Source organism: Sellimonas sp. (genome assembly GCF_047234585.1).
Lineage (GTDB): Bacteria > Bacillota > Clostridia > Lachnospirales > Lachnospiraceae > Sellimonas > Sellimonas caecigallum.
The window spans coordinates 1-57,671 of record NZ_JBKSWG010000010.1; the positions used below are offsets into that span (position 1 = coordinate 1).

Below are 57,671 nucleotides of genomic sequence, written 5' to 3' on the forward strand. Positions count from 1 at the left end.
TAAATGTCAACACCTTTTTTCTACTTTTTTTGATTTTTTTCGGAGAAGGTGTTTTTGCCGCATTGTAAGGTCTGATAACCGGAAAACAGGTCTGAGCATTTCCGAAAAGAAATCTCAGACCTGAATCCACAAAACCGACTATCTGAAGTACGAAATTGCTTCTCCAACATTGCTGACTCCCACAATCTTCATTCCATCTATGTGTCCCACTGTTTCTTTTGATACTTCCGGGATCACGCACGTGTTAAACCCAAGTTTTTTTGCTTCCATCACTCGCTGTTTTGCCATGCTGACGGCCCTTACTTCGCCGCTTAAGCCAACTTCTCCAAAGACAACTGTGTGCTCGTCCACAGGCCTGTTTTGATAGCTTGATACAAGCGCCATCACGATACCAAGATCGATGGCAGGTTCATTCATCTTAATCCCTCCCGCAATATTGACATAAGCATCACAGTCTCCCAATGGCATACCGAGACGCTTTTCCAGTACTGCCATGAGAAGATTCACTCGATTATAATCTGTCCCTGCTGCCGTTCTTCTTGGCATTCCGAAATTTGTATGACAGACGAGGGCCTGGATTTCCAGAAGAATCGGGCGGGTTCCTTCCATAGAACAGGCCACCACAGACCCGGAGGCGTTCTCCGGACGCCCATTCAGCATAAATTCCGATGGATTTTTCACTTCCTTCAGACCATTTTCCCTCATCTCAAACACTCCGATTTCATTAGTCGATCCAAATCTGTTTTTGACGCCCCGCAAGATCCTGTAGGAAGCATGCCTGTCTCCTTCAAAGTACAAAACCGTGTCCACCATATGTTCCAGCACTCTCGGGCCGGCCACCGTCCCTTCTTTTGTCACATGACCTACGATAAAAATCGTAATGCCGAGACCTTTTGCCAGGTGCATCAATGTATTCGTTGCTTCCCGCACCTGTGATACGCTTCCCGGCGCAGAACCAATTTCCTCACTGTACATGGTCTGAATAGAATCGATCACTACCATCCCTGGTTTCCGGTTCCTGATGACATCTTCCACGCTCTCAAGATTCGTCTCACAAAGAAGCTCCACATGTTCAGAAAATTCCCCCATCCGGTCCGCTCTCAGTTTGATCTGACGTGCGGACTCTTCACCGGATATATACAAAACGGGCTCTCCTTTTTCTCCAAGTGTCTGGCACACTTGAAGAAGCAACGTCGATTTCCCGATACCCGGATCTCCTCCTACGAGAACAAGTGATCCCCTTACAATACCACCCCCAAGAACGCGGTCCAGTTCCTCCATAGCAGTCTTGATACGATCCTCCCCCACTGTCTTCACATTCGAAAGGGAAAGTACTTCCGCCCTCTTTCGCTCTGCTTGTCCTACTGATTTTGTCGGAAGCGCTTTTTCTTCCACGAATGTATTCCATTCTTTGCAGGCCGGGCACTGACCAAGCCATTTTGCTTCTTCGTGTCCGCAGTTCTGACAGAAAAATACGGTTTTCTTCGTTTTTGCCATTGTTTTTCTCCCCATCTATTCATTGTAATCAATCTGTTCTCAAGTACATTTATCTTATTAAAATTTTTTTACTATTTTATAATAGTGATACTGAAAATACAAGGTATATTGAAAGAATCTCAGAATGCATGGTACAAATGCACGCTCGCATAAAATCATTAGGATTCTCAAAGGTTTGATGGAAAGCAAAAGATCCTGCGAACGCTTTACGGCATTTGCAGGCTCTTTTTCATCGGCTTAAAATATTCTTATGCTTTTACAATTTTGACACTTACTTCTGCACCGGCATTTAACTCTGCGCTCACGCTAAGCTTTCCGCTGAGATTTGTCTTCATTTTCCCAACATTTGTGTCATTCATATATACCGTATATTCTGTACCGGCCTCCAGTTCCACTGTAAACTGGACATCTTTTTCTCCTGATACGACAAATTCTACCGTGTCCTCTGTCACTTTGAATTTCTCTACCGCTGTCCCTGGAACAGACTCATAGATTAACATCCCATTTTTCTCTAACTTTGTAATTTCAGCAAAAGTTTTTACTTTATATAAATCGCCCTGGAACTCAAAATTTTCCAATTTTGTTTTGGAAGTCAGCGTATAGTCTCCAAAGCTCAATGTCCCATCATTTTCTACTCGCAATAATTCTTTTACCGCAGCCATTTTGTAATCCTCCTAATGGTATTCTTTCGTTTTTTCATATTATATAATAACTGAATCTCTTTTGCCAGCTATTTTCTGTTTTGTAATAAAATTTATATCTTTTTTATATATTTTATCTCCTTGCCAGGTTGCATTGATATGTCCTTTTAAATAAACGATCATTCAAAAAACATCTCCACAGAAATTAAATGAAAGGCTGTACCTCTCATTCCTGTGGAGATATTTTTCATTGGATCTGTAAGATAAGCATACTATCTCAAGTCCAGTGTCTTTAATTTTTCTACTGTATCATACATGATGGCAAGACATTTCCCAAACTCTTTCTCTGTGACAACCGAGAAATCGTCTCCTGGATATCTCGCGTCAAAATAAAAGTCTGTAAGATATGCGAGTCCTATCGTATCAAGATCAAGATCCGGGTACATCTCGTTTAGCCTGGAAGCAATCCGCTTCATATTATGCTTTCTAAGCAGATCAGACACATCTTCATCGACAAGCAGCTTATCCAGATAACCTTTCAGATATTTTTCTGCCACTTGCTGGCATTGTACTGCAAGCTGATTATAAAACCTGCTCCCGCTTTTCACTACTGATTCCAGATATTCCAGATCATTTTGTGCAATATCGATATAGGAATTTTTGATCATCCTCTTACCTCCAATATCAATTTCTTATCTCTGTCCAATTCCGCATGAAAAACAGAAGCTTCCACTTTTGTTTCTTCATTCATAAAGACGACATCCGTCCTGACTCCGTCTTTCTCCTCATCAAGTGTCCACCGAATATCTGCTGCCAGACTGCGATCCTGCAGTTTTTTCTCCGTGACAATGAGAAGATCAATATCGCTTGTGCTGCGCACTTCTTTGCGCGCGCAGCTCCCAAACAGATACACTCTTTGCAATCCTGGAATTTGCTTTTCCAATATATAATTCAAATCCAAGTCTATCTTCCTTACAAACCTTTCTGGAAGGTTAGCATACTCATCACGAAAAACTGTTGCCCTTTTCTCTGTTTTCATTAATGTTCTTCCTTATCCTGGACATTTACTTTCGTAAACTTTATCTGCTTTCTGGACATTCCCGCTTCCACTGTGTCTCCCCTTTTGATCTCGCCGTTTAAGATCGCTTCTGTCATAGGATCTTCCAGTTCACTTTGAAGTGCGCGGCGGAGCGGGCGGGCGCCGTATTTTCTGTCATTTCCTTTTTCTACAATGGCCTTCTTCACAGAATCACGAATTTTCAGTGTGATATCAAGCTGCACTTTCGCCCGTTTGATGAGGTCTTTGCACAGAAGCCCTACGATTTGCTGCAGGTCCTTTTCTGTCAGGGCGTGGAAAACGATGATCTCATCGATTCGGTTCAAAAATTCCGGACGGAAAAGACGCTTAACCTCATCCATGACATTGGACTGCATTTTTTTGTAATCTTCTTTCTCGTCCTGCACCGCATTGAAACCGAGCCGTTTTGCATCCACGATCGCCTGTGCACCTGCGTTGGACGTCATGATAATAACTGTATTAGAAAAATCGATCTTGCGTCCCTGAGAATCTGTGATATGTCCGTCGTCCAGAACCTGGAGCAGGATATTGAATACATCCGGGTGCGCTTTCTCTATCTCATCAAACAACACGACAGAATACGGATGTCTGCGGACTTTTTCACTGAGCTGGCCTCCGTCTTCATGTCCCACATATCCCGGAGGGGATCCGATCATTTTGGAGACGCTGTGTTTCTCCATGTACTCGGACATATCGATCCGGATCATAGCTTCCTCATCTCCGAAAAGAGCCTCCGCCAAAGCCTTGGAAAGTTCTGTCTTTCCCACTCCTGTAGGTCCGAGGAACAAAAATGATCCCACCGGCCGTGTCGGATCTTTCAGGCCTACTCTTCCTCTTTTGACTGCCTTGGCCACGGCGGTTACTGCATCGTTCTGTCCAATGACTCGTTTGTGCAGCACCTGTTCCAGCTTTTTCAGTCTTTCGCTCTCTGTCTGAGCCAGCTTCTTGACTGGTATCTTTGTCCACTCTGCCACTACCTCGGCAATCTCATTATCCGTAAGGACAGTGCTTTTATTTTTCTGCTGTCTTGCCATGCGTTTTTTGGCCTGATCAAGTTTTTTCTTTGTCTCTTCTCTTTCCCTCATCAAAAGGGAAGCTTCTGCCATCCTTCCTTCTTTCACGGCCAGTTCCAGTTCCTGCCCTGCCGACTTCCACAAACTTTCCAGCTTTTCTGCAGATTCCGGCACTTTGTATCCTTTCAGAGCAGCTTTGGAACATGCCTCATCGAGAACGTCGATGGCTTTATCCGGCAGGAAGCGGTCACTGATGTACCGGTCTGAGAGCATGACCGCTGCCTCCAGCGCTTCCTGGCTGATAACGACTTTGTGATGCTCCTCATATTTTTGCTTCAATCCTTGAAGGATCCGGATTGATTCTTCTTTGGAAGGTTCTTCTACCATGACAGGCTGAAATCTTCTTTCCAGTGCTGCATCCTTCTCGATATATTTTCTGTATTCGGTAATGGTCGTGGCTCCGATCAGCTGAATCTCGCCTCTCGCCAATGATGGTTTCAGGATATTGGAGGCGTCCATGGCGCCTTCTGCGCCTCCTGCCCCCACGACCGTGTGAAGCTCGTCCAGAAACAAAATGATGTTCCCTTCTGCCTTCACTTCCGCCACAAGCCGTTTCATCCTTTCCTCAAATTCTCCACGGTACTTGGATCCTGCGATAAGCGCTGCCAGATCAAGGGAAAGGATTCTCTTGTCCTTCATCTTCTCCGGCACCGCCTCCTTCGCAATACGAGCAGCCACACCTTCAATGATGGCCGTCTTTCCGACTCCCGGCTCTCCGACCATACACGGGTTATTTTTTGTCCTCCGGCTTAAGATCTGCATCAGCCTCGTCATCTCATCTTCTCGGCCGATGACCGGATCGAGACGTCCTTCTGCTGCCTGTTCTGTCAGATCGGTACAGTATTGCTCCAGAACACCCGCTTTATTGCCGTTTTCATTCTTTTCCATATATGCTTTCGGATTCTCTCCGATGGCAAACAGGATGTCCTGCAGCACTTTCTGCAGATTTACATTCAAAGTGATCAGAATTCTTGCCGCCACACACTCCACATCATGTACCACAGCAAGGAGCAGGTGCTCCGTCCCTATCTTTTTCGAGCGGAGTTTCTCCGCTTCCCCTGCGCTTTCTTCCAGTATAAAAAGAAACCTTGGGCTTTCCTCCGGTGTCTTGCCGGATATTTCCCCGACAGGAGATACAAGTTCCCCTACTACTTTTAATATCTCTTCTTTTCTCAGTCCATTCATTTCCAGAACCTGAGCCGCCACTCCTGAATACACCGTGCAAAGTCCAAGAAGCAGATGCTCCGTCCCGATGTAAGGATGCTTCAGCTCTTTCGCATAATTTTTCGCTGCTGTCAGCGTCTCCTTTGCCTGTTCTGTGTAATTTATTTCCATTCGTTTCCTCCTGCTATTTTCTTATTCTGCCTGATATTCCTGGAAAATCTCATCCACAAGCTCGTGTACTTCATTCCTGGTAATATTTCTGCAGCATCCCCGCGCCAGTATCAGGCGGAGCTGCTTTTTCATATCCGCCAGCGCCTCCAGCTTGTCGGTGCTGACTGCGATCACTGCCCCTTTTCTACGGTCAAGCTTTATGAACCCCTCCTGCTTCAACACGGAGTAAGCTTTGTTGACCGTATGCATATTGACTCCGATCTTCTCAGACAGTTTTCGCACTGACGGAAGGGAATCTCCCTCCTGGATCTCCGCAACAGCGATGCCCATGATGATCTGATTGCGAAGCTGCATGTAGATTGCTTCATCACTGTTAAAATCAATCTCTATGATAATTTCTTTCATATTTTCCGCTCTTTTCTTCCGTATTTGTTACACCAATCATATAACAGATGCACATGTTTTGTAAATACAAAACTGAAAAATCAGGCAAACAGCGGGGTGGAAAAATATCGTTCCGCTGTATCTGGTAGGATTGTCACAACCGTCTTACCTTTCCCCAACTCTCTGGCAAGTCTTCTGGCTGCTGCCACGTTCGTTCCACCGGAAATACCGCACATCAGTCCTTCTTTGGCTGCCAGCTCCTTTGCCGTCTCAATGGCTTCATCGTCTGTGACAATCGCGATTCTATCATATATTTTTGTATCCAGAATATCCGGGATAATACCATCTCCGATCCCCATCTGGATATGTGTGCCTACCGGATGTCCGGAAAGAACTGCCGCATGTTCCGGTTCCACTGCCCAGATTTCTATGTCTGGATTGGCTTCCTTCAACGCCCGTCCCACACCTGTGATCGTTCCTCCCGTTCCAATCCCGGAACAGAAACCGTCGATCTTCTTTTCTGCCTGCCTCAGGATTTCTTTTCCTGTCTTTTCATAATGAACTTTTACATTATTCTCATTTCCAAACTGCTGCGGCACGAAGACATTCGGATCCTCCTCTGCCATCCGCAGTGCGGTGTTCACACATTCCGCAATACATTCCCCGATATTTCCTGCGTCGTGGATCAGCTTGACCTCCGCTCCGTACTGCTTTACAAGTTTTCTTCTCTCTTCGCTGACAGAGTCCGGCATGATGATGACAGTGCGGTATCCTTTGACTGCACCGATAAGTGCAAGCCCGATGCCCTGGTTTCCGCTTGTAGGTTCGACGATCAGACTGTCTTTATTTAGTTTCCCCTCTTTTTCCGCCGCCTCGATCATAGCCAGAGCTGTTCTTGTCTTGATGGAAGCCCCTGCATTGACTGCCTCGAACTTCACAAGAATCTCGGCATCCTCCTTTCCGGTCATGTGCTGCAGACGGATAAGCGGAGTATTTCCTACTGTTTCCAATATATTCTCATAAACCATGTTTTGATTCCTTCTTCCTGTGTCCTGCTCTCTTTTCGTATATTATATGCGCTTTCTATTCATTTTGCAAACACCCAAAAAGCCATCTCCTACCCTTGGGCAAAGAGATGGCTTTTTGTACAACAATATCTACGCCTCGTCTATAGCTTTTCCGATATCGTGTCTCATATATTTGTTTGCAAAAGAGATCCACTCCGTTGCCTTGTAGGCATTGGCGCGTGCTTCCTTGAGAGTCTCGCCTTTGGCCGTGATGCCAAGTACTCGTCCTCCGTTTGTCACGATCTCTCCTTTTTCGTTTACTTTCGTTCCTGCATGGAAACAGTAATATCCTTCTTTTCCTTCGAAATTCTCAAAACCTGTGATTGGGATACCTTTCTCGTATGCTACCGGGTATCCGTCGGATGCCAGTACAACACAGACAGCCGCATTGTCCTCGAATTCCAGTTCCACTTGATCCAGTGTTCCATCGATGCAGGCTTCCATCACATCGATAATGTCATTTTTCATTCTTGGGAGCACTACCTGCGCCTCCGGATCTCCGAATCTCGCATTGTATTCCAGCACTTTTGGTCCGTCTTCTGTGAGCATAAGACCAAAGAAGATGATCCCTTTGAATTCTCTTCCTTCCGCCTTCATGGCATCAACTGTCGGCTGGAACAGTTTCTCCTGACAGTAAGCTGCGATCTCATCTGTAAAAAACGGGCTTGGAGAAAATGTACCCATGCCGCCGGTATTGAGTCCCTGGTCGCCGTCTTTTGCTCTTTTGTGGTCCTGCGCAGAAGTCATTGTTTTTACGACATTTCCGTCCACAAAGGACAGTACGGACACTTCCCGCCCTGTCATAAACTCTTCAACTACCATGGTGTTGCCGGATGCTCCGAATTTTTTGTCTGTCATGATCTCTTTGACGCCTTCTTTTGCCTCTTCCAGAGTGTTGCAGATCAGGACTCCTTTCCCAAGTGCAAGTCCGTCGGCCTTGAGAACGATCGGGAATTTCGCTGTCTCAAGGTAAGCAAGCGCCTTATCAGCATCGTCAAAATTTTCATATGCCGCTGTCGGAATGTTGTATTTTTTCATCAAGTCTTTGGAAAACGCCTTGCTTCCTTCCAGGATCGCGGCGTTCTTTCTCGGACCAAATGCCCGGATTCCCGCAGCCTCCAGCTCATCTACAAGTCCTCCTACGAGGGGATCGTCCATTCCCACAATAGTCAAGTCAACCTCTTTTTCTTTTGCAAAGGCAACAATCTTGTCAAATTCCATCGGCCCGATCGGTGCACATTCCGCGATGCGGGCGATCCCTGCATTTCCAGGGAGACAGTAAATCTTTTCTACTTTGCTGCTTTTTGCAACACTTGCCGCTATGGCGTGCTCTCTTCCGCCTCCGCCTACGATTAATACTTTCATATTGGCCTCCTTATCGTACAATTGTGACATGCCTGCCCTGAACGGATACCTTTCCGTTTGCGATCATATCGATCGCCTTCGGCAGGATGATCCACTCTGCCTGTTCCATCACACGTCTCTGCAGAATTTCCGGTGTGTCTCCGTCCTGTACCTCGACTGCTTTCTGGAGAATGATCGGGCCTGTATCCGTCCCCTCATCCACAAAGTGTACCGTTGCACCAACGACCTTTACCCCTCTTTCCAGGGCCGCCTCATGGACTTTGAGCCCATAGTACCCTGTTCCGCAAAATGCAGGGATCAGAGATGGATGGATGTTGATGATCCGGTTTTCATATTTTCGGATCAGTTCTGACGGGATGACGACAAGAAATCCTGCCAGAACGATCAGATCTGGACAAAGCTCATCGATGGCATCCATCAGCGCCTTGTTGAAATCTGCCCGATCCTGAAATTCCTTCGGAGAAACACATTTCGCCGGAACACCGGCAGCTCTTGCCCTTTCGAGGGCATACGCATTCCTGTTGTTGCTGATGACGCCGACTACTTCCGTATTCGTAATCGTCCCACATTTGACTGCGTCCAGGATGGCCTGGAGGTTTGTGCCTCCCCCGGATACGAGAACTGCTGCTCTTAGCATAATGTTACTCCTTTTTCTCCTGCTTCAATCTGACCGATCACATAGGATGTATCCCCTGCTGCCGCGATGGCGGACATTGCCGCTTCCACATCGCTTTCTTTTACAGCGATGACCATTCCGATTCCCATGTTGAATGTATTATACATCATCTGTTCCTCGATATCTCCTTCTTCTGCAAGCATTTTGAAGATAGCCGGAACTTCATAGCTGTCTTTTCTGATGACTGCATGCGTACCCTCGCGGAGCATACGCGGTACATTCTCATAGAATCCGCCTCCTGTGATATGGCTGCACGCTTTAATCGTCACTCCGGATTTCCGGATACTTTCAAGAGCTTTTACATAAATTCTTGTCGGCTCAAGAAGCGCTTCCCCAAGTGTACGTCCAAGGCATTCGTAGTATGTTTCCAGAGATTCCCGGCTCATATCGAACACTTTTCTCACAAGGGAGAAACCGTTGCTGTGTACTCCTGATGATGCGATTCCGATCAGTACGTCCCCTGCTTCCAGATTTTCTCCTGTGATCATGTCTTTTTTGTCGCAGACTCCCACAGCGAATCCTGCCAGGTCGTACTCATCTTCAGCCATCAGGCCTGGATGCTCCGCTGTCTCTCCGCCGATAAGAGCCGCACCAGACTGGCGGCATCCCTCTGCCACTCCGCTCACGATGGTGGCGATTTTTTCCGGTTCATTTTTTCCACAGGCAATGTAGTCAAGGAAGAACAGCGGTTCGCCGCCGGCACATGCGATGTCATTGACACACATGGCTACTGCGTCGATCCCAATCGTGTCGTGCTTGTCCAAAACCATGGCAAGCTTTACTTTTGTCCCGCATCCATCTGTGCCGGACAGCAGCACAGGCTCGTCCATCTCCTTGATTTTTGCCAGTGAAAAAGCTCCTGAAAATCCGCCCAGTCCTCCGATGACTTCCGGACGCATCGTCTTTTTGATGTGTTCTTTCATCAACTCGACTGATTTGTAACCAGCTTCAATATCTACTCCAGCGTTCTTATAATCCATGATTCATCCTCCATTAAATGGATCTGAGCGATCCCCTATTTTGCTGCTTTCTGAGCCAAGTATTCTTTGTATCCGATTTTTGCAAGTTTTTCTGCTTTTGCTTCCACTTCTTCTTTCATCTCTTTCGTAAACGCTTTCAGGCGTCCCAAAAGTTCCGGATCGGATGTAGCCAGGATCTTTGCAGCCAGGATTGCTGCATTCTTTCCTCCGTCGATGGCTACTGTCGCAACCGGGATTCCAGGCGGCATCTGTACGATAGAATAAAGTGCATCCTGTCCGTCCAGAACTTTTCCTGTCATTGGGATACCGATAACCGGCATCGGGAAGATCGCTGCGCACATTCCCGGAAGGTGTGCTGCCATCCCTGCTCCGGCGATGATCACTTTGAAGTCTTTTTCTTCCGCAGATTTTGCATATTCATAGAATACATCCGGTTCACGGTGTGCGGAAATGATCGTCATTTCATACTCCACTCCTAATTTTTCCAGCATGTCCGCGGCCTGACCCATGACTTTCATATCAGAATCACTGCCCATTACAATTCCTACTTTTGGCATAATGTCCATCCTTTCTGCTTTTGCATGATTTATAAGTTTTCTAATAAATAATTTCCTATTTATAAGTCATTTTACTAATACAAGCGGGCTCTGTCAACCAGATGCCCGCCTGTACAGTGATTATAATTTCTTATAACTGTAGTCCCGTCTTACTTATGACTTTCTTCCCACGCATCCAAAGGCTCATTGAGCATCTCTGTCCCTTGCAAGACAAACCGTCCGTCTTTTATGATCAGCATACCGCTTCCGTCCGGTCGGATTACTTCGATCTCATCCAGTTCATCGTATGGGATAGTAATATCCGTGTGACAGTGGAAATACGCTTTCTCCGGCTGATCTTTTCTCAGAATGGAGATCTCGTTATCCCTTGCCACGATCTCTTTTCCGTTTAGATTGAAGACCTTTGTGTCTTCGCTGTAGCTATAACACGTATCGCCCACAGCAAAATGCGGTCCTGTCTTCTCGGCGATCAGCACCGGGAATTTTTCTTCGATGCCGTATCTGCGTCCTGCTACGTAGGCTGTCGTATTTGTCCCGATGGCAAACTCTCCCATCGGAAGAGTGTCCTGATTAAACAGGATATTTTCTTTTATATAAGCCTTTCCAGCTTCCTTGTCTTCAAAGTTTCCGCATCTGTAATCTGTAATCATCCCATCCTGGAATGCCAGTTCCAGATCCACGTACTGAAGATCCTTCAGATATGCTTTGCTCACATGGAGCACCCCATTGGTTCCTTTCAGCACAGGGGAAGTAAATACTTCTCCTACCGGAATATTGACGTCGGCTACACAGTTTTCAAAAACAGTCTCCTTTTCCGGATCAGAAAGCCGGCAAAGTGCTACTGTCAGATCTGTCCGGTTGCCGCCTTTTCCAAGAATGTGAACTTTCTCCCCTTTGTCAAGTGCATCGATAATGATCTGCTGGACTTTTGAGTAAGCCTCAGAATCCAGTGTGTTGATCCGAATCGTCTCCTGAAAAATCTCATCGAAATCTGCTCCGATCTCTGGAACCGGGTACGCGACGATCGTAAAGCTCCGCTCTTCCCCTTTGATATACATGTTTGTAATCTGCGCCGCTTTCCCGTCAAAGGAGACGAGAAGCTCTTCCTGCTTTTTGCTGAAGCTTATCGCTTCCGGTTTTCTCTCCGGAGAAAACGGCTTCTCTCCAAACACTTCCATGACCGCTGGTCCTGCAAATCCCGCCGCAAGGTCTTTCTTCTGTTCGTACACTGTCTTCATGACCTCGAGCCTTCTCTCTATAAACCGCTTGTCCAAAAAGAGCGCCATGTCATTTTTGTGGTCATAATCATACTGTTTGTTTGGATTGCCTCCAAAATAACCGTTCTTTGCCGCTCCTCTCCGGACAATCGCGCTTCCACCGGCCCTGTAGATGGACGGGGAAAGTCCCATCTTGGCAAAATTTTCGATGGCCGCCCGGATAACCCGCTCGAATCCGATCTTATAGCGTATGTTGACCGTTGATTTCTTCGACAGATCTTTATTTCCAAGTACAAATCCCATCCTGAAACCTTCCGTATATACATCCGCCATCTTCTGAATCGTCTCTTCCGAAAGCCCGTTCAGATACTCTGCCGTGCGGATCTCATTTTCCGTGATGTACTCGCCAAAGCGATACAGATATCTGAGATCGTTCAAATCACTTTTGCAGATAATGTCATATGCAAAAGACCTGCCCGGATCGATCTGGTCGAGAATCCGATCCGCTGCAAACACTTCACAGTAATCATTTGCGTACCAGTAAAGGATGTCGGCAATCCTTTCATATGCTGGTTCTTCCTCTTCCTCAAAACAGTTGTAAATCTCGATGAACAATTCATTTAAGATTGCCAGATATTCTGTCTTCTTCTCATATGCATACACGATCCCTGTCCGCATTTCTGCATAGACTGCACTCAAAAACCTGCCGAACTTCTCTCCGAATTTTTCCGTCGCATACTTTGGATCCGCATAGCTTGTCCCATAATTCCCCGGAAGGATGTCTTCATAAAGCGACTGATTTTCTTCCTTTATCTCTTTTTCTGAAATCGTTTCCCAGTCTCTTTCCTTTTTCAGAACTTCCGAAAGCTGAAGCAAAAATGCTGCCGTCTTTCGGAAGTAGTCACGGTATTTTCCCTTTGTGGTCTCCTCTCTCAGGATCTCCTGAAGCCTCCCGAGCGTGAGATCATATCGCTCTGTTACAAATGATTCTTCCATGTCCTATATCAGCCCCCTGATAAATATTCCTGCAAAGCCAGCCAGCAAAAGCATATTGCAGACTACTCCTACCTTGCATGTAATATAATTTTTATCCCGCTCCTTAAATCCACGGAATCCTGTTATGATGCCGGTCCACGATCCAAAAAACGTTACCAGCGCAAGCCCACCGATCCAGGCCGGAGCATTTCCCTTTGTCACACATGAAATAACGATCATCGCAATCAGCGTGGCAAAGATCAGCCCCGCATAAACACAGGAAGACACTCCCCTCCTGGAATGGAGAAGCCTGTCCTTATCTTGTTTCCTGCTGTGCTTTTTCCGCCCTCTCTCTTGTCTGTTCCGGACTTTCTCACGTCCTCTTTCTTCGCCTCTGTGTCTTCTTAACATAGCGTCTCCTTATTCCATTGCAAATCATAAAAAGAATATACCCAAATAAACCGCCGATGGTATTTAAAAGCAAATCATCCACATCGAAGCTTCCCACTTTTGTCAGAAGCTGAAATACTTCCACAAAAAAACTTAGCCCGAAACTGTAGAATACCGTAAGGAAAAAGCTTCTGTTCCAGTATCTGCTGGCCATAGGCATAAAAAATCCAAACGGTATGAAGATAAGCACATTCCCGGCCAGATTGGCAAATGTCAGAAATCCGAGCTGCTCTCTGTAGATCCAGAATCTCCTTATCTCCCGGAATAATTCCAGGTTATAATGGTATTCCCGCATACCGGCGCTGTTTCTGCCGTACCAGTCTGAGAAAAGCAGAAACCAGAACAGGAATAAAATATATAAAACGAACAATAGTTTTCCGAAACGTCTAAGCCATTTCTTGTCTTGTGTCCTCACTGCTCATCCCCGCCTAAAATGTCAGACGCTTCTGATTCTTAAACAGACGGGCGCCTCCGATGATCGAAAGGATGCCGCACACCACGCCTACAGTTATCATGACCACACCGACAGCGATGTTTCCCGCTCCTATGACTCCCATGTTACGGTATACTTTTTCCTCCATGCCTTCAAGCCTCCTTATTTCACTCCATACTGTTCATAATATGCATCAATCGCTGATTTTAATGCATCATCGATGACAATACGGCCCTGGCACGGCTTATTGTACAGGTGTTCCACCACTTCTTCCATCGTCACAATGGCATTTGTCTCAAATCCGTACAGATCTTTTACTTCATCAAGCGCGCACTTCTCCCCGCCTTTTCCGACTTCCATACGGTTCAAAGAAACCATAAGTCCTACAATCTCCACATCTGCTGCACCTGTTACCTTCGGCACTGTCTCTTCCATAGACTTTCCGGATGTGGTCACGTCTTCGATCATAATGACTCTGTCTCCATCTTTCAGCTTGCTTCCAAGGAAACTTCCCTTATCTGCTCCGTGATCCTTCTCCTCCTTGCGATCTGAACAGTAGCGTACTTCCTTTCCGTACAGTTCGCTGTATGCGATAGCTGTCACTACACCAAGCGGAATCCCTTTGTACGCCGGTCCGAACAGCACATCAAAATCGTCTCCGTATGTATTGTGGATCGCCTTTGCATAGTACTCGCCAAGTTTTTTCAACTGTGATCCTGTCACATAGGCTCCTGCATTCATAAAGAACGGAGATTTCCTTCCGCTTTTCAAAGTAAATTCTCCAAACTTCAGCACGTCGCTCTCCACCATAAACTCAATAAATTCCTGCTTATACTGTTCCATATCTCATTAACCTCCATATTTATGGGCTTTTATGCTCTTTGTTCTATTTTACGATACCGACCATGTCAGCCACCGTTCCAAATCCGTTTTTGTCCATGTAGGCTTCGATTCCTGCAGCGATCTCTTCCGTGACGTTTGGCTGGAAAAAGTTTGCTGTTCCGACGGACACTGCGCTTGCTCCCGCAAGAAGAAACTCCACAGCGTCTTCCCAAGTGGAGATACCTCCCATTCCGATGACCGGAATGGCCACCGCATTTGCCACCTGGTACACCATGCGTACCGCGATCGGTTTCACGATCGGCCCGGATACTCCTCCTGTCTTATTGGCCAGGACAAACTGTCTTCTGTTGATATCGATCTTCATACCGGTCAGTGTATTGATGAGGGATACCGCATCCGCTCCCCCTGCTTCTACCGCCCTTGCCATCTCGGTAATGTCTGTGACATTCGGGCTCAGCTTCATGATAACCGGCTGTTTTGCGTATTTCTTCACTGCTTTTGTGATGGCTTCTGCGGCTTTTGGATTCTGGCCGAATGCGATTCCTCCTTCTTTCACATTCGGGCAGGAGATGTTGATCTCCAGCATATCCACGTCCTCATTGGCCAGTCGTTCTACGACTTCACAGTAGTCTTCCTCTGAACGTCCGCACACATTTACGATGATGTTCGTATCATACTGGCGCAGAAACGGGATATCTCTCTCGCAGAACACATCAATCCCTGGATTCTGGAGTCCCACCGCGTTCATCATTCCACCGTACACTTCCGCTACGCGCGGCGTCGCGTTTCCTTCCCACGGTACGTTGGCCACCCCTTTTGTCGTGACAGCTCCAAGTTTATTCAGATCCACGAAATCACAAAACTCTGCACCGGATCCAAATGTCCCGGATGCTGTTGTAACCGGATTTTTCCATTCTACTCCCGCGATATTTACTCTTGTATCAGCCATTATAATTCCACCTCCGTAGAAAGAAATACCGGACCATCTTTACAGATTCGTGCATTGTGTACATGGCTGTGATGATCAACTCCCTTTGTCTTGCACACACACGCAAGGCAGGCTCCGATCCCGCAGGCCATTCTCTCTTCCAGAGAGATGTAACACGAAATTCCTTTTTCTTCGGCATACGATTTGATTGCCCGAAGCATCGGCGTCGGTCCGCACGCATAGATCACATCTGCCGTGATATCATTTTCCCGGATGGCGTCCATGACATTTCCTTTTGTTCCCACGCTTCCATCTTCTGTGGATATATAGACGCTTCCATTAGCCTCAAACTCTTCTCTCAAAAAAGTCTGGGCATCGCGATACCCTACGATAATCTGTTTTTCACAGTCAAGCTGTTTTGCCAGTTCTAAGATCGGCGGTACTCCGATCCCTCCGCCCATGAGAAACGCCTTCTTTCCGCGTGCCGCTTCCAGCGGGAAGCCGTTTCCAAGCGGTCCGATGACCGGAAGAGTGTCTCCTTCCTTCATCCTTGAAAATTCTTCTGTCCCGGTATGTTCCCCGGTTACCCGGTATACGACCCGGAGCATTCCTTTTTCTTTGTCAATCTCACAGATACTGATCGGTCGCGGCAGCAGCTTTGTTCCATCGTTTGTGTACATGGAAATAAACTGTCCCGGAACCGCGTTCTGCGATGCTTTCGTCTTCAGCCACATACTGAAGATTCCATCTGCCAGCTGCTCCTGTGAAGAGACAACTGCCAATTCTTTTTCTCTTTCTGCCATTTCGTTTTCCCCTTGCCTGATTTATCTGTTGCCGAGCGCCTGGCTGATATCTGCGATCATATCTTCCACTGCCGCTCTTGATGCATCAGCAAAATTCTCAGCTCCAAATTTTGCGTATTTTTCCTGTTTATATGCTGCAATGATACCTCTTGACGAGTTGACGATAGCACCAAGTCCGTCTTCATTGAAGAAATGTACAAGGTCTTTTCCCTGTCCTCCCTGGGCTCCGTAACCCGGTACGAGGATGTAGGATTTCGGCATGATCTTTCTGAGCACTTTTCCCATCTCCGGATATGTCGCGCCTACTACCGCTCCAATGTAGCTGTACTCATCTCCCATGCAGCTTTCTCCCCACTCTGCCACTTTCTCTCCGACCAGTTCATAGAGCGGGCGTCCATCGATCAGCTGATCCTGAAATTCTCCGCTTGATGGATTGGATGTCTTTACAAGGATGAAAAGTCCTTTTTTCTCTTCTTTGCAGACATCGATGAACGGGTTCACTCCGTCTGATCCGAGGTACGGATTGACCGTCACAAAATCTTCGTCAAACGGTGCATAGCTCTTGCTTCCAACTGTCACTTTTCCGATATGGCCTGTCGCATAGGCAGCGGAAGTAGAGCCGATATCGCCGCGCTTGATATCTCCGATGACAACCAGTCCTTTTTCCTTACAGTAATCAACAGTCTTTTTGAAGGCCATCAGACCCGGGATCCCAAACTGCTCATACATAGCGATCTGTGGTTTTACTGCTGGGATCAGATCGTATGTCTGATCTACAATGGCTTTGTTAAACTGCCAGATTGCCTCTGCCGCCCCATCCAGCGTTTCTCCAAACTCTCCAAACGCCTTTTCCTTAACGTGATCCGGAATATAGCCCAGCATCGGATCCAGTCCTACTACGATCGGTGCATTTGTCTTTTTGATATTTTCCACTAATTTATTGATCATATTTCTTCTCTCCTATTCGTTGTATGCTTCGTTTTGGTATACGAGTTTTCCGTCTACAAGTGTGTATTTGACATCCCCTTTTACTTTCCATCCGTCAAATGGCGTATTCTTTCCCATAGACCGGAAGGTATCTGTGTCGATCTCGTACTCCCTTGACGGGTCGAACACGACAATGTCTGCTGCCTTTCCTTCTGAAACGGAACCTTTGTCATCAAAGCCGAGGATCTTGGCAGGTGCAAGACTCATTCTCTCTGCCATCTGCATCGGCGTGAGTATCCCTGTTTCCACAAGTTCCGTATAAGTCAGAGACGCACTTGTCTCAAGTCCGACGATGCCAAATGCAGCCTTTCTCATCGGAACATTTTTTTCTTCCTCGCTGTGCGGAGCATGGTCAGTGGAAATGGCATCCATGATCCCTTCTTTGAGTCCCTGGCGCAGCGCTTCCACATCTTTTGTTTCCCGAAGCGGAGGATTCATCTTGAATCTTCCATTGTCCTCTGTGATATCATCCGCCGTCAAGGTAAAATGATGCGGGCAGACTTCTGCCGTCACAGAAATACCTTCTTCTTTTGCCATCCGCATCAGGTCTACGGTTCCTTTCGTGGAACAGTGGCATAGATGCAGGTGTACTCCGGTATCTTTTGCCAGAAAGATATCCCTTGCAGTGATGATATCCTCCACGGAATTGGTAATTCCCGGAAGGCCAAGTTCTTCCGAACGGCTGCATTTGTTCATGACTCCGTCTTCCCCGGTGTCCGGATCTTTCCGAAGGTCGATCTCCTCACAGTGAGCAAACACTTTGAGTCCATATTTTGCGGCAAGCTTCATCGCTTCCCGGTAGATAGCAGATCCCATGACGGATTTTCCATCCTCGGAAACCGCGATGCATCCAGCCTCCGCCATACCTTTCAGATCCGCCAGTTCTTTTCCTTCTTCCCCTACTGTGATAGCTCCAAGCTGGATGATGTGCACAGGCGATTCTTCCTTTGCCCTCCTGTGTACCTCTTCCACCTTTTCTTTCGTGTCAATGACAGGTTTCGTGTTCGGCATAGCACACATCGTCGTCACTCCGCCTCTGGCTGCTGCCTCCCCTCCTGTCTTCAGCGTTTCCTTATATGTCAGTCCCGGGTCTCTGAGATGCACGTGCAGATCAATAAATCCTGGCATGACATAGCATCCTTTTGCATCCAGCTTCTGCACATCCTCCTGTCCTTTCAGACTATCGTGTATCTCTGTGTCTGTTCCCACTTTTTCGATCCTGGATCCGCTTACCAGGACATCGCACACCTTATCAGTCCCAGTCAGCGGATCCAACACATGTCCGTTTTGAATCCATGTTTTCATCGTGTTCACTTTCCTTTCTGTATATATGCACACACCCGAAGGCTCAGTTACACATTCTTAGTCCAGTCTATTTTACCATAGGAAGCAAAAAAAAGGAATGAAAAATATCATTCCTTTTCTATATCCATTTATTTGATTTCTCCTTTTATGACATCGAGCGCTTTTTCCAGCTGGTTATCTGTTCCGTTCTCTGCCTTTTCATATTCCACTTCAACATCCGGAGTGATTCCTTTTTTGTGGATGCTTCTGCCGTCCGGCGTGAAATACTGTGCCGTCGTCAGCTTAACACTCGATCCGTCCCGAAGCGGAAAGATCGTCTGTACGATTCCTTTGCCAAACGTCTTTGTGCCGACGATCGTCCCGACTTCATAGTCCTGCACTGCCCCGGTAAAAATCTCGGAAGCACTTGCACTGTTTCCATTTACGAGAACAGCTAACGGCTTTGTAAACTGATGCTCTTCATCGGATTTTTCCGTGTCAATCCGTTTTCCATTCTTATCCTCCGTGTAGACGATCGTCCCTTCCGGCAGGATGAGATCCAGAATCTCACAGACGGTAGTCAGATTGCCGCCCGGATTGTCTCTGAGATCCACCACAAGCCCTTTCATTCCTTGTTCTTCCAGCTCGGAAAGGCCATCCTGAAACTGTTTATATGTGACGTTGTCAAACTCACTTATCTTAAGATATCCGATCCCATCGTCCTTCATCTCCGCCGTGACCGTATGGTTTTCCACGATCCCCCGCGTGATCTCAAGTTCTACTTTGTTTGATTCCCGAAGTACAGTAATGGTAACTTTCGTACCTTCTTCTCCTTTTACTTTTGAAACTACATCGGACAGGGGTTCCTCTTCAAGCGCTTCTCCGTCTATGGCGTAGAATATGTCCCCTTTTTTCATTCCGGCCTTTTTTGCAGGAGAGTCCTCGTACACTTCCTCTACCTTTATTTCCCCTGTCTCCGAATCCTGACTCATAAGGGCCCCTATTCCCGCATATTCCCCTTCCGATGACTGGAACAGCTCTTTTGTCTCTTCCTGGTTATAGTACGCGGAATACGGATCTCCGAGAGAAGCGACATACCCTTTTAGGGACATATCCTGCTGTGTGTTTTCCTTGATATCTTCCGGATAAAGATACTGGCTCTCAATAAGCCTTTCCAGCTGCTGTGCCTTTCTGGCTGTACCGGAACTGATAGCTCCTGTATAGATACTGATCTTTCCTGCCAATATAAGCCCTGTAAAAATCAATACACACGCCAAAAACGCGGCAAGGGCGCCATAAAGCGCCCCTTTTACAAATGTTCTTTTATGTCTGATCTGATTCATCATGTCTGTCCATTCCTGTTCTGCCACAATTTATAAATAATTCATCGGGTCTACCGGCACACCGTTTACATGGACTTCATAGTGAAGATGAGGTCCTGTCACAATGCCTGTCGCACCGACTGCCGCAATATTCTGTCCTCTGGACACTTTCTGTCCCTGAGTCACATAAACCGCACTGCAGTGCTGATACCATGTCTGCATTCCGTTTCCATGGTTGATAACTACATAATTTCCTCTTGCGCTGTTGTAAGCGGAAGTGACGACCGTGCCATCCGCTGAAGCGTAAATCGGTGTCCCTGTTGCAGCTCCAAAATCGACACCATCATGGCGTGACGTCGCCCCTTCTGTCGGAGCTTCTCTGTATCCGAATCCACTTGTGATCCTCGGGTTTGCAACCGGGTAGGATAAAGTTCCATTTCCAGACACGTGGGATCCTCCTCCACCGCTTCCGCCGGAACCGGATGAACCGCTGTTTCCGGAATTTGCGGAACCGCCTCCATTGGACGGTTTATTCTGAGACTGCTGTTTGTCTTTTGCAGCTTCTTCTGCAGCTTTCTTTGCTGCCGCTGCCTCTTCCTGCCGTCTCTTGGCTTCCTGCGCCTCTTTGATCAACTGCTGAAGTTTTGCAGCATTTTCTCCGATCTGTGTTTCCAGACTTGCAATCTCCACCTGCTTTTCCTGAAGCAGTTTGTTTACGTTATCCTTCTTCTGTATCAAATCATTTTGAAGTGTTTTCAGCTCTTCCTCTTCTTTCTGAAGAGCTTTTTCTTTCTTCTCCACTTCTTTTGTGAGATTCTCATATTTCTCCAGCATTTCTCTGTCATACTCAGAGATCGTCTTTACGTACTCTGCCTTATTCAGGAGATCTCCCATACTCTTGGCGCTGAACAGAACTTCGATAAGGCTCGTATTTCCGTTCTCATACATATATTTTATGCGCAGTTTCATTGCTTCATACTGATCATTTTCCTGAATCTGTGCTTTTACAAGCTCATCCTGCGCAGTTTTTATCTCATCTTGCTTTGCCGTCAGTTTCTTTTCAGCATCTTCCATATCACTCACAACCTGGTTCAGCTGTGCGGAAAGAGAATTCTTTTCATTTTCCGCCGTATTTTTTTGTTGTTCAAGCTGCTGTCCTTTCTGCTGTGCATCTGAGATGGAGTCTGCGTGAACCGGAACTACGAGACTCAACGTCAGGAAACCGGACATGGCCGCTGCCGCAATGCGTCTGACTCGTCGTTTTTCCATCTTCTTTTGTCCTCCCGGGACTATGCCCTTAAATGTTTACGGATTGTTATGAAACTTCCAAGGAAACCGATACCTGCCCCCAGTACAAGGCCGATCGGCAGAAGCATATGGTAAACCTCTGAAACCGGAATAAAATCAATGATATTGTTTAGAAGGCTGAAGCGTTCCATAATATAAGCCACCGCTTTGTTGTACATAAAATAGAGAAGTACAAGCGGGATGATTGCTCCGAGGATTCCGATGATCAGACCTTCTATGACAAATGGAGCCCGGACAAATCCATCCTTTGCTCCGATGTATTTCATGATCGCAATTTCTTCCCTTCGGACCGTAACCCCCATGGTAACTGTATTGCTGATCAAAAATACGGATACAGCAAGCAAGATTACGATGATGGCGATGGAGACATACCAGATCAGTTTGTTTAACTTCGTCAAAGTCTTTGCCACCACATCCGACTTATTGACATTGCTTACGCCGTCCATCTCCTGAGCGTGTTCAACGATATCCTGCTGTTTGGATACATCGTCCATGTATACTTCATAGTGATTGGAATTGACAAGCGGATTGTCGTCTGCAAACCCTTCCGCCGCCTCCTCGCTGCCTTTAAAGTAGTCTTTCTGGAATTCTTCCCACGCTTGTTCTCCGGTCACATATTCGACTCTGTGGACTCCTTCTTCCTTCTTGAGCGCCTCCCCGACTGCATTGATCTGGTCATCCGGGGTGCCTTCCTCGAAGAATACCGTGATCGCAACACCCTGCTCTGCTTTCTTGACCATATAATTAAAGTTCATGACAATGGAAAAGAAAAGCCCGAACACAAAAATACATGCCGCCATCGTGGCGATCGAAGCCAGCGAAAACAGTTTGTTGCGGAAGATATTCTTGACTCCCTGTTTCGTTGAATATCCTACTGTACTAATTTTCATTATTATACCCACCTTTTTTCTCGTCGCTTACAATGACCCCTTTTTTCATTGTGATAACGCGCTTCTTCATCTCGTTTACAATCTCCTGATTGTGCGTAACGACAAGTACCGTCGTCCCTCTGTCATTTGCCTCTTCCAACAGCTTCATGATCTCCCATGAATTTGTCGGGTCAAGGTTACCTGTCGGCTCATCCGCCAGGAGGATCGCCGGCTCATTGACAATCGCCCTCGCGATCGCAACCCTCTGCTGTTCTCCTCCTGAAAGCTCTTTCGGAAATGCTTTGTATTTCTGGGCAAGTCCTACAAGAGACAATGCTGCCGGTACTTTCTGCTTGATAATACGAGGCGAAGTCTCCGTTACGCGGAGTGCAAATGCTATGTTCTCATAAATATTTCTGTCTTTCAGAAGTCGGAAATCCTGAAACACAACCCCGAGATGCCGTCTGTACTCCGGAATTTTTCGGTGTTTCAGCCGGTTCAGGTTCTGGCCGTTGACGATGATGCTTCCACTCGTCGGATCCAACTCCTTCATAAGCAGACGGATCAGTGTGGATTTCCCGGAACCACTGTCCCCTACGATAAACGCGAACTCTCCTTTTTCGATCTTTAAGTTCACGCCGTTAAGAGCAGCAATTCCCTTGGAATACTCTTTCGTCACTTCCTTAAATTCAATCATAAGTCTCCTCCTAGCTAATTACTGATACTCCATTTTCTGATTGTTGATTAATACTCAAGTGTCTCCATGTACTTCATGTATTTGACAACCATCAGGGCAATCTTAAATGTGATTGCATCCTCAAATACTCTAAGATCAAGACCTGTACTTTTCTGAAGCTTGTCAAGCCGATACACTAACGTGTTCCTGTGAATGTAAAGCTGGCGTGACGTCTCAGAGACATTCAGGCTGTTTTCAAAAAATTTATTGATTGTCGTAAGAGTCTCTTCGTCGAAATCATCCGGAGATTTACCCTCGAAAATTTCACGGATAAACATTTTGCACAGAGGGATCGGAAGCTGATAGATCAACCGTCCGATTCCAAGTGTACTGTATGCAATGATATCTTTCTCTTCAAAGAAAATCTTTCCTACATCAAGCGCAAGTTTTGCTTCTTTGTATGACTTTGACACTTCCTTGATATCGCCGACGATGGTACCGTAAGCGATATGGATCCCCTCTTCACCTTCTGATTTTAACATAGAAAGCATTTCCTGGGCAACCTTTTCCATCTCAGCGTACCCTTCTCCGGCTGCAAGTTCCTTTACCACGATAATGTTCTTTTCGTCCACAGCCGTGATAAAGTCTCTGGCTTTTCCGCCAAGAAGGCTCCTCACGCTGTCCAGTGCATTCGTGTCTTTATCATGAGAAGTCTCAATTATAAAGATAACACGTCTGACGTCTGTGTCAATATGCAATTTTTTCGCGCGGTTATAGATATCCACTAAAAGCAGGTTGTCAAGAAGCAGGTTTTTAATGAAATTGTCTTTGTCGAATCTCTCTTTATAGGCCACGAGAAGATTCTGGATCTGAAAAGCCGCGATCTTTCCAACCATGTAGACATCGTCGTTTCCACCATTTGCCAGAAGAATATATTCCAACTGATGTTCATCAAAGATCTTAAAAAACTGATACCCCTGAATAACCTGACTGTCCGCAGGGGATGCCACAAAAGAAAGCACTGCATTCTCGTAATCGCCGTTTTCCTGAAATGTTGATGCCAACACTTTCCCGTCGATATCCATGACACATAAATCGATCCTTGTTATCCCTTTCAATCCTTCAATCGTGTTTTGCAATATCTGATTTGATATCATCTGGACTCCTCTTTTCTTCTTTTTTTTTACAGCAATTTTCACAATCACTGTTTATGTTTTTTCCAAGATTCTAAATATACCTACGATATATACTAATATAAATCCACAAAAAAAGAAAGAGGAAATCATACTTTTTTATGCATTTCCTCTTTTTTCTATGCTTTTTTCATGTTTTTCCACTGTGCATTGTTACCAAAAGAAGCCCTTTTTTGTTCAGCTCTGCTCACGTTCTTTTCTCTTTATTTCTGACTTCAGCATCAGCTTCACAAATATATCCCATATTCTTTTTTTCTTTACATTCGTATGTCTGGTATTTTGGATACCTTCTCCGATCCCAAGCCACAGTCTGGCGTCCAAAAGATGGGCGCTTCTTTCCACAAAATCTTCCTGAAACGGCGACGGCAGGGCGGAAAGGACACACTCTGTCTCCGCGCCGTTGATCTTATTGATGATCATGTCATCGATCCCCGGTCTCTCTTCCACTGCCTCCATACCGGAAATTACCATGTTACGATAATATTTCTCGATATGTGCCTGAAACGCTTCCAGATTTTCCTGAGTTCTGGCAAGAAGAAAAACTTTTTTCTTTCCCTTATCCAGATAGCGCATGAACATCTTAAGAAAAAGGTTCGTCTCTGCTTCACGTATAAGCCTTCTGTCCTCCACATTGGATAATTCCAAAAGCGTCTTGTCTCCCACAACAAGAAGATCCATCTTTTCCAGTTTTTCTCTGAGATCTCCCGTCTCAACAAGTTCGATCACTGCCTGTCCTGCCAACACCTCGATCGTGTTGATCGGTTCCGTCTCCATATAGCGGATTGCCTCCTGCATAGCCGCCTTGGCCGTCAGGCTATCGATCAGCACCCCTAATACCTTAATTTTTTCACTCATAATACCACCTATATATTCCCAGCCGCACAATTATAGCAGAGACACATAGGAATTTCAACACATCTAACAAAACATTCATACTTGTTAACACTTTTGTAAAGCCAAAGATCATATGAAAACGCCTGTTTTGGGAACTGAATTCTATTGCCTGTCTTTCTCCTGTCTCCTTTTGTTCATCAGACCTCCGATCCTTCCCGTCTCTTTTGATGAAAGAGATTTCCACCCTTGTGTAAGTACCCTGTCCAAAAGTCCAAGCTCCTCCGCGATCTCGTATTTTACTTTTTCTTCTTTTGTCAGTTCATCCAGGTTAATCTTTTTTTCTTTTTTTGCAGTCATAAAAATACTCTCTCCTTTCCTGGAGAGAGTATTTCCATTCCTTTCCAATCTTATTCAACCTGATCCGGCATGATAACTGCAGCGATAAAGTATGCAAGCACTCCTGTTCCAAAGCTTGCGCACGAAAAGAGCACATAGGCAAGCCGCACGATAGTCGGATCGATATTGAAATATTCTGCCACCCCGCCGCACACTCCGCAAAGCATCCTGCTGTCTCTTGAGCGATACAATCTTTTTTTCGGTTCCATTCCTATTCCTCCTCTATGATTTCTGGTTTATTGTACAAATGTAAGTTCGATTCCACCAGCTGCACAATCCGCTTTCACTTTTTTCTGCGCATTGTTGTCGATCTTTCTTTTCCCGCCAAAACCGGCTATCTGTTCTTCTCTGTCAATACTGATACTTCCGGCACTGCAGTCCAGATCGTAATCATACTGTCTGCTGCAGCCCGAAAATTCCACACTCACGCCTCCAGCGCCGCATCTTATCAGAACTTTTTCCGGTGCATTGCCGCCAAGCATCGTAACTCCTCCGGCGCCACAGTCAATATCAATCTCTTCCGCTTTGAACCGATCCATCTTTACTGCCCCGGACCCCACATTGACTTTCATCTTTCTGCTGAGAATCTGTTCTGCATAAGCGCTCCCGGAGCCGACATTGATACATGTCTTGTCAAACTGAAAATCCCGCGGGAGAGAAATCCTGAGTGCTGATGTCGTATTGTCCGCAGGCCGTCCAAGCATTTTGTGTGAAGATGAATCTACGATGAGTTCTTCCTTATCCTGCCGGATATCGACCTCCGTCCTGTCATCGAGATTTTCTCCTTGGACCCACATCTCCTCTTTCAGATTCTCATCAATCTGGAAGTAGAGGTTCATGGATTTTACTTTTATGTTCAGCTTTTTGATCCCCTGGTACGCACCGAATGTCTTCATTCCTTCTTCTGAAGATGTTCTGGAGACCTTCTTCCCGCGAAGCAAAGAAAAAATCACAAAGAATGCGCAGAGGATTGCCAGAGCCCCAAACACAATCCCTCCGATAACCGGGACGACAACCGGAAAACCGACACAGATGATCAGAATGATCAACAGGATCTTAAGTGGTCTGCTCGTCCACGGCTTCTGATTTCTGTTCTGCTTTCTTTCCTCATTTGAATGCCGGCTTTGAGGCACCTTTCTCTCTTCGTACCTTGTCTGAGCATAACCAGTCTCCCGGTATTCACTGCCTCCATCTTCGCCTTGCAGTCCTTCCCTTATCATAAGCGCTACTTTCTCGGGACTTCCCAGTTCCTCTATGACACGCTCCTCATTTTCTTCTCCTGCATCGGCAAAATAATCTTCATAATACTGAATTGCCTCCTGTCTTTCTTCTTCGGAAAGATCGCCAAGAAGTTCTCTCAGTCTTTCTATAAATTCCTGACGATTCATTTTTTCATTCCTCCCTCAAATAGATCTGTGATCTTATTAGAATATCGAATCCACTCTGCCTTATATAGATTCAGCTGTGCCATCCCTCGCTCTGTCACTTTATAATATCTGCGGTTTCTTCCATCGAACTGTCTGTCATAGACTTCCAGACACTCATCTTTTTGAAGTCTCCGAAGCACAGGATACAGTGTGGACTCTGAGATTTCTATGGCTTTTCGTACGTCCTGTGTGATCTTATATCCGTACGTGCCTTCTTCTTCTCTCGATACAATGGCAAGGACGATCGCATCGAGAAGAGCTGCTCCGGTATTAAATACCATGATCTCACACCCTTCGTCTGTTTGTCATTCTGTAATATTGTTTTTATATCTATATAATATGTCGTATAATATTGTTGGTCAATGTATATCCATGGAAGAATTTCGAAATATTTTATTAATATACTCTTTTCCACAAAAATAGGGACCGGCAAATCAATTGCCAGTCCCCCGCAAACCGAAATCCTTTTTACCGGATGATCCAAAGAGCCACAGCTGCCTGCAGAATCAGAAATACCGGTACGAGAATCCGAAATTTCCATTTTTTCGTCTTGTGCCGGAAAACTTCCATTCCGACCAACGCCCCCAAAGCACCTCCAAAAAATGCACATAAGAGGAGCGCTGATTCTGAAACTCTCCACCTCTGGTGTTTTGCCTTCCACTTATCGATTCCATAGAGAGCAAATACAGCTATGTTCCACGCTGCCATCACAGCAATTCCGTATTCCCACTTCATCTGTTCCTCCTATACCCGTATCTCTTTTCGAAGAGCAAAGGAATAAATGATTTTTTCCTTTACTTTTTTTCCCAGGCTTTTTTCCAGAGCCTCCGCATAATAATCCAACTGAATACGGTACTTTTCTCTTAGTTCCTCTTCTTTTTTGACCCAGTCTGTTTTATAATCCAGCAGAACAATCTCCCCGTCTTCCTCAAAATAAAGATCGATGATTCCCTGTATCAGAATCGTCTCTTCGTTCCCTTCCGACACATCATAGATTCGACTGGCCGGAATTCCAAAGACAAATGGCTGCTCTTTTTTTAGTTTTCCTTCAAGAGCTGCTTTTCTGATGCGCCCGGCACATTCCGAGCCAAGAAATGTAAGGATCCCTTTTCTCCCGACTGCTTTTGCCGCCTCATCTGTAATTTTATTTTCTTTTACAAAAGATGCGATGGCGGTGTTGAGTTCTTTCTCCGTATATGTTGCTGTGAAGTCCAAAAGTTCCAGTATCCGATGGTAGGCTGTCCCCCTGGAAGCTCCCTCTACAGCCACTTCTTCCTTCATAAATGCCGGAATGATATCCTCCGGATCCTCTTTGTAGAGCTGCTCCCCGTCTGTCTCTTCCTTTGCTGTCTCCGGCTCATACGCTCTTCGTTTCAATTCCGACACCGTAAATTTTCTGCTCCATCCGCTCTCTTCCAGGTACGGATAGCAAAAGGAAAATGACTCCGAAAGTTTCTCTTTCATCTGTGAATCATACACAGTATGAATATCCATTGCTCGGATATCTTCCCTTGTGATCTGCTTTTGCACTTCTTCCAGACTGGTCTCCAGAAGAATCTCTTTTTCACTGATCACATCCATGCGAAGTGGAATTTCTTCCCCGTTTCGCTTCCTGTCTTCCAGGCGTACCATCGCCGGAAGAAGAAAGTCCAGATAAGTTCCTGCTGATGCAAGAGTTCCAAAAGAGAGTGGGAGTACTTCCCGTCTCCGGATCCGTTCATATTTTTGCAGACTTTCCGCCGCATCGCCCACGACACCTGTCATGATGAGTTTTTCCTTTGCCCTTGTGAGCGCCACATACAGCACCCGAAGTTCTTCGCCGAGATTTTCCAGCCGGATTTCTTTTTGAATAACTTTCTTTAAAAAGGAAGCTGTCTGCATCCGCTCTTTGAGATAAACTGCGTCAAGTCCAATTCCAAAATCCTGATGGATCACAACTTTTCTCGTAATATCCTGAAGATTGAACCTCTTTCCCATCCCGGCTGCGATTACGACAGGAAATTCCAGTCCTTTACTCTTGTGGATACTCATGATCCGGACAGTGTCTGCATTTTCGTCCATTGTGATGGCTTCCCCGTAGTCGATATCGTATTTTTTCAGCTGCTCTATATAACGGATAAAGTGAAAAAGACCTTTGTAGCTGGAGCTTTCAAAAGCCTTCGCTTTTTCTATCAGCATATCCAGGTTGGCGCTCCGCTGGATCCCTCCCGGCATGGCGAGAATATGATCCCTGTATCCTGTTTCTGTCACAATCTCTTCCAGAAGCTCATGCATGGCTGTATACGGAACTTTTTCCCGAAATCTTCTCAGCATATCGTAAAATTCCTGCAGTTTCTTGTTTTCATGTTCCTGTCTGTATCGTGACACTGCCTCATGGTATGGAAGATTTGGGTAGGCCAGGCGGATCTGTGCCAGCTCCTCATCTGTCATCTTTCCAAAAACAGACGTAAGCACTGCCGTAAGCGGCAGATCCTGCTTTTCGTTGTCCAGCACCCGAAGATAATCAAGCAGAAGTCCGATCTCCCTCGTCTTGAAATATCCTTCTTTTGTCCCACTGTATGTGGGAATTCCCTGTTCGCTCAACACTTTGGCAAACACGTCGCTCCATCCCTGGAGACTTCTGAGAAGGATCACAATATCTTTGTAGGAAGCATTTCGGTATCGTCCGGTCTCTTTATCTTTGACCTGCCCATGCTTTACGATATCCTTGATTTTCGCCGCCACAGCTCTTGCCTCCAGCTCTCTTGCCGGAAGCTCTTCCCCTTCTTCTATGAGAAGCAGTTCGGTTTCGCAATCTTTCGCCTCTTCGAAAGTGGCTCCCACATACAGGGCCGCATTTTCATCGTACTGAATTTTCCCAAGTTCTTTTGTCATAATTTGATAAAACAGAAAATTGACCGCATCAAGTACTTCTCTTCTGCTTCGGAAATTTTTATGCAGATCGATCCGCTGTTCCTTTCCGTCTTCCATGGAATAGGACTCATATTTCTCCATAAAAAGTTCCGGTCTGGACAATCGGAAACTGTAGATACTCTGCTTTACATCTCCTACCATGAATACATTGTACTGCCCTCTTTTCATCCTGGAAATCTGCATCAGCAATGTCTCCTGAATGAGATTGCTGTCCTGGTATTCGTCGATCATGACTTCCTCGAATCTGTTCCGGAATTCGTCTGCCACCTCTTCATGTTCCAGGATTCTCAGTGCATACTGTTCCATATCACTGAAATCGATCATGTTCCGTTCTTGCTTCTTTTCTTCAAATGCCCTTGCAAAAAGAATCGTCAGCCGAACAAGCTCACGGGCCACAGGGGCGGCCATCTCCATATCCTTTTGGAGCTCCATGGCCGGCTCCTGAAAATACTGTTCTTTCAGACTGGATATTTCTTTTTTGACCTGATCCCTTAATTTTTTTACAAGCTCTGCCTTTTCTTCCGACACAGACGGATCCCTGTTGGATGGAAGGCGATCAAATTTCAATCCTGCCATTTTTTTCTGAAGTTCCGTGAATCCGTCGGCAGAAGAAAAATCCCGGATCTTGCCGATATCGGAATCAATAACCTTTTCATATACCGCCGGCCCATCTGCTTCCTGGCAGACAGACTTGGCAAACAGGAGGCTTTCCTCCATATCTTCCAGATACTTGCACGTATTCTTTGCCGCACACTGCACAAACGAAAGTTCATCCCATTTGCAGGTTCCTGCTTTCTCATAGCTTATCGCACACTGTTCAAGCCACTCCTCCGGTTTTGGATTGCTCCTTGAAAATTCGTAGAGTTCAAAGATCAGCTCTTCCAGTTTTTTGTCATCTCTTCCGGGAGCCATGGCTTCGGCAAAAAACAGGAATGGCTCTGAATCTTCCTCATACGCTTTCTCCAAAAGTTCTTCCATGACTTCCTGCATGAGAAGTTTTCGTTCTCCTTCCTCAGCTGTCCGAAATCCCGGCTCCAGATCGATCGTATGGAAATAGTCTTTGATGACGGAAAGACAGAAACTGTGGATCGTTGTGATCTGCGCATGGTGGATCATTGTCGCCTGACGCTGCAAATGTACATTTTCCGGATCCTCTTCCAGCTTTTTCTCGATGGCCCCTCGGATCCTCTCTTTCATCTCCGCCGCTGCCGCCTCAGTAAATGTAACGACCAAAAGCCGATCCACGTCCAGAGGGCTCTTTTCATCCGTAAGCCTCGTTATGATTCTCTCCACGAGTACTGCCGTCTTGCCCGAACCTGCTGCTGCGGAGACTAAAATATTTCTATTTCTCAGAGAAATAACCTGCTGCTGCTCTTTTGTCCATGACACTCCCATCTGCTACTTGTCTCCTTCCTCTTCCAGTTCCTCTCGGATTTTTTGGAACGCTTCATCCCGTTTCATGGCGGCAAACTCCCTGTAAGTACACTCTGAAAGCCGCTCGTCAAACCCACAGATATTCTGGTACGGACAATACGCACAGCCTGTCATTGTGCCAAGTTCGTATGGCTTTGCCTCTGTCCTTCCCTTCAGGATCTCTTCCTTTAAGTTTTCTGTCTTGCGCTTCGTATAACGGGACAGGAGGGCAAACTCTTCCCCTGTGGCCGCTTTTGACGTCTTTTTCAGACTTCCGTCTTTGTTGACTCCAAACGGAGCAGCAAGAGAACTTCCCTGCACTTCCCGGTCGAAATGCCTGTAAACCTCCGGATCCGCATTGATCAGTCCGTCCGGGCGAAGCTCTTTTAAAATGGCCTCCTCCAGATTCTCTGCCTTCGTCTTCTCAACGATAGGATCCTGCATCTTGTAATAAAAAATGCCGGCCGGAATCACTTCTTTTCCCGGATGCCTCCTCTTTTCTATCTCCAGCGCTGCATTCATGTAAACGGTAAGCTGAAGTTGGATCCCATAATAAAAAGAAGCGATATCAAATGATTTCGATCCCGTCTTATAATCTGTCACTTTCACATAAACCTGATCGTCTGTTTCACATGTATCGATACGGTCGATCTTTCCTCCTTCAAACCTGACTTCCGCTCCGGTCTGAACAAAATCCCCCCTTTTTTGCTGCTTTAGCAATGCCCATACGGTCCGTTCGACCAGACGCTTCATCCTTGTGATCAGGTATTCTCTCCGTTTCGTGCTGTAGAGGACTGTATTTTCATAATCCACGATGCTTTCCTCCACGCTCTCTTCTGCAATCCTCACACGCACATCATCCGGCAGTTCTCCGTCTGAAAGTTCCATGCGCGCAAGTTTTTTTGCCACATGTTCCATGGCGCGGTGGAAAATGTTCCCCCAATCCAGGGGCCGGAATTCGTATTCCTGCCGCTCATTGAGGCGGAGTCCGTACGCCATAAAATGCGCAAATGCACATGCAGCATACCTCTCCAGCCTTGTCACTCCGCTTTCTATATTCTCCTCATAGAGGAGTTTGGCCGTCTGCTCTTTGATTCCGTCTTCCCTCTTGTTTCCGAAATATGCATCCAGCACCGATTCGATGCGTGTCCGGCTTTCATCTCGACGCTCGTACCAAGCATAAAGTTCTTTCCAGTCTGCCCTTTCCATCCCCTCATCTTCCTGCATAACTTTTATCAGTGCCTGAATTCCAGTCTCTCTCGTCAGTTCTGTCTCTGCAAGCGTCCTTTCATCTTCCCTCACGACAGAAAGCTTTGGATACAATTTTCTCAGATCCTGCACAAGATATGCCGGCCGAAGGGACTTCCCGTCGGAAGATACATTGGAAAAGAAGATGTACAGCCTGTCTGAAGGCTTTGTGAGATTCATGTAAAGATAAAATTTCTGTATATAAGTCTTCTCTTTGCCTCCCGGCGAAAGCTTGATATCCGCTTCCTTTATCTTTTCTCTGTCATACTCGGACAAGATCCCCCCTGCACCCATCTTCCCGGGAAGAAGAGTGTCGTTTGCTCCGAGGAAAAAAAGCGCACGGATATCTTTGATTCTCGTACGTTCGATATCTCCGGCTACTACTTCATCCGTCCCAGGTGGTATAACTCCGACTTTGGCCTCCTGTAGTCCTGCATCCAGGAGATCACAGTACTCTTCCAGCGTAACCCTTTCATCCCCGAGAAGCGCTGCAAACTTGTCGAAAAGTTCAATGACGATCCGGTATACCTGAGAGTATTCTTTGGCAAGTGCAAGCTTCCCTTGCTCCTCAAACCGCTTTTCCTGTTCTCTTAACTGTCTTTGCAATTCTTCTTTTACGAGAAACTCATACAGTGCCCGCGTGATATCCACAACCGTTTTCCGCGGCTGTCTCAGTACAAAAACGAGGGAATCCACTTTTTCCACAAATCGGACTCTCAGGTGATTGACTCTCAAAAGTCCATCCTCATCCATCCCCCGCGTCTTTCGCACCCATTTTTCCTGCCATCTTTTGTAACCTCTGATCCCCATCGCAAGGACATAATTTTCTAACTCGTCCACTTCCTCAAAAGTAAACCCTGTCAGGTTTGTCCTCAGAAACCGAAACACACTCTCACATGTAAAACGCTTCTGCACCATGGAGACTGCGCTTCTTACATATTCCACAAAAGGATTTAAAAGTACACTTCTCTTTTGGTCTGCAAACACCGGGATACCATACCGGGAAAAAACCGTTCGAATCTGATCCGAGTAGATTTCAAGATCACTTGCGATTACCGCGATATCCCGGTAGCGATAGCCTTCCTTCCGCACAAGTCTGCGGATTTCCTGTGCCGCTGCCTCTGTCTCTTGTTTCGGGTCTGATGCACAATGGATCCGGACAGCACTCTGCTGCTTTTCGTACACCGCTCTATGATAGCGGAATAAATGATTTTCCAGAAAAGCCAGAGCTGAATTTTCCCGAAAACGGTATGGGATCTTCCCGTCCAAAACAACCGGATCTTTCACATGGATCCCTTCCACTTTGCAGATGGAAAGAAGCTTGGATGTCATCTCCTTACTCATGGAAAAGAGCTGATACGGTCCCCGGTACACATATGGATCTTCATCCGCAGGTATCGTGACGGTCACTCTGACATCCTCACAGAGTCTTAAAAACTCCCTCACAAGGCGGTTCTGTACCGGAGTAAATCCCGTAAATCCATCCAGCGCGACGACGCTCCCCTTCAACATATCTGATCCGGACACCCTGCCGCACAGGACATCCAGCAGTTCTTCCTTTGTGATATATTTTTCTTCCAGATACTGGTAAAATCCCTTGTAGACCTTTTTCATATCGGAAAGTTTATAATAAAGGGAACTTCCTTTTCCTGCCTCCTCCATCATACGGTCGATCGTTTCTTCCCGAATATCGTACTGAGTAAATTCCGAGATGACAGATTTGACTTCACTGATGTATCCCTGCTTTTTCAGGTTTCCTTTCAGTACGGTAAGCTCCTCCTCACAGTCTCCTGCAATCTTCCGCAGAATGAGATTTTTCCCTTCATCGTCCAGGACGATCTTTTGGTTTCCTCCTGTCTCTTCCATGACACGGTAGGCCAGCCGCCCAAAACTCAGTACATCGATATTTAAAATGGCATGTCCCGGATGTGCCATGACCAGGTCTTTTTGTGTCTGCATCGTAAACTGCTCCGGCACAAGGACAAGATATGTCTTCTCCGGATTTTCCAGCGCTTCCTTTATGATGTTCTGATATAGAGAATGGGACTTCCCTGAACCGGAACTCCCAAAAATAAACTGTAATGCCATCTTCTGTTCTCCTAATTGACTTTCCCGTACAACTCTTTCGGGATGCTGCCTTCCACATAGATTCCTTCTTCCCGGTAATCCTCTTTCAGCACTTCCCCATATGCGCGGATAATCTGGATCTTTCCTGCCTCACTGTACGGATATACTCTTCTGATCTCCATGTTCCTGCCGCGGCTCCATTCTTCCAGCATATCCAGAAGTTTAGGAATATTTTCTCCCGTGCGCGCAGAGACCGTGACTCTTGCATCAGACTTAAAATCCCGGATAAGCGTCCCCGGTTCCGCCTTGTCGCATTTATTGAATACCGTGATGACAGTTTTATTCAAAACACCAAGATTTTCCAGCGTCTCGTACGTCACATACATCTGCTCGTCCATCTGCGGATTTGACATGTCTACAACATGGAGGATCAGATCTGCATATTTTGCCTCCTCCAGTGTACTTTTAAAAGCTTCGATGAGATTGTGCGGAAGCTTGTTGATAAATCCTACCGTATCGGTCAAAAGAATCCTCTGCCCTCCCGGAAGTTTCAGAGCCCGGGTAGTCGGATCCAATGTTGCAAAAAGCTGATCTTCCTCCAGCACATCCGAATCTGTCAGTTGGTTCAGGAGCGTGGATTTTCCTGCGTTGGTGTATCCGACAATAGCCGCCACCGGCACATGGTTTCTGCTTCTCTGCTCCCTTGTCACTTCCCGGTGCCGCCTGACATCCTGAAGCTCCCTGTTAAGCTGGGCGATCCGGCTTTTTATAAGCCTGCGGTCCATCTCCAGCTTTTTCTCTCCAGGGCCCCTTGTCCCGATGCCGCCTCCAAGTCTGGAAAGACTTGTTCCAAGCCCTGTAAGTCTGGACTGCCGGTACTTTAGCTGAGCCAGCTCAACCTGGATCTTTCCTTCTTTCGTGGACGCCCTCCCTGCAAAAATATCCAGGATCACAAGTGTCCGGTCCATGATCTTACAGTCCAGTACATCTTTCAGATTTCCGATTTGGGCAGGGCTCAACTCATCGTCGCAGACGATACCGTCAGCTTCCGTTTCCCACACAAGCCATTTCAACTCGTCCAGTTTTCCACTTCCGACATATGTCCCCGGGTGGATGGCATCGCGATTTTGAATAACCGTCCCTACTACCTCTGCGCCTGCAGTCTTTACCAGCTCTTCCAGCTCTTCGAGAGAACTCTTTGCCTTCTCTTCCTCCTCAAGCGCCACTGCCACAAGAACTACTTTTTCTTTTTTCTTACTTAAATCAATCATTCATTCCCCGCCTGTGTTGATAAAAACTCTGCTTCTTTCTGCACTGTCTCGTCATCCGGATAAAGCTTCAGGTACGCATCGGCTTTTTCTTTTGCCTCCGCATACTTTTGGGCCTTCTCCAGAGCTGAAATCTCATTGAAGAGCATCTCCTTTTTCAGCGAATCTTCCATCTCGCCACTTTGACTTCCCTTCTCAAAATAGGAAGCCGCCTCTTCATACTGTCCGACCTCCATACAGGAAGCCCCCAGCATGGCGTAAAGCTCAGGAGTCTCCTCAGCTCCTTTTTCCAGAGCCGTCTCAAAAGCTTCTTTGGCTCTGTCAAATTGTTTCAGTTCGTAGTAGCTGATGCCAAGTCCCCTATAGGCTTCCTTCTCCATGGAACTCTTCTTTGAAGCCTTCTCAAAAGCTTCTGCCGCTTCCTCGTACTTTTTCTCTTCCAGAAGGCTCGTCCCCTTCTCTATCTGTGTAGCACATCCGGTCAGGATGGCGCCGGACAGCAAAAGCACTGCTGCCAGAGATACTTTTCTCTTCATTCTTTCTACCACCTTTATTATTCTTTCTACTCCAGTACATGCTCCATTCCCTGATTCATGATCGTCTGGATATGATCATCTGCCAGAGAGTAGAAGACTGTCTTTCCATCTCTTCTGTTCTTTACGAGCTTCATCTGCTTCAGCACACGCAGCTGATGGGATATGGCTGACTGAGACATATTCAGCACTTCTGCAAGATCGCATACACAAAGTTCCGACTGAAACAGCACATACAGGATCTTCACTCTCGTCGGATCCCCAAATACCTTGAAAAGCGCCGCAAGATCGTTAAGGATTTCCTCCTTTGGCATATTTTCTTCTACCTTTTTGATGCAGTCTCCATGCAGCTCCAGACAGTCACAACATTCTGTCTCCATACATTCTGTTCTTCTGCTCATTATCATACTCCCTTTATCACTATTCTATCGGATCGATCTGCCAGTCGATCGGCGCTACTCCCTGGGCCTCCAGAAAACGATTTGCCTGACTGAACGGTCTGCTTCCGAAAAATCCCCTGTATGCGGAAAGCGGGCTTGGATGCGGCGCCTCCAGGATCAGATGTTTTGGATTGTGCAGCATCGCCCGCTTCATCTGTGCCGGTCTTCCCCACAGGATAAACACAACTGGCCGGTCCTGTTTGTCTACCTGGCGGATCGCCGCATCAGTAAACTCCTCCCATCCGATCCCCTTGTGGGAATTTGCCTGATGAGCGCGAACCGTAAGCACGGTATTCAAAAGCAGCACCCCCTGTCTGGCCCATTTGGTCAGACAGCCGTGATTCGGTATCGTACATCCGAGATCATCGTGAAGCTCCTTGTAAATGTTGACAAGGGACGGCGGGATATCTACCCCTGGCCTTACGGAAAAACAAAGTCCATGCGCCTGCCCGTCTCCGTGATACGGATCCTGACCTAAGATTACCACTTTTACATCTTTCAGCGGGGTAAGATGAAATGCATTAAAAATATCATCTGATGGAGGAAAAATTTTCCTTGTCCGGTACTCCTCGTTTACTGTCTGAAACAGCTTCTTATAATAAGGCTGTCTGAATTCCCCCTGCAAGGCCAAAAGCCAGTCATTCTGAATTGCGCCCATATAATGTATTCCGCTCCTTTATCTCTACAATCTGACAGGGATTCCCCTGCTTTTTAAGTATTCCTTCACTTCTCTGATCTTCAGTTCCTTATAGTGGAACAGCGATGCGGCCAACGCTGCATCTGCCTTCCCTTTGTCACTCAGTGCATCGTAAAAATGTGAAAGCTGTCCTGCTCCTCCGGATGCGATGACCGGGATCGACACATGTTCCGCGATCGTACGGGTCAAGTCAAGCTGATATCCTGCCTTTGTCCCGTCTCCATCCATACTTGTGAGGAGGATCTCTCCTGCGCCTCTCTTTTCCGCTTCCATGGCCCATTCTACTGCATCCAGACCGGTATCGATCCGTCCCCCGTTTTTGTACACGTTCCAACCGCTTCCGTCCGTCCGGCTTTTTGCATCAATGGCTACCACCACGCACTGACTTCCGAATTTGTATGCGGCATCCGAGATCAGATCAGGAGTGTTGATCGCAGACGAATTAATGGAAATCTTATCCGCACCGGCACGCAGGATAGTGCGGAAATCTTCTACTGTGCGGATCCCTCCTCCTACTGTGAACGGAATGAAAACGTTCTCCGCCACTTTCTCTACCATATCGATGACTGTGGCCCTGGCGTCCGATGAAGCTGTGATATCAAGAAACACCAACTCGTCCGCCCCTTCCCTGTCATACACCTTCGCGATCTCCACCGGATCTCCGGCATCCTTCAGATCTACGAAGTTGACTCCTTTTACGACACGCCCGTTATTGACATCCAGGCACGGGATGATCCTTTTTGTAAACATCAGAATCCCTCCTGTCTTTCCACAAAATTTTTCAATATCTGAAGGCCAATCTCTCCGCTTTTCTCCGGATGAAACTGACAGCCAAACACATTTCCTCTCTCGACGGATGCATGGATCTTCACACCGTAATCAGCCGTTGCTGTCACAATATCCTCATCCTCAGCCTTCAAATAATAAGAATGTACAAAGTAGACATAAGAGTGTTCCAGAATATCCTGAAACAACCTTCCCTCTCTCGGATATTCCAGAGAATTCCACCCCATATGCGGGATCTTAAGACCTTCTTTTGCCGGAATCCGCAGAATTTTTCCTTTCAGAAAACCAAGCCCTTTTACCCCTTTGCTCTCCTCGCTCTCTTCAAAGAGAACCTGCATTCCAAGGCAAATCCCAAGAAGTGGGATTCCACTGTCTACCGCTTCTTTTAAAATATCCGGGAGTCCGAATTTCTCCAGATTCTCCATGGCATCCCCAAAGGACCCTACCCCCGGCAGAATAATTCTGTCGGCAGAAAGAATTTTCTCACGATCTCTTGTGACGATCGGTTTTTCGCCGAGATGGATAAGTGCTTTCTCCACACTTCTCATATTCCCGGCATCGTAATCTATCAACGCTATCATATGCATCCACTCCTTATCTTTCTAAGTTTACCACACACCTTCCGAAAATAAAAGACAGAGATACGGAAAGCTTTTCTGATAAAATTCCGCATCTCTGTATATCTTCTGTTCATTCTATTTCCGTCACTCTATTTTCGATCCAACTCAAACCAGAATTTTACCCCGTTTTCATAGTTTTTCACGCCGTATTTCTGGTGGAAGGATTCCATGATCGCCTTGACGATGGAAAGGCCAATTCCATTTCCTCCATATTCCCTTGTATGTGCCTTGTCCACTTTGTAAAATTTGTCCCAGATATGACCAATATCCTCTTCCGGGATCGGATTTCCGCTGTTGAATACACTTACTCTGACTTTCTCTTCTACCTCTTCAATCCGAATTTCCACAATGCAGTTTTCATCCACATGATTGAGTGCATTGCTGATATAATTGCGGACTACCTGCTCAATCTTAAACTCATCAGCCCACACATACACTGGCTCGGACGTATTCATCTGGATCTGCACTTCTTTTTGCTTTGCAAGTATCTCCACACTTTGTACGACGCCCGAAATCAGACTCGTAATGTCGATTCGCTCAAACTGAGTCTCGTCCTTTCCAAGTTCCAGCTGATTGAGTGTCAGGAGATTTTTTACCATGCGGTTCATCTTATTGGCCTCATCAATGATGACATCACAGTAAAAGTCCATACTCTCCGGATCGTCCGTGATACCGTCTTTGAGTCCTTCCGCATATCCCTGAATGAGAGCTATAGGAGTCTTCAGCTCGTGTGATACATTTCCTATGAATTCTGTACGCATCGTCTCGATCTGCTCTTTCTTCCGTATATCTTTCTGAAGCTCATAGTTTGCTGTCTTGAGTTCTGAGATGGTCGTTTCAAGCTCATCGGCCATTGTATTGAAACTTTCTCCAAGCACCGCGATCTCATCATCCCCGCCTCTTGTGTACTTTACATTAAAGTCGAGTTTTGCCATCTTTTTTGAAAGTTCGGCAAGCTCCAGAATCGGCTCTGAAATCCGCCTGGAGAAAAACCAGACGAGCAGTGTTCCCACAAGGACCATCAAAATCCCGGTGTAGAGAATGAACTCATTGGAGATTCCTACATTGGCCCGAATACTTTCCAGCGGGCTCCTCATGAGCATGTAGCCCGAATCTGCAAACTCGCCCCACATTTCCAGATATTCTCCACCTTCTCTTACGTCCCTTGTCCGGCTGATCACATATTTGTCTGTCTGTTTCATCACTTTTGCGTACCCGGATACACGGTTAAATACATAGCTGTACATCTGATCCATGAGCTTCTGGGAATCGTTCACGTTCGTATACTCGACCGCAATCTCCCCGCTCACTACCTGGATCGCCAGGATAGACAGGTTGTTCTTCTCCGCCATTCGGTTTATCTTTTCGATTTCATCCGAGTCCTTCAGCATTCCCTTCTTCTGAACGGTATAAACCTCATGATATACATTCATCAGATCCATCTTTTTATTCTGAATATAGTACCACTCAGAAAAAAGCCCGTTTACAGAAACGAGAAGAATCAGAAGAAACAGGATCAGCCCGACAAAAATAACCATCATCTGTTTTCTGATGGAATATTTTGCCCCGAATTTTCCCATTATTTTGACACCTCAAATTTATATCCCATACCCCATATGGTCCGGATATATTCTCCTTTGTCTCCAAGTTTGCTCCTCAGTTTCTTAACGTGAGTATCGATTGTTCTGGCATCCCCGAAATAGTCATAGTTCCATACATTGTTGAGAATTTTTTCTCTGGAAAGAGCGATTCCCTGATTTTCCACAAAGTATGTAAGGAGTTCAAATTCCTTGAAGCTTAAATCGATAACCTGATCATCTATTTTGACAATATGAGCGGCTTTGTCAATCTCAATACCGCCGGCACGTAAAATTTCATCCATGGAAAGACCGCTGGTCCGTCTGAGAAGTGCATTGACTCTCGCAACGAGAATCTTAGGGCTGAATGGTTTTGAGATATACTCGTCTACCCCGAGTTCGAATCCATTTAATTCATCTCTTTCTTCTCCTCTTGCCGTCAGCATGATGATCGGGACTTTGGATTCTTTTCTGATCTCGCGGCACACTTCCCATCCATCCATCTTTGGCATCATGACATCCAGGATCAGAAGGCTTAAATCTTTGTTTTCATAAAAGATATCCATTGCTTCCATACCGTTCCCGGCCTCCAGCACTTCATAGCCTTCCCTATCCAGGAAATCCCGGACCAGTTTGCGCATCCTGCTCTCATCATCCACTACCAATATCTTTATCTGTTCCATAACAGTCATCCCTTCTACACGTTTTCCAATATTTTAGCAGATAAATATGTCCTTTTTGTGTACATGCCCGCTTTTCTAACGTTCTTCATCCGGGCTTTTGCTGCTCGTCAGATGTTCGCCGTCGCTTTCAAAGACGATCGTCCCTTGTCGATCTGTTCTGAAAACTCCTGCATCCAATTTTTTGATCCGCTTCATGACACTCTTGTGAGGATGGCCATAATCATTGCTTTTTCCACATGTGAGGACAACAAAGGATGGGTCTACCTGCTTTAAAAACTTCCACGAGTTGGCATCGCTGCTTCCGTGATGATTAAGTTTCATGACGTCCGACCGGATGTAAACCCTGGACTTCAGTATCTGCTTTTCCATTTTCTTACTGATATCGCCGCAGATCAAAAAGCTGTGTGCTCCATTGCTGATCCGGATTCCCAGAGACGAATCGTTGACATCCTCGTACTGCTTCTCTGAATCCGGTGTGACAAACAGGAATCTTGCTTCTCCCAGCCGATATGCTTCTTTGAATTCCGGTCTGTGTATCGTGATCTCTTTTTCCCGTACAGCTGTCAAAACATCCTGAAAACTTTCCGTGTCATATTTTTCTTTTGGGAGAAAGAACATGCCGATAGGGAAATTGCGTATAACCGCATCCATCCCTCCGATATGGTCGACATGCGCATGGGAGGCTATCACATAATCCAGATAGATGACTCCCTGATCCCGCAGATACTCAACTACAAGCTGTTCGCTCTCGTTTCCCCCCGCATCGATCAGCAGATTCCTGCCGTCTGCCTGTACGAGGATGCAGTCTGCCTGCCCTACATCGATAAAATGCACCCGCATGTTGCCGGATGCATACTGTGCAATATCTGTTCCTGTGTCTGTCTCTGTCTGCCCTTGCCTGAAAAAGGAAATAAGCCCTGCCACGGACAGAAATACCAATAGAAAAAAAAGATGAATACGCCGCTTTTTGCTTTTGTCCCTCACACGTAACTCCTCCGGAAATCCTGTTTATTCTTATTGTATCTCAACAGTTTCCGAATCATTCAGCTACACTTTAGATTTTCTTAAGTTCTTTTATAAAAGCTTCACGGCAATGTCACAAAATACTCACATTTCTGTTTTATAGTATAAGTAACTTCTAAAGAAGGAGACAATGATTGTATCGAGTTCCTAATTCTTTATGGTTATTGTCCTTCGACCAACAATAAGTTTAGCGTCGATATACAAGACGCTGCATTCGATATAGATTTTTCTCTCTTCCTTTGGAGCCGTTTTCACGGCTCCTCTTTTTTTGCAGGCCAAAACATTTATTTCCAGCTGTACTTTTCCGACTGTATATTCCAGTATTTCTTTCGCAAGAATCCCCAAAAGAAGACCAGGATCACAAGGATACTTGCGACAGCCAGATTACTGATTCCCAATGTCATATCCATGTCTAGGCCCAGGAGAGCAAACAATAGAAGCAGCCCAAAAAACAAGCCGCATATTTCCATAGTCTACGCTCTTTCTGTTTGTTGTCAAATGCCTGTCTTCCTCTGTACTCTGCAACCGTTCTGTATTCCATCACAGTTGCCGACACTGCGCAGACGACCATCGCAATTCCCTTGTCCAGCTTCTTTTTACTTCCCCTTCTTGCAGCAAGTTGTCACAGAAGTCTTTCCCCTGCATGCCAATCTGTTCCTCCAGCGATATTCCTTTCAGCTCCGCTTCCTTTGCAATTCCGATCAGCTCTTTTTTTCGGATTCTTGTATAGTCATTTGAAAAAAAACTCATCATTTACCCTCCTCCCCAAAAATTTTTTTTACCGACTGTTCCACTTCTTTCCAGGCCGCATAGAAATACTTCACGTAATCTTTTCCTTCTTTTGTCAAAGAATAATATTTTCTCTTAGGCCCCAGTGGACTTTCTTTAAATGTTCCCTTTATAAGACCCTTTTTTTCCAACCGCAGCAAAAGCGGATAAAGAGTCCCTTCCTTCGCATCTGTAAAACCGTAATCCCAGAGGCGTGTCACAATCTCATACCCATATGTCTCTGTCTGATCGATGATCTTCAGAATGCATCCTTCCAGAATCCCTTTCATGAGCTGTGCCTTATCCAACTTTTTCTACCTGCCTCTCTCCTTTTCCTATTTTTAAAGCTGCTCCATCTCTCCTAAGATTGTCCTGTAAAATCGATCTCCTTCTTCTTTGCTGTCGTCTTTTCTTTTCAACGTTTTCAGGATCACACCATCTTTCAGAAGGAGCACTTTCTCGCAGTTGCTGGCAAGCTGAGGATCATGGGTAACCATGATGATCGTCTTTCCCCATGAATGGATCTCTTTCAGCGCTTCCAGAACAATTTTTCCAGACTGAGAATCCAGATTTCCGGTAGGCTCATCCGCAAGGATCAACTTCGGATCGTTGATAAGTGCCCGGCAGATAGCAGTTCTCTGTTTCTCTCCTCCGGAAAGTTCTGTCGGCTTCTTCTCTAAAAGATGCGTGATCTGAAACTGCTCTGCCAGCTTCTCTGCTTTCCGATGCATATCTTCTGATTTTGCCTTATCCAGTATCATTGGAAGGATAATATTTTCCCTTACTGTCATGCTCTCCATCAAAAAGAAATCCTGAAACACAAATCCGATATCCCTTCTGCGTATATCAGAAAGCTCGTCTTTCCACAGTTCCTTCGTATCAAAATCTTCAAATAAGATCTGCCCCGACGTCGGGCGGTCCAAAAGCCCCAACACTCTCAGAAGCGTCGTCTTCCCGCCTCCGGACTTCCCCATGATTCCAAGAAACTCTCCCTCCTCCACAGAAAGATCAATCCCTTTTAATACCTTTATATCCCCGTCATCCAGATAGGCTCCTTCCCCATTCTTAGAGTAATTTCTGATAATCTCTTTAGCTTCCAAAATCATACTCATTTTCTTCTCCCTTCATCTACCTTGTAATGTAAGGTTCCTTTAACTACATTATAATACAAGGCAGTTATTTGTCAAGAGCAGGCAGAAAAAAACAGTCGATCTTTCTCTGATCGACTGTCTGTTTTTGTATGCTTCTTTTACTCCTCTTCCGAGGCTATCCTTATATTTTCATATTGCCGGTAGGATTCGTCCGGCAGTTTGTCTGTGATGATCTGAGCGGAACCAAACTCCCCAAAGCTTACCGGAGATACTTTGTGAAACTTAGAGCTGTCACAAAGAATATACCGGGTCTGGGTGTGTGTCATAGCACATTTTTTGATCATTGCTTCATTGATATCCGGGGTTGTAAAACCGGAATGGAGACTCACTCCGTTTGTCCCCCAGAATCCTTTTGTGAAATTGTATTTCTGCAGATTTACATACGCCTCATTTCCAACTATAGCCTCCGTGGCCGCTTTCAGCTCTCCTCCGATCAGCGTCACACGGAACCCTTTTTCGGCAAGTTTCAGCGCATGGGATACCGCATTAGTCACAAATTCGGCCGACTGTACTGAAAGAAACGGGATCATATATCCGGTCGTCGTCCCCGCATCCAGGTAGACAAAATCATCCGGCTCGATGAGCTTTGCCGCCATTTTAGCGATTCGTATCTTTTCGTCCCGGTTTAGCTCTTCCCTTAGGGAAACCTGCTCTTCTTTCACATTCATCTTCTCCTCAGACTGCACTGCCCCACCGAAGACTTTGACCAGTTTACCAGCTTTGTGCAGAGCATTCAGATCTCTGCGTATCGTAGACTCAGATGCCCCGAATCGTTCTTTGAGTTCCTGCACTGTCACGCTTCCCTTTTCTTTCAGCATCCGCATGATTTCTTCTTGTCTTTTTTCTGTCAGCATCTTTTTTATCCTTCGGAATACGGATTCCTTCCTTTCATAATGATCTGACACTATTCTACATCCAAAAGCGCGTTCCGGCAACCGTCTATTCCGTCACTCTCTTCTTCAGAATTCCAAGGAGTACTGCTCCGACTATGGTTCCGATCACAAGTGAGATCAAATACATCAGCGCATTTCCCACAACCGGGAACACAAAGATACCGCCGTGCGGAGCCATCAATGTACAGCCAAATGCCATGGACAAAGCTCCCGATACCGCCGCTCCGATCACACAGGACGGAAGAACATGCAGCGGGTCGGATGCCGCAAACGGGATAGCTCCTTCCGTGATAAATGCAAGACCCATAATAAAATTGACCGGGCCGGACTCTCTTTCTTCTTTCGTAAATTTGTTTTTGAAGAGCAGAGTTGCAAGCGCGATGGCACATGGCGGTACCATTCCCCCGATCATGACAGCAGCCATGATATCATAGTTTCCGGCGGCGATCGATGCCGTCCCGAATACATATGCCGCTTTATTGAACGGACCTCCCATATCAACAGACATCATACCTGCTACGAGAAGACCAAGCAGGATTTTGCTGCTGCCGCTCATATTCGTCAGCGCCGTATTCAACCCTGTATTCAATGCTCCGATCGGAGGTTCCACAATAAAGTTCATGATCAGGCCCATCAGCAGAATACCAAACAACGGGTACAGAAGTACCGGAGCGATCTTTTCTATCGCCTGCGGAAGCTTTTCAAATATCTTTCTGAGCAAAAGAATCAGGTAGCCTGCGATAAATCCGGCCAGAAGTGCCCCAAGGAAACCGGATTTGCCTTGGGAAGCAATCACACCACCCACAAATCCGACCGCAAGCGCCGGTCTGTCTCCAATGCTCATAGCGATAAACCCAGCCAAAATCGGGAGCATGAAACTAAATGCCAGGTCTCCGATCCCTTTGAGTGTCGCTGCCGCCGGGGTAATTGTCCCGAAAGCAGAACGCGCCTCGTCGGAAAGAGTGTTGACATCTACACTCAGCCCGTCAATAAGAAAGGCAAGGGCGATCAGAATACCGCCTCCTACGACAAACGGAAGCATGTGTGACACTCCATTCATAAGCTGTGTATAGATTTTGTGCGCTCCACCTGAGGAAGCATTCTTCCGGGATACCGCCGTCGGATTTCCATCCTGGTAAACCGGGGCATCTCCTTTTATCGCTCTTTCAATGAGCTGATCTGCCTTGCTGATTCCGTCTGACACCTGACATTCAATGAGTTTTTTCCCGTGGAAGCGCTCCATCGGCACCTGGGCGTCTGCGGCAATGATGATGCAGTCTGCCTCCTGTATCTCTTGCTCTGTCAAAACATTTTTCGCCCCGCCGGAACCTCTTGTCTCTACTTTGATAAAACAGTTTTTCGCTTTTGCCGCTTTTTCCAGCCCTTCTGCCGCCATATATGTATGGGCGATCCCAGTCGGGCAGGATGTGACAGCAAGAATGCGGCATGCAGCGTCCGTAAGTGTCTGGCTCGACTGAGCCGCAAGCTGATCATCCAGATCTGGCTTCTCATCGTCGGCCGCATCGATAATCTCCAGAAATTCATCCGGTGTGGATGCCCCTTTCAGCTTTTCGATAAACGTTTCATCCATCAGGAGCATGGAAAGTTTACTTAATACATCCAGATGGATGTTATCTTCCGTGTTAGGCGCTGCGATCAGAAAAATCAGATGAACCGGCTGTCCATCCAGGGAGTCAAATTCCACTCCCTTTTTTACTACCATGGCTGCAAGCCCCGGTTTTTCTACCGCATCGCATTTCCCATGTGGAATAGCAATCCCGGCTCCGATTCCGGTGGTGCTTTCTTCTTCCCTGTGATACACTTCTTTTCTGTATACTTCCACATCTCTTATCTTACCGCTTTTTGCCATAAGATCCACTACCTGATCAAGGGCTTCCCCCTTGGACGTCGGCGCGCCGTCAAGGCAGATACTGCGTCTGTCCAGCAATTCTGTGATTCTCATCTTAATTTCTCCTCCCTTTTCAAAAATGATTTTATAACATCTCATAAACTTTTTGGATTTCTTCTTCTGTCGCCAGAAACTCTGAAAATGCACTGGCGCTGCCTGCCGAAATCCCCATTTTGAATGCGTAATCGTAGTCGTGCTTTCTGTCCCATCCTGCAAGAAATCCTGCAACCATAGAGTCCCCCGCTCCCACTGCATTGACAAGCGTCCCTTGTGGAGCCGGCAGCATATGGACTGTCCCGTTTTCATCCAGGAGCACCGCGCCTTCCCCTGCCATGGACACGAGCACGTTCTGTGCACCTTTTTCTTTCATTTTTTCTGCATATGGGACAACAGATTCCCGTGTGGAAAGTTCCACGCCGAAAATTTCTCCCAACTCATGATTGTTCGGCTTGATCAGAAACGGAGCGTATTCCAGCACATTCATCAGAAGTTCCTTTGTCGCATCCACAACAAACCGTATCCCCTTCCCGGACAGTCTCCGGAGAATATCCCGGTAGATGGAAGGCGGCATGCTTCCTGGGATGCTTCCCGCAAGAACAAGTATATCTCCGTCTTTTAGCTGATCCAGCTTTTCCATAAGCTGACCCACATCTTTCCTCGAAATAACCGGACCTTGTCCGTTTATCTCAGTTCCGTCAAAATCCTTCATTTTTATATTGATCCGGGAACAGCCTCCCGAAATTCGGATAAAGTCATGACGGATGCCAAGTTTTTCTGCCTGTCTTCCAATCTCTTCACCTACAAAACCGGCCAGAAATCCAAGCGCTGTATTTTCCACTCCCAGATTTTGCAGTACTGTGGATACATTGATTCCCTTACCTCCCGGCAGCATCTGTTCAGTTGTCGTCCGATTCGTCTTTCCCATGCGGAAATCATCCACAGTTATGATATAATCCAGCGATGGGTTAAAAGTAACAGTATAGATCATGTTCTCTTCCTCACTTTCTGAATCTATTATACAATCATTTTCGTTCATATTCAATCATATACATTCACAAAATATCATATTATTTTTTGTTATATATTCACAATCAGTCATATTCCGTCACGTCTCATCCTTAAAACCATCTTGCCGAAATATTTTCTTCTCTCTCATACGCAGCAGGCAAAAAAGAAAGAGAGGCTTCCTTACCTCTCCTTTTCCTCTAAGATGTTTTCAAATATTCTGTTTTTATCCGGTTCCCATTGATCTTAAATTGATAGGATCCTGCTTCAAGAAAGATTTTTGCACATTTCTGTCCATTCCATTCTGCCATTTCCTGAAAAATAGCTCCCTTGATCGAGTCTGCATCCACTGCTTTTTCGACAGGCAGATATAACACTGCACTTGTATTTGGCGGAATGACCGCCTCATATGTATGAATTTTTCCATCTTCCGCCGTCCAGCCGCTCACAATCTCTCCGTATGGCGACTGGAAGCTTCCCTTTGCGGATGTAAACGTTCCTCCGGCAGACGGCTGCAGGATAAATTTTTTATAACCCGGATTTTTCTTATCCGCGCATATTCCAAGTTGGTATTCCATCATCCATTCAAAAACCGCCCCCAAAGCATAATGGTTAAAAGAATTCATGTGATTGTTCCCGAACCCGGTTTCTTCCGTATAAGAATCAAAACGCTCCCAGATACTTGTTGCTCCAAGAACAACAGGATACAGCCACGATGCATAGTCTTTTGACTGCAGAAGCCTGTTTGCCGTATCTGCATATCCATATTTGCTCAGTGCTTTCACAAGATTCGATGTCCCTGCAAATCCGGTCGTCAATGTATACGGAAGAATTTCTCTGCCTTCCCCATCCTTCCCCGGCTGCGGTTCTTTGATGAGTCTATCCAGATTTTCCGCTGCTTTTTGCGCGGTCTTTTCAGAGATGACATTCAGACTCAGCGGAACTGCATAAGACGCCTGGGTATTCTGGATTTTGCCATCTGCTCCTCTCGTCATTCCATTTTTTTCATCGATATAAATTGTATTCCATGCGTTCTTTGCCAGCTCATGCATGGAGCAAAGCTCTGATTCCATCTCCTTTTGACCTGCAATTCCAGCCATTTCCGATGCGATCTTCAGCATGTACACATAGTATGCATGATTGATCTGTGTCTCGTCTGTCTCCACTCTGCCAAGCCAGTCTGCAAGAAACCCTGTTTTCCCTGGAAGTGCTTTCTCCGTCTGGATCACTTTATTAGCATTCGCATACCGGAAATCAACACTGTCCAGGTACTTGATATACCTGTACATCGCCTCGATATTTTCCTCCACAATCTCCTTTCTCCCGGTTTGCAGATATAAAGTATATGGGATCACTGCGATGGCGCTTTTCCAGACGATACCATCCCATTCTGCATCACTTCCCAGCCGTACCGTTCCGTCTTCTATCTTGTCATAGGAAGGCGCATAAGCTGGAAGTTCTCCGTTCTCAGCCTGTTCTGCACGGACAGTGTCAAGCCAGCGCCTGTAAAATTCATACACATCCTCCTGATAGGATGCCGCTTTTGCATAAATCTGTGCATCCCCAAGCCATCCAAGCCGTTCATCCCTCTGGGGACAGTCTGTCGGGTAAGAGATGAAATTGCTTGTCTGGGAATTCTGTATATTCTGAAACAGGAGGTTTACAAGCTGATCTGAACTTTCATATCGAGCCGTCAGTTCCCCTGACGACAGGACGAGCATCCGGATATAATCCTTTGGAAGTTCTTTTTTCAGTCCGGTAATCTCAATATATCTACCGCCGTGCAAAGTAAAATGCGGCTCGATGACAAGTTCTTCATCAGACATAGTGTAAATATCAGTCGAGAGCGCCGTACGGTAATTTTCCGTCATCAAAAGTCCATCCAAATCTCTCTCTTTGTATTCTTCCGTGTCCGGATAGAGCATCTCCGCATATCTGACCGTGATCACGCTTCCCTCATCGGCATATTCTTTTGGGATCGTTATGCTCGGCACACCGGCTATATTTTCTCCCATATCGTATATATAAGATCTGGAACCTTCCCGTGATTCGCCAAGCGCTTTCTTTACCTTTTTCTGCCCGACTTTATGTACAGCACCTGCACATCTTGCCTTCATCTTGTAATCTGAAAATTCTTTTCTCACATCGATCACTTTGGCGGATCTGAGTTCGGCGTTTTCGTACTCTGCTTTCGAAAATCCCAGAACCTGCTTCTCTTTTCCTGCATCGTACCGGACACCATGGTAAAAGGAATCTGATCTGAGAGGCCCGTCTCCGTAATACTGCCAGGACGGATCGCTCACGATCGTATCTTTTGTCCCATCAGCGTATTGAATCTCGATCTTTGCAAGCAGCGCGTTGACCTCTCCGTAGTAGTCATGATTTTCTTCTTTCGGAGAAAGATATCCGCTCCACCATCCTCTTCCAAGGCAGACTCCAATTGCATTGTCTCCTTCTTTCACGAGCTCTGTGATATCATATGTCTGATATGGCATCTCTTCGCGATATTCCGCATTTCCTGGCTGATACCAGGAGTCGTCCGTCCGCTTTCCATTGATCTTTGCCTCATAGATGCCGCGGGCGCTGATGTACAGTCTTGCTTTCTCTATATTTTCCTTGACATGGAACTCTTTTCGCAGCATCGGAGACGCACCAAAGCTTGGATCCGCACAACAGAGGATTCCATTTTTTCCTCCATCTACCGTAATCACGTTCCCTTCTACTGACACTCCTTCATTACCGTCGAATATGCGTATCCCGGCACCCGTATTTTCGTCAAAAAGGACGCCCGTTCCATACCCCGTATTACAGATCTGATAATTCTTGTAAACAACCTTCTCCCCGGGATCAGCGTAAAAACCAACCGAGTTCAGATACGGGTAAATGCCATAAGAGCTTGTCAGATCCAGGATCATTTTATTACCCTGATCACTGAGTATGACTGCCTGTCCGTCAATCCAGATCTGCATCTTCCCCTGACTTACCTGCAGATCCAGCTGATGGACAGAAAATCTGTTTTTCTGAGTAAAAATCCGATCCAGATTTGCAGCTTTCACAGACGCTGCTAAGACCGAAAAAAGCGGTGTGTCTTTACTGTCTGTTTTCTGGTACCCAACACGATAGATACGAAGGGCAGCGCCTTTCCCATTCTTCATTTGAGACACGTCCAGCTCGACCCGAAAATAGTGTTCTCCTGCCATATGCTCTGCATTCCTGTATGGATCCTTCAGCCGTTCATCATTTGCCCCGAAGATCAGCGATGCTTTTCCAGAATTTTTATCCATCTGCACTTCTGTCCGGATATGGAAATATACAGAAGAAGCCGCATCAAATGCAGTTTCATCTGGCCCGATCCAATTGGCATTATCCCATGAAGCAAGTGTCTCATCCATCAACGCGGTCTCAAAATACGCAGGTTTTGATGTATAGATATTTTCTTCTTCATCTTCTACCTTTACAGTCCATTTATATCGTGTTTTCGGTTCTAACTTTTCGCCGCCATAGCGGATATCTACAGATTCCGCATTTTTTACTCTCCCGGAATCCCATACCGTATTTCCATCTTCCTCTTTCACAACAATCTGGTAGGCTATCTGGCGGATTCCGATTTTTCCAGACTTCATTTTCCAGCTAAATCTCGGTGCAGCATTGTCGATCCCCACAGGATTTTCCACACCGTCTGTACGCAGATCGATAATTTTTGTCTCCTTTGCATATACATTGCTTCCTCCGCATCCAGAAAGAACAGATACTGCAAGTGACAGGATGAGGACACAAGCCAATGCCCTGGCACCTTTTGTTCTTCTTGTCTTTTTCATTTGTACTTTTCCATATCTTTCTATATATATTCTTTCATCTTCCGTTCTAAAGATAACACTATACCACACGAAACACAATATGAAGATATAGTGATATTCTCCGGATCTTGCCCTTGATAGTATTTCTTATCCTTTTCTCATTTCGATTGCTTCAAGACGAAGACTCTGCCCAACCGTACCGAGTGTGACCACTCCGTCCGCTTTTGTCCATGCCGTCCACCCGGTTCCCTGAATATGCGCCCTCCACTCGAAATCGCCTTTTAATCTCAGACATTCCAGTCGTTTGTCTTCCCCAACAGTTCCGATGACCGTATTCTGATTTATTACCCCAAAATCTTTCCATCCGCTCCCTTGGATGTGAGCCTGCGCATATACTTTGCCGCAATGTTGGGATTTGATCCGGATCGCTTCCATTCGTTTCTGCTGCCCGATGGTACCGGCTGTCATGCCGTCTGCCATCCAGTCTGTGTCTCCGTATCCCTGCACATGTGCAACATAAGCGATATCAGCCACTTTGATCTCGACGGCCTCGATCTGTTTACTCTTTCCTTTAATGCCTGCCCACTGTCCATTTACGCACCACCTGGACCATCCAATATCTTTCTGATGTACACGGTAGAGATACACAGTATCGCCCGATTCGATCTTCATCGCTTCGAGACGGAGGCTCTGTTTTGTTGTACCTATGACTGTATCTTTTGTGATATTCTTATACACTTTATCTCCAATGTTCCGGATATGAACTGTGACATCCATATGATTTACCGGCTTGATCCGAAGGGCTTCGATCCTTCTGTTCTGGCCTATGCTTCCGATCATCCTTCCGTCGCACTGCCAGTTTGCCCATCCGATCTGCCGTAGATGCCCCTGGTAAGACACTTCTCCTGTACGGTCCTCTTTCTCTTGAAACATTCCGGCATTGTCTTTTACTTCGCCATCCGGATTGACTGGTTTTGGAGGGTTTTCCGGCTTCGAAAAACCGGAAGATATGGTTTTATTCAGGATCCCTTCTACGATCGCCTTGGCACATTTCTTCGCATTCCAATGATCAGCATCATCTTTATCATCCACAAAGCAGCACTCTACAAGAAGTGCCTGAGAACTTGTATTGTTCAGCACATACAGATTTTTGTTGTACTTCGTTCCCCTGTTCCGGATACCAAGCTCTTTTGCAATGTTTGAACAGATACGGTCGGAAATTGCCTTCGTCCTCGTATCATAATTCCAGACTTCTGTTCCGCCGGTGCTGTTATCTCCTTTGTAGTCGTTTCGGCCGCTGTTTAGGTGGATCGATACATCAAGCGCCACATTGTGCTGATTACATTTTGTGACAATTTTCCGAAGACATCCATCCTGTGTTGTATTCTCCTCACAGGTACAATCATAAACCGTGTGCCCTTCCACGCGGAGAAGACGGATGACTTCATCTTTGACAAGACGATTTTCCACCGATTCTTTCAGAATCCCTACGGCACCATAAGCCCCTTTCCCCTGAGGGCAATGTCCTGCATGTACGTTGTAGACTGCCATAGCTTATTCCTCCTTGTGAAGCTGTTTGACGACCTGATTCACATAGGTGCTTGCTCCTGCCACAAGGATTCCCTGAACGACCGCTGTAAATACCGCCATCGCAATTTCTCTTCCTGATCCAAGCGGACAGTTTGCCAGTACCCAGACTGCGCAAAATGCGATCCCAGCCGCCCCGAGGATCAGTGGAATGTATTTGTCTTTTACAGCCTTTGTCCGTTTGATCGCTGCCCCGATCATATACAGCACGACAGCCACCACGATCAATTCCGGCTTGATATAATTTGTAATCTGTTCCATAATATCTGTCCTTTCTTTTTTCGGTTTCCGAAAAGAGTATTCTTTCGGATCTGCCCTTTCTCTTCATTTTATGCAAAAAAAAAGGACCTGTTACGGTCCTTCCCTGCAGTTCTAGATGAAGATATACAACAAAAAATAGAAAAAGCGCCGTAAACACGGCGCTTTTCAGATGGACCTGGCGGGAATCGAACCCGCGTCCGAAAGCCTCTCCATCGAAGCATCTCCCATCACAGTCATTATTTTAAGTTTCCCTCGAAAACCCGCCTAATGACAGGCTGATTTCTTTGGTAGCTTCATAAAATCTTCCATACCCTCAAAGCTTTGGGAGTGAAGTGCCCCGCAAAAGTCGAAGCCGGTTGCTTAAGCTGCGGGAAGCCTAAGGCCGACTGCTGCCGAAATTAGGCAGCGTACGCTAATTTATTATTGTCTGCGTTTATTTTTAGATTACGGTTTACTGCGCGGTCCCGTCCCGCGGATGGCTTCTCCAACTTCAAAACCCCCGTCGAAACCAGTACAAGCCCTGGTTCTACAGACACATTATATTATATGCGCAGAAAAGTTTTTCTGTCAAGAGGAATCTTTTCCACATATCACAAGGTATCAATCCAGGCTTTTACGAGCGGCATCCACCTTGCACACTGTCTCTGCACGCCTCTTCCGTCCGCTCCAAGACTAAGCTGTGTAGCCGTCCCAAGACCATGTTCTCCTTCTGGGAAAAGATGGAATTCCACCGGTATATCCGCCTTTACCAGCGCCTGGACATACATGAGTGAATTTTCTACCGGCACAGTGGCGTCAGTAAAAGTATGCCATATAAACGTATTCGGTGTATTCTCTGAGACATTCCATTCAAGGGAGCAGGTTCCCTTGAATTCATCCCACAGATCTCCCAGGAGATTCCGAAATGTATCTTTGTGCCGGAACTTTCCTGTCGTGATGACCGGATAACTCAGGATTTGTCCGTTTGGACGAAGTTCTTCCACTGTAGTATCAAGAATCTCCGCCAATTTTTCATTGTTCCAGTATGTACCGTACATAGCTGCCAGATGTCCTCCGGCCGAAGATCCCTGAATAAGTATCTTCTCCGTGTCAATATACCATTTTTCTGCATTTTCTCTCAGCATTTTCACGCAGGCAGCCACTTCCAGAAATGCGTCTGGGAATACTTCCGAAGGAGCGGTCGTGTAGCGGAGGACTGCCGCATGGCACCCCATATCCATGAATTTGACCGCTACTCCTTCTGCCTCCCGGTCCGACGTCATCCGATACGCTCCACCTGGGCAGATCAATACGCAAGGCCTCTTCCTCCCGTCATACAATTCTTCTGAATTACTCCAGAAATACGTATATAATCTGGCATCTGTCTCTTTTCCATTTATTGTAACGGGAATCTCTTTGTGTATCATTTACATGGCCTCCTACTGTCTGTATATTATTCTTCGTCGTCCAACCCGAGGATTTCCGCCAGAACTTCGATGATGATCTCATTTGTGCAGGATTTTACATAACCCAGCATATGGAGAGAGATTTCATCCCATTTTTGCGCATCGCTTAAACGCTCATCTTTTCTTGTCATATCAATGAGCTGCACAAGCTGCGGCGTCATTTCCTCGTATGTCTCGATCGTGGTCTGAGAAACCAATGTCCTCAGATCTTTTTTTGTAACCGGTACCATTATTATACCTTCCTTTCCAAAATGATTCTAGCCAAAATTTCTGATTTTGAAATCTCTTTGCGCTTCACGTGTCTGATCTTTCTTTGCGATATCTGCCCTCTTGTCATAAAGTTTCTTTCCTTTGGCAAGCCCGATCTCCACTTTGACAAGACTTCCTTTCAGATACACCCGAAGGGGCACAAGAGTCATGCCTTTCTCCTTCATCTTTCCGAGAAGTTTGTGGATCTCCTGCTTGTGCAGAAGAAGTTTTCTGACCCGAAGCGGGTCTTTGTTGAAAATATTTCCTTTTTCGTACGGACTGATATGCATTCCATAGACAAATACCTCGCCGTTCTCAATGCGGATGAAGGATTCTTTGATGCTGCATTTTCCCATCCGCATGGATTTTACTTCCGTGCCGGCAAGCGAAATTCCCGCTTCGTATGTCTCCAATATAAAATAGTCGTGATACGCTTTCTTATTGTTCGCAATAAGCTTCACATTCGTCTTTGTCATAATCCGTCTCCCACTCCTTCGCTATCTCAAAATCAATCGTTCGCTGCAGTTCATCTGTCGCAATGACGCGGATAAAAATTTTATCTCCAAGGCGGTATGTCCTTCCGGTATGGTCTCCTCTCATCTCGTACTGTTCTTCCACATATTCATAATGATCATCCGTCATATTGGCCACATGAACGAGTCCTTCGATCGTATTAGGAAGCTCCACATACATGCCCCATTTTGTGATCCCGGAAATGGTTCCTTCGTACACCTCTCCGATATGGTTTTTCATAAACTGCACTTTTTTCAGTTTTACCGTCTCCCGTTCAGCCTCATCCGCCCTTCGCTCCATCTCGCTGGAATGTTTTGTTACTTCAGGCAGGATCGCATCGTAGTGTTCAATCTTCTTCTCATTCATCCTGCCGCGGAGTGTATCCTTGATGATCCTGTGGATCTGAAGATCCGGATAGCGGCGGATCGGGGATGTAAAGTGCGTATAGTATGATGTTGCAAGTCCAAAATGTCCCGTATTTTCCGGTGTATACTTTGCCTGTTTCATAGAGCGGAGCGCAAGTCTTGCGATCATCGGCTCTTCGGGCGTTCCCTCTGCCTTTTCCAGCAATTTCTGAATCTCTTTTGGGTGTACTTCTTTGGTTCCAATGTGCATGGTGTAGCCAAAATTATTGATAAAGACAGAGAGCTTTCGTATCTTTTCCTCATCCGGTGTGTCGTGCGTACGGTACACAAACGGAATTTCCCTCCAGAAGAAATCCTCCGCCACCGTCTCGTTTGCAGCCAACATAAAATCTTCTATAAGCTTCGTAGCAGTATTTCTCTCGTAGGCTTTCAGTTCCACCGGCCGTCCTTCATCGTCAAGGATAACTTTCGTCTCCGGAAAATCAAAATCCACCGCACCTCTTTTGTGCCTTCTATTCCTCAAAATCCGGGAAAGTTTTTCCATTTCCTGAAACATCGGGACGAACTCCTCATACTCACGGCATGTCTCCTCGTCTTCGTCTTCCAGAATCTTTTTTACCGCCGTGTATGTCATCCTCCGATCTACATGAATAACCGTCTCCGCAATCTCATGATCCACGATCACACCTTTGTCGTCAATCTTCATCAGACAGCTCAATGCCAGCCTGTCTTCTCCTGCATTCAAGGAGCAGATGCCGTTTGACAAAATATGCGGAAGCATCGGAATCACACGATCCGCCAGATACACACTTGTCCCCCGTTTCTTTGCTTCCCGGTCAAGAGCGCTGTTTTCCTGCACGTAGTTGGTCACATCTGCAATGTGTACGCCAAGGAAATAAAATCCTTCCTTTTTCTCCAGGGAGACGGCATCATCCAGATCTTTCGCATCCTCCCCGTCGATAGTAACCATCTTTACATGCCTCAGGTCTTTTCTGCCGGCACAATCCGCACCGCTTACCGGCTTTGCCACCCGCTCCGCCTGATTCAAAAGCTTTTCAGGAAACTCCATCGGGAGCTCATAAGACATGGCGATACTCAGAATATCTGTCCCCGGGTCATTGACGTGTCCTAGGATCTGAACAACTTCCCCTTCCGGATTCTTGCCTTCCCCGCCATAGGAAGTAATCTTTACGACTACTTTATGCCCTGTAACCGCTCCCTTCGATCTCTCTTCCGGAACAAAAATATCCTGCAAAAATTTCTGGTTATCCGGCACTACGAACCCAAAATTTTTATTTTTCTGAAAATATCCTACAAGCTGGGATGTCCCGCGGTTTATGATCTTTACCACTTTCCCTTCCTGGCGCTTCCCTTCCTGCCGGTTTTTCCCGCTTTTTGTAAGGATGATCTCTACTTCGTCGCCCTGGAGCGCCTGCCCCGCATCTTCCTCGGAAATGAAAATATCCTCGTCAAATCCTTCTACCGTCACAAACCCGAACCCTCTCGCGTGGGCCTGATAGATGCCGACAAGCTTTCCAGCCTGTCCCTTTACATATTTCCCTGTCTGTGTTCTGTGGATCTTCCCTTCGGATTCCAATTCATCCAGAATCTCTTTGAGTATCTGGCGCTCTTCCTTTTGCACCTGGAACATCACTGCCAGTTCTTTCAGTTTCATGGGAACGTAGAAATCATCACAGATAAACTGATAGATCAGTTTTTTTCTTTTCTCATACATTCTATCTATTTTCCTTTCACAACGAAAATAAAAAAGAACACTCTATCTTGTTTCCGAAATAGAGTGTTCTGCATCCAGTTCCTAAGCAAATACTTTTAAGTTTAATACTGCAGCAAAAATAATAAAC

At 46.2% G+C, this 57,671-nt stretch carries 56 protein-coding genes and 1 other RNA gene (1 of these 57 running past the window's edge); all 57 read right to left on the reverse strand.

From position 1 onward, the window contains the following. Window positions 1-138: 138 nt before the first annotated feature. Window positions 139-1,497 (reverse strand): DNA repair protein RadA, encoded by a 1,359-nt coding sequence (radA, locus tag ACLROL_RS05370; RefSeq protein WP_087202795.1) that lies wholly within the window; start codon window positions 1,495-1,497, stop codon window positions 139-141. Window positions 1,498-1,745: 248 nt separating this feature from the next. Next, window positions 1,746-2,159: an endosialidase gene (locus tag ACLROL_RS05375; protein ID WP_087202796.1), complete on the reverse strand. Its 414-nt coding sequence runs from the start codon at window positions 2,157-2,159 to the stop codon at window positions 1,746-1,748. Window positions 2,160-2,410: 251 nt separating this feature from the next. Further along, a complete protein-coding gene (locus tag ACLROL_RS05380; protein WP_087202799.1) occupies window positions 2,411-2,806 on the reverse strand; it encodes a HEPN domain-containing protein in 396 nt (131 codons plus the stop codon). After that, window positions 2,803-3,177, reverse strand: coding sequence for a nucleotidyltransferase domain-containing protein (locus ACLROL_RS05385; protein WP_287448819.1), 375 nt, complete (start codon window positions 3,175-3,177; stop codon window positions 2,803-2,805). Before ACLROL_RS05385 ends, ACLROL_RS05380 begins: the two co-directional genes overlap by 4 nt. Further along, window positions 3,177-5,624: an ATP-dependent Clp protease ATP-binding subunit gene (locus ACLROL_RS05390; RefSeq protein ID WP_287448821.1), complete on the reverse strand. Its 2,448-nt coding sequence runs from the start codon at window positions 5,622-5,624 to the stop codon at window positions 3,177-3,179. Before ACLROL_RS05390 ends, ACLROL_RS05385 begins: the two co-directional genes overlap by 1 nt. 21 nt (window positions 5,625-5,645) lie before the next feature. Beyond that, the gene (locus tag ACLROL_RS05395) at window positions 5,646-6,020 is read right to left on the reverse strand and encodes a GntR family transcriptional regulator (RefSeq protein WP_087202861.1); all 375 of its coding nucleotides are present in this window, start codon (window positions 6,018-6,020) and stop codon (window positions 5,646-5,648) included. Window positions 6,021-6,109: 89 nt separating this feature from the next. After that, window positions 6,110-7,036 (reverse strand): cysteine synthase A, encoded by a 927-nt coding sequence (cysK, locus tag ACLROL_RS05400; RefSeq protein ID WP_087202804.1) that lies wholly within the window; start codon window positions 7,034-7,036, stop codon window positions 6,110-6,112. A gap of 129 nt (window positions 7,037-7,165) precedes the next feature. Next, window positions 7,166-8,440 carry a phosphoribosylamine--glycine ligase gene (gene purD, locus ACLROL_RS05405; protein WP_087202805.1) on the reverse strand — a complete coding sequence of 425 codons (1,275 nt, stop codon included), beginning with the start codon at window positions 8,438-8,440 and terminating at the stop codon, window positions 7,166-7,168. Window positions 8,441-8,450: 10 nt separating this feature from the next. Next, the gene (gene purN / locus ACLROL_RS05410; RefSeq protein ID WP_087202807.1) at window positions 8,451-9,077 is read right to left on the reverse strand and encodes a phosphoribosylglycinamide formyltransferase; all 627 of its coding nucleotides are present in this window, start codon (window positions 9,075-9,077) and stop codon (window positions 8,451-8,453) included. Then, window positions 9,071-10,096 (reverse strand): phosphoribosylformylglycinamidine cyclo-ligase, encoded by a 1,026-nt coding sequence (purM, locus tag ACLROL_RS05415; protein WP_087202809.1) that lies wholly within the window; start codon window positions 10,094-10,096, stop codon window positions 9,071-9,073. The genes purN and purM overlap by 7 nt, the downstream gene beginning before the upstream one ends. A gap of 35 nt (window positions 10,097-10,131) precedes the next feature. Next, entirely contained in the window at window positions 10,132-10,653 is a 522-nt protein-coding gene (gene purE, locus ACLROL_RS05420; protein ID WP_087202812.1) for a 5-(carboxyamino)imidazole ribonucleotide mutase, read from the reverse strand. A 149-nt stretch (window positions 10,654-10,802) separates the two neighbouring features. Continuing rightward, window positions 10,803-12,866 carry an aminopeptidase gene (locus ACLROL_RS05425; protein ID WP_413067447.1) on the reverse strand — a complete coding sequence of 688 codons (2,064 nt, stop codon included), beginning with the start codon at window positions 12,864-12,866 and terminating at the stop codon, window positions 10,803-10,805. 3 nt (window positions 12,867-12,869) lie between these two features. Next, entirely contained in the window at window positions 12,870-13,256 is a 387-nt protein-coding gene (locus ACLROL_RS05430) for a DUF6142 family protein (protein ID WP_087202815.1), read from the reverse strand. After that, on the reverse strand, window positions 13,219-13,710 hold the full coding sequence (locus ACLROL_RS05435; RefSeq protein ID WP_087202817.1) for a VanZ family protein: 492 nt from the start codon (window positions 13,708-13,710) through the stop codon (window positions 13,219-13,221). Before ACLROL_RS05435 ends, ACLROL_RS05430 begins: the two co-directional genes overlap by 38 nt. A 13-nt stretch (window positions 13,711-13,723) precedes the next feature. Continuing rightward, complete coding sequence (locus ACLROL_RS05440; RefSeq protein ID WP_204244068.1) at window positions 13,724-13,876, reverse strand: hypothetical protein; 153 nt, start codon at window positions 13,874-13,876, stop codon at window positions 13,724-13,726. 14 nt (window positions 13,877-13,890) lie between these two features. After that, the gene (gene pyrE, locus ACLROL_RS05445; RefSeq protein ID WP_087202819.1) at window positions 13,891-14,571 is read right to left on the reverse strand and encodes an orotate phosphoribosyltransferase; all 681 of its coding nucleotides are present in this window, start codon (window positions 14,569-14,571) and stop codon (window positions 13,891-13,893) included. A 43-nt stretch (window positions 14,572-14,614) separates the two neighbouring features. Next, complete coding sequence (locus ACLROL_RS05450; protein WP_087202821.1) at window positions 14,615-15,520, reverse strand: dihydroorotate dehydrogenase; 906 nt, start codon at window positions 15,518-15,520, stop codon at window positions 14,615-14,617. Further along, window positions 15,520-16,302: a dihydroorotate dehydrogenase electron transfer subunit gene (locus tag ACLROL_RS05455; protein ID WP_087202823.1), complete on the reverse strand. Its 783-nt coding sequence runs from the start codon at window positions 16,300-16,302 to the stop codon at window positions 15,520-15,522. Before ACLROL_RS05455 ends, ACLROL_RS05450 begins: the two co-directional genes overlap by 1 nt. Before the next feature lie 21 nt (window positions 16,303-16,323). Beyond that, window positions 16,324-17,250, reverse strand: coding sequence for an orotidine-5'-phosphate decarboxylase (pyrF, locus tag ACLROL_RS05460; protein ID WP_087202825.1), 927 nt, complete (start codon window positions 17,248-17,250; stop codon window positions 16,324-16,326). Window positions 17,251-17,262: 12 nt separating this feature from the next. Continuing rightward, complete coding sequence (locus ACLROL_RS05465) at window positions 17,263-18,594, reverse strand: dihydroorotase (protein WP_087202827.1); 1,332 nt, start codon at window positions 18,592-18,594, stop codon at window positions 17,263-17,265. 128 nt (window positions 18,595-18,722) lie between these two features. Beyond that, window positions 18,723-19,919, reverse strand: a complete 1,197-nt coding sequence (locus ACLROL_RS05470) for a S41 family peptidase (protein WP_318256997.1) — start codon at window positions 19,917-19,919, stop codon at window positions 18,723-18,725. 27 nt (window positions 19,920-19,946) lie between these two features. Then, a complete protein-coding gene (locus ACLROL_RS05475) occupies window positions 19,947-21,164 on the reverse strand; it encodes a murein hydrolase activator EnvC family protein (protein WP_087202829.1) in 1,218 nt (405 codons plus the stop codon). Between the two features lie 20 nt (window positions 21,165-21,184). Continuing rightward, window positions 21,185-22,093, reverse strand: coding sequence for a permease-like cell division protein FtsX (gene ftsX, locus ACLROL_RS05480; RefSeq protein WP_087211980.1), 909 nt, complete (start codon window positions 22,091-22,093; stop codon window positions 21,185-21,187). Then, window positions 22,083-22,769, reverse strand: coding sequence for a cell division ATP-binding protein FtsE (gene ftsE, locus ACLROL_RS05485; protein WP_087202833.1), 687 nt, complete (start codon window positions 22,767-22,769; stop codon window positions 22,083-22,085). Before ftsE ends, ftsX begins: the two co-directional genes overlap by 11 nt. Window positions 22,770-22,816: 47 nt before the next feature. Then, window positions 22,817-23,905, reverse strand: a complete 1,089-nt coding sequence (locus ACLROL_RS05490) for a PucR family transcriptional regulator (RefSeq protein WP_413067448.1) — start codon at window positions 23,903-23,905, stop codon at window positions 22,817-22,819. A 213-nt stretch (window positions 23,906-24,118) separates the two neighbouring features. Next, window positions 24,119-24,796, reverse strand: a complete 678-nt coding sequence (locus ACLROL_RS05495; protein ID WP_087211977.1) for a WecB/TagA/CpsF family glycosyltransferase — start codon at window positions 24,794-24,796, stop codon at window positions 24,119-24,121. 141 nt (window positions 24,797-24,937) lie between these two features. Continuing rightward, window positions 24,938-25,132: a small, acid-soluble spore protein, alpha/beta type gene (locus ACLROL_RS05500; protein WP_087202838.1), complete on the reverse strand. Its 195-nt coding sequence runs from the start codon at window positions 25,130-25,132 to the stop codon at window positions 24,938-24,940. 50 nt (window positions 25,133-25,182) lie between these two features. Then, window positions 25,183-25,380 (reverse strand): PspC domain-containing protein, encoded by a 198-nt coding sequence (locus tag ACLROL_RS05505; protein ID WP_087202840.1) that lies wholly within the window; start codon window positions 25,378-25,380, stop codon window positions 25,183-25,185. Between the two features lie 27 nt (window positions 25,381-25,407). Further along, on the reverse strand, window positions 25,408-26,559 hold the full coding sequence (locus ACLROL_RS05510; protein WP_087202842.1) for a DUF1700 domain-containing protein: 1,152 nt from the start codon (window positions 26,557-26,559) through the stop codon (window positions 25,408-25,410). Continuing rightward, window positions 26,556-26,879, reverse strand: a complete 324-nt coding sequence (locus ACLROL_RS05515; protein WP_087202844.1) for a PadR family transcriptional regulator — start codon at window positions 26,877-26,879, stop codon at window positions 26,556-26,558. Before ACLROL_RS05515 ends, ACLROL_RS05510 begins: the two co-directional genes overlap by 4 nt. A 187-nt stretch (window positions 26,880-27,066) precedes the next feature. Beyond that, window positions 27,067-27,333: a DUF1294 domain-containing protein gene (locus tag ACLROL_RS05520; protein ID WP_087202845.1), complete on the reverse strand. Its 267-nt coding sequence runs from the start codon at window positions 27,331-27,333 to the stop codon at window positions 27,067-27,069. Window positions 27,334-27,342: 9 nt separating this feature from the next. Further along, the gene (gene addA / locus ACLROL_RS05525; RefSeq protein ID WP_413067449.1) at window positions 27,343-30,906 is read right to left on the reverse strand and encodes a helicase-exonuclease AddAB subunit AddA; all 3,564 of its coding nucleotides are present in this window, start codon (window positions 30,904-30,906) and stop codon (window positions 27,343-27,345) included. A gap of 3 nt (window positions 30,907-30,909) precedes the next feature. Next, window positions 30,910-34,260, reverse strand: a complete 3,351-nt coding sequence (addB, locus tag ACLROL_RS05530; RefSeq protein WP_413067450.1) for a helicase-exonuclease AddAB subunit AddB — start codon at window positions 34,258-34,260, stop codon at window positions 30,910-30,912. An 11-nt stretch (window positions 34,261-34,271) separates the two neighbouring features. Then, window positions 34,272-35,510, reverse strand: coding sequence for a GTPase HflX (gene hflX / locus ACLROL_RS05535; protein WP_287449113.1), 1,239 nt, complete (start codon window positions 35,508-35,510; stop codon window positions 34,272-34,274). Beyond that, window positions 35,507-36,043 (reverse strand): tetratricopeptide repeat protein, encoded by a 537-nt coding sequence (locus tag ACLROL_RS05540; RefSeq protein ID WP_413067451.1) that lies wholly within the window; start codon window positions 36,041-36,043, stop codon window positions 35,507-35,509. Before ACLROL_RS05540 ends, hflX begins: the two co-directional genes overlap by 4 nt. 26 nt (window positions 36,044-36,069) lie before the next feature. Continuing rightward, on the reverse strand, window positions 36,070-36,441 hold the full coding sequence (locus ACLROL_RS05545; protein ID WP_330620530.1) for an ArsR/SmtB family transcription factor: 372 nt from the start codon (window positions 36,439-36,441) through the stop codon (window positions 36,070-36,072). A 19-nt stretch (window positions 36,442-36,460) separates the two neighbouring features. After that, window positions 36,461-37,138: a uracil-DNA glycosylase gene (gene ung / locus ACLROL_RS05550; RefSeq protein WP_287449117.1), complete on the reverse strand. Its 678-nt coding sequence runs from the start codon at window positions 37,136-37,138 to the stop codon at window positions 36,461-36,463. Between the two features lie 24 nt (window positions 37,139-37,162). Then, window positions 37,163-37,927: an imidazole glycerol phosphate synthase subunit HisF gene (gene hisF, locus ACLROL_RS05555; RefSeq protein WP_087202851.1), complete on the reverse strand. Its 765-nt coding sequence runs from the start codon at window positions 37,925-37,927 to the stop codon at window positions 37,163-37,165. Next, on the reverse strand, window positions 37,927-38,544 hold the full coding sequence (gene hisH, locus ACLROL_RS05560; protein WP_287449119.1) for an imidazole glycerol phosphate synthase subunit HisH: 618 nt from the start codon (window positions 38,542-38,544) through the stop codon (window positions 37,927-37,929). The genes hisF and hisH overlap by 1 nt, the downstream gene beginning before the upstream one ends. Window positions 38,545-38,672: 128 nt before the next feature. Then, the gene (locus tag ACLROL_RS05565) at window positions 38,673-40,163 is read right to left on the reverse strand and encodes a sensor histidine kinase (protein WP_087202853.1); all 1,491 of its coding nucleotides are present in this window, start codon (window positions 40,161-40,163) and stop codon (window positions 38,673-38,675) included. Further along, window positions 40,163-40,843, reverse strand: coding sequence for a response regulator transcription factor (locus ACLROL_RS05570; RefSeq protein ID WP_087211965.1), 681 nt, complete (start codon window positions 40,841-40,843; stop codon window positions 40,163-40,165). Before ACLROL_RS05570 ends, ACLROL_RS05565 begins: the two co-directional genes overlap by 1 nt. A 75-nt stretch (window positions 40,844-40,918) precedes the next feature. After that, window positions 40,919-41,827, reverse strand: a complete 909-nt coding sequence (locus ACLROL_RS05575) for a ComEC/Rec2 family competence protein (RefSeq protein WP_087211962.1) — start codon at window positions 41,825-41,827, stop codon at window positions 40,919-40,921. A 579-nt stretch (window positions 41,828-42,406) separates the two neighbouring features. Further along, window positions 42,407-42,619: a hypothetical protein gene (locus ACLROL_RS05580; protein WP_413067452.1), complete on the reverse strand. Its 213-nt coding sequence runs from the start codon at window positions 42,617-42,619 to the stop codon at window positions 42,407-42,409. Then, window positions 42,616-42,924: a PadR family transcriptional regulator gene (locus tag ACLROL_RS05585; protein WP_087202864.1), complete on the reverse strand. Its 309-nt coding sequence runs from the start codon at window positions 42,922-42,924 to the stop codon at window positions 42,616-42,618. The genes ACLROL_RS05580 and ACLROL_RS05585 overlap by 4 nt, the downstream gene beginning before the upstream one ends. A 51-nt stretch (window positions 42,925-42,975) precedes the next feature. Next, window positions 42,976-43,746, reverse strand: coding sequence for an ABC transporter ATP-binding protein (locus ACLROL_RS05590; protein WP_413067453.1), 771 nt, complete (start codon window positions 43,744-43,746; stop codon window positions 42,976-42,978). A 137-nt stretch (window positions 43,747-43,883) separates the two neighbouring features. Then, complete coding sequence (locus tag ACLROL_RS05595) at window positions 43,884-44,639, reverse strand: DeoR/GlpR family DNA-binding transcription regulator (RefSeq protein ID WP_087202865.1); 756 nt, start codon at window positions 44,637-44,639, stop codon at window positions 43,884-43,886. An 85-nt stretch (window positions 44,640-44,724) separates the two neighbouring features. Beyond that, complete coding sequence (locus ACLROL_RS05600) at window positions 44,725-46,641, reverse strand: fructose-specific PTS transporter subunit EIIC (protein WP_413067454.1); 1,917 nt, start codon at window positions 46,639-46,641, stop codon at window positions 44,725-44,727. Window positions 46,642-46,672: 31 nt separating this feature from the next. Beyond that, window positions 46,673-47,575, reverse strand: a complete 903-nt coding sequence (gene pfkB, locus ACLROL_RS05605; protein WP_087202859.1) for a 1-phosphofructokinase — start codon at window positions 47,573-47,575, stop codon at window positions 46,673-46,675. Window positions 47,576-47,792: 217 nt separating this feature from the next. After that, entirely contained in the window at window positions 47,793-51,410 is a 3,618-nt protein-coding gene (locus ACLROL_RS05610) for a family 78 glycoside hydrolase catalytic domain (RefSeq protein WP_413067455.1), read from the reverse strand. A gap of 126 nt (window positions 51,411-51,536) precedes the next feature. Then, a complete protein-coding gene (locus ACLROL_RS05615; RefSeq protein ID WP_413067456.1) occupies window positions 51,537-52,940 on the reverse strand; it encodes an N-acetylmuramoyl-L-alanine amidase in 1,404 nt (467 codons plus the stop codon). 3 nt (window positions 52,941-52,943) lie between these two features. Then, a complete protein-coding gene (locus ACLROL_RS05620; RefSeq protein WP_413067457.1) occupies window positions 52,944-53,237 on the reverse strand; it encodes a phage holin family protein in 294 nt (97 codons plus the stop codon). Between the two features lie 167 nt (window positions 53,238-53,404). Beyond that, window positions 53,405-53,758, reverse strand: a transfer-messenger RNA (tmRNA) gene (gene ssrA, locus ACLROL_RS05625). A 69-nt stretch (window positions 53,759-53,827) separates the two neighbouring features. Continuing rightward, entirely contained in the window at window positions 53,828-54,643 is an 816-nt protein-coding gene (locus ACLROL_RS05630) for an alpha/beta hydrolase (RefSeq protein WP_087211940.1), read from the reverse strand. Between the two features lie 26 nt (window positions 54,644-54,669). Further along, entirely contained in the window at window positions 54,670-54,912 is a 243-nt protein-coding gene (locus ACLROL_RS05635; RefSeq protein ID WP_087203089.1) for a hypothetical protein, read from the reverse strand. A gap of 27 nt (window positions 54,913-54,939) precedes the next feature. Then, on the reverse strand, window positions 54,940-55,407 hold the full coding sequence (smpB, locus tag ACLROL_RS05640; protein WP_087203088.1) for an SsrA-binding protein SmpB: 468 nt from the start codon (window positions 55,405-55,407) through the stop codon (window positions 54,940-54,942). Then, the gene (gene rnr, locus ACLROL_RS05645) at window positions 55,370-57,553 is read right to left on the reverse strand and encodes a ribonuclease R (protein WP_087203087.1); all 2,184 of its coding nucleotides are present in this window, start codon (window positions 57,551-57,553) and stop codon (window positions 55,370-55,372) included. The genes smpB and rnr overlap by 38 nt, the downstream gene beginning before the upstream one ends. Before the next feature lie 72 nt (window positions 57,554-57,625). Next, window positions 57,626-57,671, reverse strand: partial view of a preprotein translocase subunit SecG gene (gene secG / locus ACLROL_RS05650; protein WP_087203096.1) — the final stretch only. The gene runs 197 nt beyond the window's last position; the window shows 46 of its 243 coding nt (coding positions 198-243); the start codon falls outside the window, past its right edge; the stop codon is at window positions 57,626-57,628.

Excerpts from the sequence above, each read along its gene's own strand:
- radA (WP_087202795.1), bottom strand. The coding sequence starts at position 1,497 with ATGGCAAAAACGAAGAAAACCGTATTTTTCTGTCAGAACTGCGGACAC.
- ACLROL_RS05375 (WP_087202796.1), bottom strand. The coding sequence starts at position 2,159 with ATGGCTGCGGTAAAAGAATTATTGCGAGTAGAAAATGATGGGACATTG.
- ACLROL_RS05380 (WP_087202799.1), bottom strand. The coding sequence starts at position 2,806 with ATGATCAAAAATTCCTATATCGATATTGCACAAAATGATCTGGAATAT.
- ACLROL_RS05385 (WP_287448819.1), bottom strand. The coding sequence starts at position 3,177 with ATGAAAACAGAGAAAAGGGCAACAGTTTTTCGTGATGAGTATGCTAAC.
- ACLROL_RS05390 (WP_287448821.1), bottom strand. The coding sequence starts at position 5,624 with ATGGAAATAAATTACACAGAACAGGCAAAGGAGACGCTGACAGCAGCG.
- cysK (WP_087202804.1), bottom strand. The coding sequence starts at position 7,036 with ATGGTTTATGAGAATATATTGGAAACAGTAGGAAATACTCCGCTTATC.
- purD (WP_087202805.1), bottom strand. The coding sequence starts at position 8,440 with ATGAAAGTATTAATCGTAGGCGGAGGCGGAAGAGAGCACGCCATAGCG.
- purN (WP_087202807.1), bottom strand. The coding sequence starts at position 9,077 with ATGCTAAGAGCAGCAGTTCTCGTATCCGGGGGAGGCACAAACCTCCAG.
- purM (WP_087202809.1), bottom strand. The coding sequence starts at position 10,096 with ATGGATTATAAGAACGCTGGAGTAGATATTGAAGCTGGTTACAAATCA.
- purE (WP_087202812.1), bottom strand. The coding sequence starts at position 10,653 with ATGCCAAAAGTAGGAATTGTAATGGGCAGTGATTCTGATATGAAAGTC.
- ACLROL_RS05425 (WP_413067447.1), bottom strand. The coding sequence starts at position 12,866 with ATGGAAGAATCATTTGTAACAGAGCGATATGATCTCACGCTCGGGAGG.
- ACLROL_RS05430 (WP_087202815.1), bottom strand. The coding sequence starts at position 13,256 with ATGTTAAGAAGACACAGAGGCGAAGAAAGAGGACGTGAGAAAGTCCGG.
- ACLROL_RS05440 (WP_204244068.1), bottom strand. The coding sequence starts at position 13,876 with ATGGAGGAAAAAGTATACCGTAACATGGGAGTCATAGGAGCGGGAAAC.
- pyrE (WP_087202819.1), bottom strand. The coding sequence starts at position 14,571 with ATGGAACAGTATAAGCAGGAATTTATTGAGTTTATGGTGGAGAGCGAC.
- ACLROL_RS05450 (WP_087202821.1), bottom strand. The coding sequence starts at position 15,520 with ATGGCTGATACAAGAGTAAATATCGCGGGAGTAGAATGGAAAAATCCG.
- ACLROL_RS05455 (WP_087202823.1), bottom strand. The coding sequence starts at position 16,302 with ATGGCAGAAAGAGAAAAAGAATTGGCAGTTGTCTCTTCACAGGAGCAG.
- pyrF (WP_087202825.1), bottom strand. The coding sequence starts at position 17,250 with ATGATCAATAAATTAGTGGAAAATATCAAAAAGACAAATGCACCGATC.
- ACLROL_RS05465 (WP_087202827.1), bottom strand. The coding sequence starts at position 18,594 with ATGAAAACATGGATTCAAAACGGACATGTGTTGGATCCGCTGACTGGG.
- ACLROL_RS05470 (WP_318256997.1), bottom strand. The coding sequence starts at position 19,919 with ATGATGAATCAGATCAGACATAAAAGAACATTTGTAAAAGGGGCGCTT.
- ACLROL_RS05475 (WP_087202829.1), bottom strand. The coding sequence starts at position 21,164 with ATGGAAAAACGACGAGTCAGACGCATTGCGGCAGCGGCCATGTCCGGT.
- ftsX (WP_087211980.1), bottom strand. The coding sequence starts at position 22,093 with ATGAAAATTAGTACAGTAGGATATTCAACGAAACAGGGAGTCAAGAAT.
- ftsE (WP_087202833.1), bottom strand. The coding sequence starts at position 22,769 with ATGATTGAATTTAAGGAAGTGACGAAAGAGTATTCCAAGGGAATTGCT.
- ACLROL_RS05490 (WP_413067448.1), bottom strand. The coding sequence starts at position 23,905 with ATGATATCAAATCAGATATTGCAAAACACGATTGAAGGATTGAAAGGG.
- ACLROL_RS05495 (WP_087211977.1), bottom strand. The coding sequence starts at position 24,796 with ATGAGTGAAAAAATTAAGGTATTAGGGGTGCTGATCGATAGCCTGACG.
- ACLROL_RS05500 (WP_087202838.1), bottom strand. The coding sequence starts at position 25,132 with ATGACTGCAAAAAAAGAAAAAAAGATTAACCTGGATGAACTGACAAAA.
- ACLROL_RS05505 (WP_087202840.1), bottom strand. The coding sequence starts at position 25,380 with ATGGAACCGAAAAAAAGATTGTATCGCTCAAGAGACAGCAGGATGCTT.
- ACLROL_RS05510 (WP_087202842.1), bottom strand. The coding sequence starts at position 26,559 with ATGAATCGTCAGGAATTTATAGAAAGACTGAGAGAACTTCTTGGCGAT.
- ACLROL_RS05515 (WP_087202844.1), bottom strand. The coding sequence starts at position 26,879 with ATGGTATTTAATACCGGAGCAGCTCTTCTCGATGCGATCGTCCTTGCC.
- ACLROL_RS05520 (WP_087202845.1), bottom strand. The coding sequence starts at position 27,333 with ATGAAGTGGGAATACGGAATTGCTGTGATGGCAGCGTGGAACATAGCT.
- addA (WP_413067449.1), bottom strand. The coding sequence starts at position 30,906 with ATGGGAGTGTCATGGACAAAAGAGCAGCAGCAGGTTATTTCTCTGAGA.
- addB (WP_413067450.1), bottom strand. The coding sequence starts at position 34,260 with ATGGCATTACAGTTTATTTTTGGGAGTTCCGGTTCAGGGAAGTCCCAT.
- hflX (WP_287449113.1), bottom strand. The coding sequence starts at position 35,510 with ATGATTGATTTAAGTAAGAAAAAAGAAAAAGTAGTTCTTGTGGCAGTG.
- ACLROL_RS05540 (WP_413067451.1), bottom strand. The coding sequence starts at position 36,043 with ATGAAGAGAAAAGTATCTCTGGCAGCAGTGCTTTTGCTGTCCGGCGCC.
- ACLROL_RS05545 (WP_330620530.1), bottom strand. The coding sequence starts at position 36,441 with ATGAGCAGAAGAACAGAATGTATGGAGACAGAATGTTGTGACTGTCTG.
- ung (WP_287449117.1), bottom strand. The coding sequence starts at position 37,138 with ATGGGCGCAATTCAGAATGACTGGCTTTTGGCCTTGCAGGGGGAATTC.
- hisF (WP_087202851.1), bottom strand. The coding sequence starts at position 37,927 with ATGTTTACAAAAAGGATCATCCCGTGCCTGGATGTCAATAACGGGCGT.
- hisH (WP_287449119.1), bottom strand. The coding sequence starts at position 38,544 with ATGATAGCGTTGATAGATTACGATGCCGGGAATATGAGAAGTGTGGAG.
- ACLROL_RS05565 (WP_087202853.1), bottom strand. The coding sequence starts at position 40,163 with ATGGGAAAATTCGGGGCAAAATATTCCATCAGAAAACAGATGATGGTT.
- ACLROL_RS05570 (WP_087211965.1), bottom strand. The coding sequence starts at position 40,843 with ATGGAACAGATAAAGATATTGGTAGTGGATGATGAGAGCAGGATGCGC.
- ACLROL_RS05580 (WP_413067452.1), bottom strand. The coding sequence starts at position 42,619 with ATGATGAGTTTTTTTTCAAATGACTATACAAGAATCCGAAAAAAAGAG.
- ACLROL_RS05585 (WP_087202864.1), bottom strand. The coding sequence starts at position 42,924 with ATGAAAGGGATTCTGGAAGGATGCATTCTGAAGATCATCGATCAGACA.
- ACLROL_RS05590 (WP_413067453.1), bottom strand. The coding sequence starts at position 43,746 with ATGAGTATGATTTTGGAAGCTAAAGAGATTATCAGAAATTACTCTAAG.
- ACLROL_RS05595 (WP_087202865.1), bottom strand. The coding sequence starts at position 44,639 with ATGCTGACAGAAAAAAGACAAGAAGAAATCATGCGGATGCTGAAAGAA.
- ACLROL_RS05600 (WP_413067454.1), bottom strand. The coding sequence starts at position 46,641 with ATGAGAATCACAGAATTGCTGGACAGACGCAGTATCTGCCTTGACGGC.
- pfkB (WP_087202859.1), bottom strand. The coding sequence starts at position 47,575 with ATGATCTATACTGTTACTTTTAACCCATCGCTGGATTATATCATAACT.
- ACLROL_RS05610 (WP_413067455.1), bottom strand. The coding sequence starts at position 51,410 with ATGAAAAAGACAAGAAGAACAAAAGGTGCCAGGGCATTGGCTTGTGTC.
- ACLROL_RS05615 (WP_413067456.1), bottom strand. The coding sequence starts at position 52,940 with ATGGCAGTCTACAACGTACATGCAGGACATTGCCCTCAGGGGAAAGGG.
- ACLROL_RS05620 (WP_413067457.1), bottom strand. The coding sequence starts at position 53,237 with ATGGAACAGATTACAAATTATATCAAGCCGGAATTGATCGTGGTGGCT.
- ACLROL_RS05630 (WP_087211940.1), bottom strand. The coding sequence starts at position 54,643 with ATGATACACAAAGAGATTCCCGTTACAATAAATGGAAAAGAGACAGAT.
- ACLROL_RS05635 (WP_087203089.1), bottom strand. The coding sequence starts at position 54,912 with ATGGTACCGGTTACAAAAAAAGATCTGAGGACATTGGTTTCTCAGACC.
- smpB (WP_087203088.1), bottom strand. The coding sequence starts at position 55,407 with ATGACAAAGACGAATGTGAAGCTTATTGCGAACAATAAGAAAGCGTAT.